The sequence below is a fragment of the Methanosarcina sp. UBA411 genome, assembly GCF_002495725.1.
Lineage (GTDB): Archaea > Halobacteriota > Methanosarcinia > Methanosarcinales > Methanosarcinaceae > Methanosarcina.
The window spans coordinates 1-57671 of the sequence record NZ_DAGK01000012.1 but is presented as its reverse complement, the minus strand read 5'-3'; the positions used below and the strand labels follow the sequence as shown (position 1 = coordinate 57671).

At 40.2% G+C, this 57671-nt stretch carries 46 protein-coding genes, 2 tRNA genes and 1 CRISPR repeat array (1 of these 49 running past the window's edge); of the genes, 26 read left to right on the top strand and 22 right to left on the bottom strand.

Translation table 11 applies throughout. The features are described 5' to 3' along the window. The 11 genes from BP861_RS03960 to BP861_RS03910 all read right to left on the bottom strand — a co-directional run. Positions 1-2296, bottom strand: the 5' portion of a protein-coding gene (locus BP861_RS03960; protein ID WP_292372805.1) for a PAS domain S-box protein. The gene continues 506 nt to the left of window position 1, outside the view; only the first 2296 of its 2802 coding nucleotides appear in the window; the start codon lies at positions 2294-2296; the stop codon falls past the left edge of the window. 2203 nt (positions 2297-4499) lie between these two features. After that, positions 4500-5225: an ABC transporter permease gene (locus BP861_RS03955; protein WP_292372803.1), complete on the bottom strand. Its 726-nt coding sequence runs from the start codon at positions 5223-5225 to the stop codon at positions 4500-4502. Beyond that, positions 5225-5992, bottom strand: coding sequence for an ABC transporter ATP-binding protein (locus tag BP861_RS03950; RefSeq protein ID WP_292372802.1), 768 nt, complete (start codon positions 5990-5992; stop codon positions 5225-5227). The genes BP861_RS03955 and BP861_RS03950 overlap by 1 nt, the downstream gene beginning before the upstream one ends. Further along, on the bottom strand, positions 5989-6882 hold the full coding sequence (locus BP861_RS03945; RefSeq protein ID WP_292372800.1) for an energy-coupling factor transporter transmembrane component T family protein: 894 nt from the start codon (positions 6880-6882) through the stop codon (positions 5989-5991). Before BP861_RS03945 ends, BP861_RS03950 begins: the two co-directional genes overlap by 4 nt. Before the next feature lie 61 nt (positions 6883-6943). Further along, on the bottom strand, positions 6944-8707 hold the full coding sequence (locus tag BP861_RS03940) for an ABC transporter ATP-binding protein (RefSeq protein WP_292372798.1): 1764 nt from the start codon (positions 8705-8707) through the stop codon (positions 6944-6946). Beyond that, entirely contained in the window at positions 8704-8880 is a 177-nt protein-coding gene (locus tag BP861_RS03935; RefSeq protein WP_292372796.1) for a hypothetical protein, read from the bottom strand. Before BP861_RS03935 ends, BP861_RS03940 begins: the two co-directional genes overlap by 4 nt. Further along, a complete protein-coding gene (locus BP861_RS03930) occupies positions 8877-10550 on the bottom strand; it encodes a hypothetical protein (protein ID WP_292372795.1) in 1674 nt (557 codons plus the stop codon). The genes BP861_RS03935 and BP861_RS03930 overlap by 4 nt, the downstream gene beginning before the upstream one ends. Beyond that, positions 10486-14373 carry a cobaltochelatase subunit CobN gene (gene cobN / locus BP861_RS03925; protein ID WP_292372793.1) on the bottom strand — a complete coding sequence of 1296 codons (3888 nt, stop codon included), beginning with the start codon at positions 14371-14373 and terminating at the stop codon, positions 10486-10488. The genes BP861_RS03930 and cobN overlap by 65 nt, the downstream gene beginning before the upstream one ends. Positions 14374-14385: 12 nt before the next feature. Further along, positions 14386-16101, bottom strand: a complete 1716-nt coding sequence (locus BP861_RS03920; RefSeq protein ID WP_292372791.1) for a WD40 repeat domain-containing protein — start codon at positions 16099-16101, stop codon at positions 14386-14388. 4 nt (positions 16102-16105) lie between these two features. Further along, entirely contained in the window at positions 16106-17683 is a 1578-nt protein-coding gene (locus tag BP861_RS03915) for a WD40 repeat domain-containing protein (protein WP_292372789.1), read from the bottom strand. Between the two features lie 38 nt (positions 17684-17721). After that, positions 17722-18306 (bottom strand): hypothetical protein, encoded by a 585-nt coding sequence (locus tag BP861_RS03910; RefSeq protein WP_292372787.1) that lies wholly within the window; start codon positions 18304-18306, stop codon positions 17722-17724. A gap of 416 nt (positions 18307-18722) precedes the next feature. Between BP861_RS03910 and BP861_RS03905 the strand changes: the two genes are divergently transcribed. The 7 genes from BP861_RS03905 (at position 18723) to BP861_RS03875 (ending at position 26626) form a co-directional block, all read left to right on the top strand. Beyond that, entirely contained in the window at positions 18723-20420 is a 1698-nt protein-coding gene (locus BP861_RS03905) for an S-layer protein domain-containing protein (protein ID WP_292372785.1), read from the top strand. A gap of 21 nt (positions 20421-20441) precedes the next feature. Continuing rightward, complete coding sequence (locus BP861_RS03900) at positions 20442-22481, top strand: putative cobaltochelatase (RefSeq protein ID WP_292372783.1); 2040 nt, start codon at positions 20442-20444, stop codon at positions 22479-22481. 311 nt (positions 22482-22792) lie between these two features. Further along, complete coding sequence (locus BP861_RS03895; protein WP_292372781.1) at positions 22793-23440, top strand: DedA family protein; 648 nt, start codon at positions 22793-22795, stop codon at positions 23438-23440. Between the two features lie 79 nt (positions 23441-23519). Continuing rightward, positions 23520-24464 (top strand): lysylphosphatidylglycerol synthase transmembrane domain-containing protein, encoded by a 945-nt coding sequence (locus tag BP861_RS03890; RefSeq protein WP_349680997.1) that lies wholly within the window; start codon positions 23520-23522, stop codon positions 24462-24464. Between the two features lie 249 nt (positions 24465-24713). After that, on the top strand, positions 24714-24866 hold the full coding sequence (locus BP861_RS03885; protein ID WP_292372780.1) for a hypothetical protein: 153 nt from the start codon (positions 24714-24716) through the stop codon (positions 24864-24866). 35 nt (positions 24867-24901) lie between these two features. Then, entirely contained in the window at positions 24902-25387 is a 486-nt protein-coding gene (locus BP861_RS03880) for a hypothetical protein (protein WP_292372778.1), read from the top strand. A gap of 768 nt (positions 25388-26155) precedes the next feature. Next, a complete protein-coding gene (locus tag BP861_RS03875) occupies positions 26156-26626 on the top strand; it encodes a universal stress protein (RefSeq protein ID WP_292372776.1) in 471 nt (156 codons plus the stop codon). Between the two features lie 102 nt (positions 26627-26728). Here the strand turns inward: BP861_RS03875 and BP861_RS03870 are convergent, their stop codons facing one another. Next, positions 26729-27028 carry an ATP-binding protein gene (locus tag BP861_RS03870; protein ID WP_292372774.1) on the bottom strand — a complete coding sequence of 100 codons (300 nt, stop codon included), beginning with the start codon at positions 27026-27028 and terminating at the stop codon, positions 26729-26731. Between the two features lie 283 nt (positions 27029-27311). Here BP861_RS03870 and cax point away from each other — a divergent pair, with 283 nt between their 5' ends. Both cax and BP861_RS03860 read left to right on the top strand, forming a co-directional pair. Next, entirely contained in the window at positions 27312-28376 is a 1065-nt protein-coding gene (gene cax / locus BP861_RS03865) for a calcium/proton exchanger (protein WP_292372772.1), read from the top strand. Positions 28377-28536: 160 nt separating this feature from the next. Continuing rightward, a complete protein-coding gene (locus BP861_RS03860) occupies positions 28537-28824 on the top strand; it encodes an acylphosphatase (RefSeq protein ID WP_292372770.1) in 288 nt (95 codons plus the stop codon). 84 nt (positions 28825-28908) lie between these two features. Here BP861_RS03860 and BP861_RS03855 read toward each other — a convergent pair whose 3' ends face one another. Beyond that, on the bottom strand, positions 28909-30345 hold the full coding sequence (locus BP861_RS03855) for a sulfatase-like hydrolase/transferase (protein WP_292372768.1): 1437 nt from the start codon (positions 30343-30345) through the stop codon (positions 28909-28911). A 437-nt stretch (positions 30346-30782) separates the two neighbouring features. Between BP861_RS03855 and BP861_RS03850 the strand changes: the two genes are divergently transcribed. From BP861_RS03850 to BP861_RS03815, 8 genes are all read left to right on the top strand, one after another. Next, positions 30783-31664, top strand: coding sequence for a damage-control phosphatase ARMT1 family protein (locus BP861_RS03850; RefSeq protein WP_292372767.1), 882 nt, complete (start codon positions 30783-30785; stop codon positions 31662-31664). A 231-nt stretch (positions 31665-31895) separates the two neighbouring features. Next, complete coding sequence (locus tag BP861_RS03845; RefSeq protein ID WP_292372765.1) at positions 31896-32084, top strand: CooT family nickel-binding protein; 189 nt, start codon at positions 31896-31898, stop codon at positions 32082-32084. Positions 32085-32551: 467 nt separating this feature from the next. Then, positions 32552-33568 (top strand): type II glyceraldehyde-3-phosphate dehydrogenase, encoded by a 1017-nt coding sequence (locus BP861_RS03840; RefSeq protein ID WP_292372763.1) that lies wholly within the window; start codon positions 32552-32554, stop codon positions 33566-33568. 265 nt (positions 33569-33833) lie between these two features. After that, a complete protein-coding gene (locus BP861_RS03835; RefSeq protein ID WP_292373269.1) occupies positions 33834-34640 on the top strand; it encodes a bifunctional fructose-bisphosphatase/inositol-phosphate phosphatase in 807 nt (268 codons plus the stop codon). 1 nt (position 34641) lies between these two features. Next, positions 34642-35469: an NAD(+)/NADH kinase gene (locus BP861_RS03830; protein ID WP_292372761.1), complete on the top strand. Its 828-nt coding sequence runs from the start codon at positions 34642-34644 to the stop codon at positions 35467-35469. Positions 35470-35892: 423 nt separating this feature from the next. Further along, positions 35893-37110: a homocitrate synthase family protein gene (locus BP861_RS03825; RefSeq protein ID WP_292372759.1), complete on the top strand. Its 1218-nt coding sequence runs from the start codon at positions 35893-35895 to the stop codon at positions 37108-37110. Between the two features lie 513 nt (positions 37111-37623). After that, a tRNA-Leu gene (locus BP861_RS03820) sits at positions 37624-37708 on the top strand. Between the two features lie 140 nt (positions 37709-37848). Then, positions 37849-37931: transfer RNA gene (locus BP861_RS03815), tRNA-Leu, on the top strand. Between the two features lie 248 nt (positions 37932-38179). Here the strand turns inward: BP861_RS03815 and BP861_RS03810 are convergent. After that, positions 38180-38317 carry a hypothetical protein gene (locus BP861_RS03810; RefSeq protein WP_292372757.1) on the bottom strand — a complete coding sequence of 46 codons (138 nt, stop codon included), beginning with the start codon at positions 38315-38317 and terminating at the stop codon, positions 38180-38182. 196 nt (positions 38318-38513) lie between these two features. Between BP861_RS03810 and cas3 the strand changes: the two genes are divergently transcribed. From cas3 to cas2e, 8 genes are read left to right on the top strand one after another with little or no spacing between them, the layout of a single operon-like run. Further along, complete coding sequence (gene cas3 / locus BP861_RS03805; protein WP_292372755.1) at positions 38514-41246, top strand: CRISPR-associated helicase Cas3'; 2733 nt, start codon at positions 38514-38516, stop codon at positions 41244-41246. A 16-nt stretch (positions 41247-41262) separates the two neighbouring features. Further along, positions 41263-42858 carry a type I-E CRISPR-associated protein Cse1/CasA gene (casA, locus tag BP861_RS03800; RefSeq protein WP_349680996.1) on the top strand — a complete coding sequence of 532 codons (1596 nt, stop codon included), beginning with the start codon at positions 41263-41265 and terminating at the stop codon, positions 42856-42858. 19 nt (positions 42859-42877) lie between these two features. Beyond that, positions 42878-43384 carry a type I-E CRISPR-associated protein Cse2/CasB gene (casB, locus tag BP861_RS03795; protein WP_292372753.1) on the top strand — a complete coding sequence of 169 codons (507 nt, stop codon included), beginning with the start codon at positions 42878-42880 and terminating at the stop codon, positions 43382-43384. A gap of 30 nt (positions 43385-43414) precedes the next feature. Further along, positions 43415-44503 carry a type I-E CRISPR-associated protein Cas7/Cse4/CasC gene (cas7e, locus tag BP861_RS03790; protein WP_292372751.1) on the top strand — a complete coding sequence of 363 codons (1089 nt, stop codon included), beginning with the start codon at positions 43415-43417 and terminating at the stop codon, positions 44501-44503. Between the two features lie 21 nt (positions 44504-44524). Next, complete coding sequence (gene cas5e / locus BP861_RS03785; protein ID WP_292372749.1) at positions 44525-45268, top strand: type I-E CRISPR-associated protein Cas5/CasD; 744 nt, start codon at positions 44525-44527, stop codon at positions 45266-45268. A 1-nt stretch (position 45269) separates the two neighbouring features. Further along, positions 45270-45995 carry a type I-E CRISPR-associated protein Cas6/Cse3/CasE gene (gene cas6e / locus BP861_RS03780; protein WP_292372747.1) on the top strand — a complete coding sequence of 242 codons (726 nt, stop codon included), beginning with the start codon at positions 45270-45272 and terminating at the stop codon, positions 45993-45995. A 27-nt stretch (positions 45996-46022) separates the two neighbouring features. Further along, positions 46023-46934, top strand: coding sequence for a type I-E CRISPR-associated endonuclease Cas1e (cas1e, locus tag BP861_RS03775; RefSeq protein WP_292372745.1), 912 nt, complete (start codon positions 46023-46025; stop codon positions 46932-46934). Further along, a complete protein-coding gene (gene cas2e / locus BP861_RS03770; RefSeq protein WP_292372743.1) occupies positions 46912-47220 on the top strand; it encodes a type I-E CRISPR-associated endoribonuclease Cas2e in 309 nt (102 codons plus the stop codon). Before cas1e ends, cas2e begins: the two co-directional genes overlap by 23 nt. Positions 47221-47337: 117 nt before the next feature. Continuing rightward, a CRISPR array of direct repeats spans positions 47338-48342; the repeat unit is 29 nt; unit sequence GAGTTCCCCACACGCGTGGGGATGAACCG. Between the two features lie 318 nt (positions 48343-48660). Here cas2e and BP861_RS03765 read toward each other — a convergent pair. The 6 genes from BP861_RS03765 to BP861_RS03740 form a co-directional block, all read right to left on the bottom strand. Beyond that, positions 48661-49020 (bottom strand): hypothetical protein, encoded by a 360-nt coding sequence (locus BP861_RS03765; protein ID WP_292372741.1) that lies wholly within the window; start codon positions 49018-49020, stop codon positions 48661-48663. A 416-nt stretch (positions 49021-49436) separates the two neighbouring features. Further along, the gene (locus BP861_RS03760; RefSeq protein ID WP_292372739.1) at positions 49437-49637 is read right to left on the bottom strand and encodes a hypothetical protein; all 201 of its coding nucleotides are present in this window, start codon (positions 49635-49637) and stop codon (positions 49437-49439) included. Positions 49638-49656: 19 nt separating this feature from the next. Further along, complete coding sequence (locus BP861_RS03755) at positions 49657-50013, bottom strand: hypothetical protein (RefSeq protein ID WP_292372737.1); 357 nt, start codon at positions 50011-50013, stop codon at positions 49657-49659. Positions 50014-50846: 833 nt separating this feature from the next. Next, positions 50847-53465: a phage/plasmid primase, P4 family gene (locus BP861_RS03750; protein WP_292372735.1), complete on the bottom strand. Its 2619-nt coding sequence runs from the start codon at positions 53463-53465 to the stop codon at positions 50847-50849. 166 nt (positions 53466-53631) lie between these two features. Beyond that, positions 53632-53910, bottom strand: coding sequence for a hypothetical protein (locus BP861_RS03745; RefSeq protein ID WP_292372733.1), 279 nt, complete (start codon positions 53908-53910; stop codon positions 53632-53634). Beyond that, the gene (locus tag BP861_RS03740) at positions 53907-54074 is read right to left on the bottom strand and encodes a hypothetical protein (RefSeq protein ID WP_292372731.1); all 168 of its coding nucleotides are present in this window, start codon (positions 54072-54074) and stop codon (positions 53907-53909) included. The genes BP861_RS03745 and BP861_RS03740 overlap by 4 nt, the downstream gene beginning before the upstream one ends. Positions 54075-54243: 169 nt before the next feature. On the opposite strand from BP861_RS03740, the gene BP861_RS03735 reads away from it, so the two are divergent. Beyond that, on the top strand, positions 54244-55353 hold the full coding sequence (locus tag BP861_RS03735) for a hypothetical protein (RefSeq protein WP_292372729.1): 1110 nt from the start codon (positions 54244-54246) through the stop codon (positions 55351-55353). Positions 55354-55497: 144 nt separating this feature from the next. On the opposite strand, the gene BP861_RS03730 is transcribed toward BP861_RS03735, so the two are convergent. After that, a complete protein-coding gene (locus tag BP861_RS03730; protein ID WP_292372727.1) occupies positions 55498-56691 on the bottom strand; it encodes a site-specific integrase in 1194 nt (397 codons plus the stop codon). 186 nt (positions 56692-56877) lie between these two features. After that, a partial coding sequence (locus tag BP861_RS03725; RefSeq protein WP_292372725.1) for a DUF3160 domain-containing protein occupies positions 56878-57671 on the bottom strand: 794 nt, incomplete at its 5' end.

Sequence of the window (57671 nt, the reverse complement as noted above, 5' to 3'; positions counted from 1 at the left end):
CCCTATTTTGGCTTTCTCTGAAAGCCTCAATAACTTCTGGGTCATCAAATTTATCTGCCTGAAGATCAAGAAGTGAAGAGATTACCTGCAGGTTATTCTTTATTCTGTGATGAATCTCCTTCTGGCGTGCAATTCCGATACTTGCAAGGGCATTTTCGGCTTTTTTTCTTTTGGTTATATCTCTATAGATTACCGAGATAGCAGTCAGCTTTCCAGCGACATTAAAAACCGGAGAAAGAGTTATGGAAACATTTATTATTGTACCATCCTTTTTTAATCGTAAAGTCTCATATTGCTGGATTTTTTCTCCCTGCTTAACCAGGTCAGCTAATCTTTTTGTCTCTTCGAATAATATCCCTGGTTCCAGTATGGATATCTGCTTTCCAAGGATTTCCTCTGCTGAATAGCCATAAACCTGCTCTGCTCCTTTATTCCAGCTTGTAATAATACCATCAAGAGACTCAGTTATAATAGCATCATTTGATGATTCCACGATATTTGCCAAGCTCTGAATCTTTTCTTCGGCTTCTTTACGCTCGGTAATATCTTGAACTATTCCCTTTACCCGAATAGGGATCTTATTCAAATTAAAAATGATCACGCTCTCTGCATGGACTGTGTGTTCTCCTCCACTGGCTGTAATTATACGGTAATCAACTCCACGGCGTCCTCCTTCCAGTCTTTTCTTAATAACATTATCTACATACTCCCGATCCTTGGGATGTATATAATTTAAAAGTTCATCGTAAGTTGCGCCTGATTCTTGAGGATTACGTCCAAAAATTCTATATAACTCCTCAGACCAATGTACCTCACCGGTTACAAGGTTCCAGTCCCAATTTCCTATATGTGCCATCCTTTGAGCTTCAGAAAGGCTTTCCTCGCTTTCCTTCAGTGAATTATAAGCCTCTTCAAGTTCGGCTGTACGCTCTTTAATCTTTTCTTCTAAACCCTGATACGCTTCTTTAAGAGCTTTTTCCACTTCTTTGCGCTCAGTGATGTCGAGAACAAAGGCTATACCTTTCTCTTCATCGATTGTAGCCGCTCCGATAATAATAGGTATGTGCGATCCGTCCTTGCGGATGTACTCTCTCTCACAGGGCTTCTTCATGCCAGTTGCTTTCAGTTCCTTTATGCCGCGCTTATCTTGAGCGTGGTATATCTGGGGAGTTATTCGACTCCAGTTAATTTCTCCAGCCTTCAAGTCTTCACGCGTGTAGCCGACCATTTCTAAAAATATGTCATTAGCGTCGGTGATCGAGCCGTCAAGGGCATAGTAAAACACTCCTATCATTCCCGATTCATACAACTTGTGCAGGCTCGTTTCACTTTCTCGCAGATTCTGTTCTGCCTGCTTATTCTCTGTAATATCCTTCAATAAAACTAGAATTCCTGCTGAAGACGGATAGACACCTATATCAAACCATTGATCCCGGATTAAGCTCTTTATCTCGATATGAGCTGGAAGGCGAGTTTCCATAACCTCTATGAACATTGTCTCTAATTTGCTCCCTACCCTGTAAGGAAATTTTTCCCACACGCATTCTCCTATCAGTTTTTCAGGTTCAAAACTAATATTATGTGCGGCATTTTCATTGATGTATGTAATGCGCCAGTTCTTATCCAGCTCAAGAATCCCATCAATGTTACTTAATATATCGTTAAGATGCTGCTCGTTTCTCTTTAGGGTAGTTTCCATCAGCTTGTGCTGTGAATTTTCAATTTGCTTCCATTTCCCTTCTTCTTTAATGAGAGTGAATTGATGATTTGCTGCGATATCTAAAATTTTGGTTGGATTGTTCTCGTTGAGGGAATAGGTGCAGAGGGCTATTATTTGATAGCTGCCCGTAACCTGAATCATTTCTTTTTCGTAATCAACAAAATCTTTCCAGATATTTTTTCTCAGCCAGAAAGTATCTTCAGATAATCTCAAACCTTCATACCCACTGGCAAGAGCTTGACTGAGTTTTCCAGTCCAGTAATCTAAGATTTTTTGTGAATTGAAAACCTCATTTTTTAAACCTAAGTCCGCGTATGAAATAATTTCAATTTGTGCTTTTCTCAGATAAGCATCAAAATCAAAAATAGCCATTCTCAGTGCTCTTTTTGCCTCTTCCACATTTAGAGATTCTGTAGTAATCCAGATACATAATTCATTATTTTCCAGACCGGATCTAAAATAAGGAATAAGTATCTCTATCAAATCTTCTTTTGTCTGGTAGAACTGGCAGAAATGTGTCCCCCAGGGCACATTTCCAATAACGTCAATGCCAGAATCTCTCAAGCTTTTTTCCATACCACACCTTCTACAACTATAACGAACTATTTTTAATTATTAAGCTATTTAATTATGTTTTCCATTAGAATAATTCTAGACTTCTCCTGCAGGCAATCTATCAAAGACTCACAAAATTGTAATTTGTCTTTGTATAAAGTATTCACTATTGAAAAAAGTATTAAGATTAATCATAACTTCAAAAAAGTATTGAAGGATTGCTAAACTTAGCATTTAAAGTGGTGTCAACAAAAATACCAAAAGGGATAACAGAAGAACATTTACAAGAATATAAATACGTTAAAACCGTAAAATATAGTATAATCAGGAACCCGAAGATGCTTGATCCATTCACTGTATCCCCCAATACAATCCTCTTCTAAGTTATGTTGCCCTAGGCATGCTTGCTTGAAGAGAGATCAGTTATCTCCAGGTGATTTTCTATGTGATAGATTTTTGTTTCCCTTCTCCTCTGAATTCTCAACTTTGTACTATACTAATATTTGTACTATATTATAGCCTAAATTATTTTAAATTAATTATACCAAAAATTGTATTTAAACAAAAAATTGTTTGATACATAAAATTTCAATCTAATTATGCAATTTTATAGTATTTTTGTTTTTTATAATTTTGTTATTTTCAATATAATTTAATTTTTCAACCTATTATAATTATATCATTATGTTTAAGTTTGAAATCAGAAGCAATCTTTCGCATCGGTTATGATATATATCTCCACGTCATTATAGGGGTACAGATTAAGAGTCATAGGGTTTCCTCTTAATCTTTGGGTTGGATCGCAGGTAGGGACTTGAGAATAGGGACTCAATACCCTACCATCTACTTCTTAACTGCTTTTTCATCTTGAATCTTGTTTTTAGCAGATAACTTTGAAACTTTAATACTTTTGAAATATTATTTCTGAACTACATTTACGGAACTAACTTTGAACGTTCACCTATCTTTATTGAGTAGTCCCTTTAATTCCACGATATTTTCCAGGATCTGCCCTTCAAACTTCTGTATCTTCTCAACTCTTATTTTGGGCAACCTTTTTAGAAAAGAGCTTGACTAAAAAATAGCTTCAATTTCGAGATTGTTAATGATTCCAATTGCTTCCTTCGCAAATGAAGATTTAGTAATAATAAACACGGCTTCCTTAATGTTCTGTGAGAAAAGCGTCTTCTCTCTATCGTGAATATTCTAAGTAATTAATTTTCAGTCAAGATTGTGTTGTTTGATTGTCTTATCAGAGTCTTTGCATGCTTGACATCATGATCTGTTTTTTGACTGATTCCCCATCCTAATATTACATTTTTATCTGTATCTATTGAATCTGTATCTATTGATATTGAAGTTTTCAGGAAGCTCCTTAGGAGTTTCCCTGTTCTTCTAGAATAATAATGACTTGCGTATGAACTCGTAAACCCGATTACATCGATTGCTATGATAGAAGCATCTTCTCCATGTGAATAAAACAACTTTAGGACTCTTGATAAATTAGGTTAAAAAATGAGGAGGAAATTTTGGATACAAACTTTTGAAGAGTAGTGTAATGAGAAATCTTATCAATGTCAAGTTTTTCCTTTATGTTGCTCATGAGACCAATAAGTTCTACAAATCATGATAGCCTGTACTTATATACTCCTTCAACAAAAAACAAGAGCAGGAAGCTGATGTTGAGTATAAACACGTTTAGAGTATTCGCAGGAGTAAAGGTTCAATCTTTCAGACTGGAACAGTTTTAAGACTAAGATCGATAAATCTAATAGACCTATTTGATGACAATAGTAATTGCTACTCGTTTTTTGTGGGGACAAAAAATAAGGAACAATTTTAAAAAGGTTATTTTTATATATTTTTGGATAAAAAAGAAATTTAAAGGATTTCTGGTGGTGCATTAGTAGCTGGTTGATATTTTGTCTTTGAGTGTTTTTTGCTTAGTTTCATCTGTTTTCTAAGCTTACCTGTGTACCGGAAATTGAGTGTGCATAAAGCAAAAAATGAGAGCGGGATGCTAATGTGTGAATACTATGGAAAATACCAACTGATTGTTGGTGGACCACCCAATCTTGATTAGGACAAGAAATATCAGTAAACTTTGGTTTTGCTCCTCGTTTCCCCATTAATATCTATTATGTAGATCTAATATAATAATAACTGAATATAATGAGCACCAGATTTTTTAAAGTTACTAATTCTATTGATAATCCTCTAAGTTTCAGACAAAGGCCTTCCTGAACTGATACGTCCCTAGAAGCACCATAATCCCGGCTCCTATAGCAAGACCTACGAGCCCCTGAACAGGTATCCCTCCTTCAAAAATAGTTCTTATGCTGTCTATTGCATAACTTACCGGATTGAGCTTTGCCAATATCCTTAACCAGGAGGGCATAACATCATAGGGCATAAGCGCACTGCTGGTGAAGAATAAAGGCATACTGATCATGCTGTTAACAGCCGAATAGCTGTCATGGTCACTTAAATACAACCCTATCATAGTAGAGAGAGCAGAGAAAAATACCGAAAACATGAACAGTGTAAGATATATCAGGAATATATGTACTGGGTTCAGGATTCTTACTCCGAAAACTGTAGCCATCAGGAAAATCACTGTTGCCTGCATCATGCCTCTGACACTGATAAAAAGAATTTTTCCGTACAGTATACTTTCTCTTGGAGAAGGCATGGCCAAGAACTTATTAAGAAATCCCAGTATTTTATCAAAAATCATAAGAGACCCACCCTGCAGGGAGGAAAAGAGCATGGTCATAACAAGGATGCCAGGCGTGATAAACTCAAGATAATTATCAGTAAACTTTGTGGGCAGGGCCAGCCCGACAAATACCAGCCAAGCTGCAGGCATTACTAGTGAGGAAATAACGGTTACCTTTCCTCTTAACCATTTTACAAGGTCCCTTTCAAAATAATAGAAGACTGCTCTCATTATCTTCGCCTCAGAAGGTTTCTAAACTGGGCTGAATTAAACCCTGCCTGTTCTTCAGGGGTTTTAACGTTCTCAAGAAAAACGTCATTAAGGGAGGCATCTTTCCCTATGGCGCTTACTAGGTTTTCAGGAGAGCCAACAACTGCAATTCTTCCTTTATCAATAATGGCAACCCTGTTACAGTATTTTTCAGCCTCTTCAAGGTAATGTGTTGTCATGAAGATGGTCATTCCTTCGGCCTTAAGCATTCTGATGTGCTCCCAGATCTTCTTTCTGCCACTCACATCCAGTCCAAGGGTGGGTTCGTCAAGAAACAGAACTTCAGGCTCATGCACAAGGGCCTGAGAAAGTTCAAGGCGCCGGCGCATTCCTCCAGAATAGGTTGCAACAAGATCATTTGCACGGTCTGAAAGTCCCATCATTTCAAGCACTTCTTCCACCTTTGAATCTCTGTCAGGGATACCATACAGTTTTGCATAAAGCTGTACATTTTCCCTGCCTGTGAGTTTTCGGTCAACTGCCATGTCCTGAGGAACATAGCTTATCCTTGACCTTACTTTTTTGGACTCTTTTACGATATCATACCCGCAGACTTTTGCAGTGCCACTGCTGGGTTTTAGTAGAGTTGTAAGCATCATAACGGTCGTACTTTTTCCTGCCCCATTGGGGCCAAGAAGGCCGAAAATCTCGTTTTCAACATCAAGATCCAGATTATCCACAGCAACTAGGTTTCCAAAGGATCGGGATAATTTTCGTATTTCTATCACAGGTATCCTCCTGCAATTGCATAAACAGGTCTTAAACCTGAAGTATAATAAACTCCGCTTGTATACATATTGTAAACAAGCTTTATGATCACAACACCTATGGCTGCAGAAACACAGACTGCAACCACTATCTTATCAAGGTTTGAAAACTCCAGCTTTTTGAGAGAGGTTCGGTCTATATTTGCCCGAAAAGCCCTACTCTGAACTGAAACTGCAAGGGTTCCGGTTCTCCTTACACAGTTTGCAAGAGTCGGAGTCAATATATTAAGTAATGTTTTTATGATTCCTGATCCGAACTTTTTCGGATTAAATCCCCTGAGCCGCTGGACTGTTATCACGGTAGTTACTTCGGTGATTATTATTGGTAAGAATCTAACTGCTGTGATCACCATAAACGCTACGCTGTAAGGAACCCTGAGCCCTACCAGACCGTTTAACATATCTCTTGAGTCCGTGGTCCAGCACATCAACAGTCCGAGAGAAAGGATTGAAGCCGATCTCAGACCCTGAATTGCGCCGTGATGGAGTCCCTCTTCGTATACGAACAGCCCGCCGCCTGTCAGCCAGCCCAGGATCGGGAAATCAGGATTTATTATGGTAAAAATTACAGTTCTCGGGAGTTGAGAATAAAAGAGAGCCTGTGAGTAAATAGTCCCCCATATCAAAAGTACGAGCAGTAGCACCAGGGTCTTAATTTTTATTGCCGGCATTCTTGCAAGTACGAATCCTGAGAGTACGATCAGAAAAAATAAAAACATCGTTTTCTGGTTATCCAGAGCCACAGTGACAAAAACTGCGGAAATAAGGATAAGGATCTTAGCCCTTGGATCCATCCTGTGAATAACCGTATCTTTAATTGTCGGTTCTGCAATTGATCTTGCACCTATCATCCGGCATATCCCCTTAACACTTTATTCTTTCAGCACTTTATTCCTTCAACAACTTATTCCTTCAGCACTTTATCCTTTCAACACTTCTGGAGGTCAGCGTTTTAACAAGTTCTTTAACTGAAAATGCGTTTACTCCAAGCCGATTGGCAATCTCAACAACCGGGGGCTGAGTAAGCGAGGCTTTCCTGAGGCTTTCAGTGTCTTTTATAACTTCTTTTCCTTTCCCGTCTGCTATTATCTGTCCCTCATTCATCACAAGGATTCTTGTAGCATAGGACATAGCTACCTCTATATCGTGTGTACAGAAAACCAGGGTCGAATTGTTATTTTTGAAAAAATCCATCATCTGTTCTATATTCACTCTATCCTGCCCTGTTGTGGGTTCATCGAGAAGAATGAGTTCGGGATTTATTGACAGCACGGAGGCAACGGCAGTTCTTAGTCTCTGCCCCCGGCTCAGGGCCTGAGGAAGATCCTGTTTTAGATGCAGAATTGACATGGCTTCAAGAGAGTTTCTTACCCTTTCCTCAATATTGCTGTATTTTAACTGAACAGGTCCAAACCTTGTTTCTTCCTCAGCTGAATCACAGAAGAGCATGAGGTCAGGGTTCTGGAATACAAATCCGACCTTACCTGCAAAGGAGTATGGGTTCTTGGACCTTGTATCCTCCCCAAAAACCTTCACACTTCCTTTGTCTGGTTTGAGAATGGCTGCAAAGTGTAAAAGCAGGGTTGATTTACCAGAGCCGTTCGTGCCCATAACCGCAACTCTCTCACCTTTATGGATTTCCAGATTTATCCCTTTCAGTACCATCAGTTTTTTCTCATAACCAGACCATAGATCCTGAATGGAAATAATAGAAGAATTGTTTTCAGAAGCATTATTTCCATAAGCATTATTTTCAATGGAATCATTTTCAATGGAATCTTTCCTTGAAATGTTTTTGGCATATGGATTTCCTTCTGGATTCAAAAGGAGTTGAGGGATTCCAGGCTTTTCTTTAAAATTTTCACTGTTCAGTACTGCAAGAGCTCCGCTGACACTCAATGGGCTGGCTTTGATCCCAAGGCTGTGGCAGAGTTCGACGGGTTCAGGAATTCGGAGCCCAAGTCTGTAAAAGACTTCAAGATGCTCAAAGGCTTTTGAGACAGGCTGATCAAAGACGATTTTTCCGTCGTCCATTATGACAATTCTGTCTACAAAGGGTGCAAGCTCGTGCAGTCTATGCTCAACCAGCAGGATAGTCGTTTTCAGTTTCCTGTTGAGTTCTCTTACCGTATTCAGGACATCATGCGTACCCATAGGATCCATCTGACTTACAGGCTCATCCATGGCAAGTACTTCAGGCGTCATTGCAAGCATACTTGCAATGCAGATTCTCTGTTTCTGTCCCCCGGAAAGTGAATTCGTGGAAGCCAGCCTGTGGCTGGACATCCCTACGATTTGCAGGGCTTCTTCTACCTTTTTATCGATTTCTTTTTGCTCAAAGCAGAGATTTTCAGGCCCAAAGGCTACTTCGTCTTCAACGGTTGTAGAAAAGATCTGGTCATCTGGGTTCTGAAACACAAGGCCTACTTCTTTCGAGATTTCCATCTGGTTTGAGTCGGTGGTTTCCAGCCCTCTGACTTTCACACTACCTGAAAATATCCCACCGGATTCATGAGGAATTATCCCGTTTAACGTTTTTAATAAAGTACTTTTTCCACACCCCGTAGGCCCTGTGAGGAGAACAAACTCTCCTTTTTCGACTCTAAGGTTGATTCCCTTTAAAGTCGGCTCCGATCTTCCTGGATAAGTGTACCAAAGATCTTTTATTTCTATCATTCTCCATCACAACCTTTTTGAAAAGACTGCTTGCCTGCAAGCCTTTTCAAAAAAGGCTTGAGCGAAAACGACGTGACGGCGTGATAAACCGGCGCAACGGTTGGGCTTGAACGAAAACCCCGAGTAACGGCGCAAGCCTTTCCAAAGGAAAAGCTGACCAAAGTTCGCGTCATTCTGCCACCTTTTTCAGTCTATTTCCAAGGCTTATTCCAAACCAGGTTCCTATGAAGGTGTAGAGGAATCCGTCGATCAAGATATTTGCGGCTATGTACCAGTCGCTGTAGAAAAGTCTGTAGAGGACCATCCAAACACTGAAGGACACATAGCCACCGACCATGTCAGCAAATCCGCAAAGAATCCCCATTCTGAACCTGTTATCTGGAGCTGGATTTTTACCGGTTATACCTCCAGCATACAACATAAGCTCCAGCATTATTGCGTTGACGGACAGCGTTATGAATGTTATAGGAGTGAAACTCCCTGTTATGAAACCCCCAAGTAAAAACCTGACCATCATAAAAAGGCTTATAACCCCGGGTTTTGGGATCAGAACCACAAGAGAGGCAATCAGCATGTAAAGGAGAATCTCATTGAAGAGTCCTGTGAACAAGAAACTGAATGGCCCGAAGATTGCATGGGATAATTCCCACAGAATGGTCATTGGCAGGTTTATCACTGTAAAGGAAACCGTGCCAAAAAGGGCAATCAGCACAAGGTTGCGGGTTTTAAACCTGTCCATTATTTTTCCGGGTCTTGAGAAAAAAAAGCCCAGAGCAGTAAGTCCGAGTAAAGAGGCAGTAAATGTAGTTACTATAGGTCCCCATCGCCTTGAGATTGCAGTAATTTTCTGATCTTTTGTTACTGCAATCCAGTCGCTGCCTGTGAGTTTTACTTTAACCCTGAGAAGGTAGTCTCCTCCCAACGCATCCTGAGATATATATAAAGGAAGGCTTATCAGCGAATTTGAGCCTGGAGAAAGGGTTACAGTGGCATAACACACTGTGTCTGCGTTCATTCCCATAATATCAGGTTTAAATGCTTTTACAGGCTCCCCGGTTTTTGTGTCAAGAATATCATATGTGACCATGACAGGAATTGTACTATTTCCGGTATTGGTAAGCTCTATCCCCATGAAGGTTGAAATGAGATCTTCTTTTTCTGTCTTGAGGTCTGTAACCTTCAGCAACTTTTTGAGTGCAGGGGAAGTTTCCTGGACAACCAGAGTGTTGGAGGGATGGCTTGGATCTCCATATCCGTCTTCATCTGACGGTATTATGATTTGGGATACTGAGACCTCATCTGCGACTTCTTCTTTTAAAGCAACTTTAAGCTGGGTTGTACGCACAATAGTATGTTTTGTGCCCTCTACCTCAATGACCGCTTTTGAAGTTATGGTGTAGGTTCCACAGGGCGTATCTGGAGGTATATAAAACTCAACAAGCCTGTACCAGTCATCATACTCGGTCTGAAGCGAAAATGTATGAACCGAAGGCTCATGAAGCACAAAACCCTCAGGTAAACCAAATTCCATTGTCACATTCATATTGCCGTCATAATAGCTTTCAAAAAAAAGGTATGCAGAGAGGGTACTTCCCCCGACTGCAATTCCATTCTCTTCTACACCATGCGGAACCTGAATTATAAACGTGGTCATATCTTCAGGTTTGAAGTCCTCCTGCTGAGGCTGTGCAGCTGCGGGCTGTACTATCAGCCCAAGTGCGAGGAAGAGAAGTGCAAAGGGGAGAAAAGCCAGGTTCTTCATTCCGCTACCTTTTTTCTTATTTGAGGATTTTTCGGATTTCCTGCATTTTCGCATTCCAGTCAGGGACATCTTCAAAACCAACTATGTCAACAGCCCCACCCTGAAATTCTCCTTCTCCGGCCAGTTCCTCCATCCAGCTCTCGATCTCGAGGTAGGATTTTTTCAGCTCTTCTAAGAGTTTGGGATCAGGGTTCCAGAGCCCTCTTGACTGTGCTTCAAGTAGCCGTCTGGACATTTCCTCCAGGGCATAGGGATTATTTTCCTCAAAGAAGCGGCGCATTTCTTCATCAAGCACGAAGGCCTTTGTGATATCATCAAAAATCCAGTCGTCCACTTCCTGGGTGGAGGCCTCCCAGCCATAGATCCTTCCGACTCTTTTTGAAATATCCTGTGCGCCTTTATATCCATGCTGTTTCATGCCTTCAATCCATTTCGGATTTAAGAGCCTAGCTCTTACCACCCTGCGCAATTCGTCAGCCATGTCCCGGACTTCAACGTGCTGAGGCTCTCTCGTGTCTCCAAAGTAAACCCTTACCTCTTTTCCAGAAGCCTGTTTGGCTGCGGCTGTAAGGCCCCCGTGCACCCCAAAGTAACAGCAGCATCCTAAAAGGTCGTATTCGTCACTTACCACTTTATTAAAGGTGGCATCAACAGTCTTAAGGCTTGAAGCAAGCTGTGTGTGGGCTTCCTTGCCTTTTACATCCTTTCCGTAGGCATACCCGTTCCAGTAAAGGAAGATATCTGCCAGGTCTTTTTCATCTTTCCAGGCACTTGCATAGACTGCAAGCTGAACCCCGGCCGAATAAGTCCCGGGCCTGCTTGAAAAGATCCTTAAAGTAGCATCCCTGGAATCCGCTCCTGCTTCAATCATCCGAAAGCTGTGTTTTCTTGGATAATTCATCTCCTCGGGTTCGTTAAGAGAAGCCACAGTCTGGATTGCTTCATCTATAACCTCAAGGCAGTTTGGAAAATTATCCCTCAGAATTCCGGAAATTCGGATCGTAACGTCTATTCTGGGCCTACCCAATTCTTCAAGGGGAATCACAGAAAACCCTTTCAGGTGTCCGTTACTGAGCCAGATCGGTTCAACCCCGAGCAGGCTCATAATCTGAGCCATGCCCTCTCCATCCGCCCACATTACATCGTTTGCCATCCAGTAAAATCCTACATTCTCAGGATACCTGCCTTCGTCTTTGATGTGCTTGTCAATCAGAACTCCTGAGAGCTGCTGTCCTACTCGCCAGGCAGCTTTTGTAGGAAGCTTTTTTGGGTCAAGGGAATAGAAATTCCTGCCTGTTGGCAATACATCATCTCTTCCGCGCATGATAAGACCTGAAGGGCCGGCAGGGATGTATCCTCCATCAAAGCCGTGAAGAAGAGCTTCAATTTCGAGGGAAGCGTCTATTCTGGATTCAAGGTCAAGAATTCTGTTGCAGATTGAAGCAGCATCCTGAAGAAATACTGAATTTATACTCAGATCTTTGATATTCTGCTCTTTGAAACTTTTTTCTTTGATATTCTGCTCTTCAAAACTTCCTTCTTTAAAAATTTCTTTAATTACCCAGGCTGGCTCTTTTTCAGGATTATTTATAAATGTCCTTATAAAATCTTTAGAAAAAGAATCAATTTCTTCAAGCCTCTGTCCATTTGATTCCCCGTTCTTGGAAATCCGGCTCTGGTCAGAGATCAGTTCATCAAGGTCAAGTTCCAGAAGTTCGGCAATCAATCTTCTAATCGAGATTTTGTTTCCCACACTTCCCTGGTCATCGTACCTTAAAATCGAGTTTATGAATTCAATTTTTTTCTCGCCTTCAGGAAGCTGTCCGAAGATATGCATCCCATTATGGATCTGGCTGTTCCTGATCTTTCCAAGAGCCTCATGTGCTCTTCTTATTATTTCTTCAAAAGGAGTCTGGTGATCGGCTTTTATCTCGGAATCAAAATTCGATTTTTTGATCTCGTCAAGGATCAGGTGCTTCAAGGCATGCTCCCGTCCCTTGTCGTGTTTCACCTGTTCGTATTCCCCAAGCAGCCTGTCAAGTTCGGCCAGGTTTTCATAAAGCCCTCCTGAGGTCATTACAGTCTGCATATGGTCTATCAGGCAAGCAAGGCTTCGGCGTTTGGCAATCGTGCCTTCAGGGGGATTGTCAGAATTATAAATATACAGATGAGGGATTGTCCCTATACTTATGTCAGGATAGCAGTCTCCTGAAAGCCCAACTCCTTTCCCGGGCAAGAACTCAAGATTCCCGTGGGTTCCCACATGTACGAGTACATCGGCTCTAAAAGTGTTTTCAAGATACCTGTAGGTCGCAAGGTACTGGTGGGTTGGCGGAACCTCAGGGTCGTGCAGGATCTTACAGACTTTTCCGTCACACTTTGCCCCTGCACATCCTCGCTTTGGCTGCACGCAGACCACAGTGTTTCCATACTGTACTCCTGTCACAACGATTTTTTTGTCATAAACCATTGCAGCAGGAATGCCGTTTACTTCTTCTCCGGGAGGGCTTCCCCAGCTTTCAATCACTCTTTGCCTTACCTTCGGGCTCAAGGTGTTGAAAAACTTCTCATATTCTTCTTTCTCTACAAAAGCTAGAACCCCGCCATTTTTCACTATCTCGTTAATGGGAGTCCATCTGAATTCGGAAATTGCTTTTCTCTTGAGGATGGTTTCAATAAGTTCTTTTCCGTCTTCAGGAGGATTGACGGCATAACCCGCTTCCTGCATCCTGTTCAGTATTCTTGCCACGCTTTCGAGAGAATCGAGATTTGCAGCATCCCCTACCGAACCTTCAACTCCTGTACAGGGCCTGTTGTGCAGAATAAAGGCAATTTTTCTCTGGTTGACCGGCTTTTTCCTGAGTTCAGTCCATTTCAAAATTCTGGACGCAAGTTTTGAGCAGCGATCTTCGATGGGAAAACGCCCCATATAATTTCCTTCTTTTTTGCCTGCTCCTATTATGATGGGCTCAATTCCGCCCTCAAACTCAGGGAGAGCCACACTCCATCCAATTTCCGTGTTTAGTCCCATTGATTCTTGCCATTGTTCAACAGTCATATAATGTGAAATTACAGGCTGGAAAACAGGGACGTCAAGCTTTTTCAGGACTTCTATGCCGTTTGCTGCGCAGGAGATATCTCTCTTTTCGGTTTTGTTGCTTGCAATAAAGAAAGGAGAGAGTTTTACAAGGCAATCTATAATGGACCTGCTGTTTTCTATGAAATAGTCCTCTATGACCTCATTCATGCCCCTACTGCCAAGTTCCTCGTCTTTTAAAGGATATGCAAAAACAGGGACAACTGATAGGTCGAGGTTTTCGAGCTTTTTTATCAAAGCCTTCTCTATCTCAAGTTCATTGTTTACCCAGGAAGTCCTGGAGATAAGCAGACCCACGGTTTTCTCTCTCAAAGGCCCGTACCAGTTGATATACTCTCTAAAGTTTGAGAAGGTCTCCTTTGCATCCGGGTGGTATATTCCATCCCATGGGATCTTTTCCGGAGGCTTTGCTTCAAGCTCAAATCCCAGAACTTCCTTTAAGAGGTAGCGCAGCATATTGGAAAAGTTTTCCTGCCCTCCATAAATTATGTAAGAAAAACAAGTAGCTGCAATCTCAAGTTTCACTGACGAGAGGGCAAATGCTGAGGGATCACTTCCTACACAGATTACAGGTATCCTCGCTTTTAATGGCTCAAGCTTTTCATAGAACTCTTCCCAGAAAGGATTTGAGATATAGTATATAAAGACGGCATCAGCATGTTCGCATGCAAGAAGCACTTTCTCTGCTTCTTCGGGATTTTCTTCCAGAAGCTTTGAGTAGTGGGCTTCAAGTTCTATGCCAAGATCATTGGCTGCTTTGAGGAGAATGGGAATGTAGGAGTTCCAGGTTATTGAAACAATTTTCATGTTTTTCCCCTCTCATGTAAGAATATGCACTTTATATTCTCCGAGTACAGTGCCGTCATCAAGCCTTGCAGGAACTTCCAAGGCTGCAATGTACCTGCCATCCGCGGAGATATCCGCAGATACCGTAAGCCCTTCGGTATTATAGCTCTGGACAAGTTTTGAGTTTGAGCCTCCGCTTTTTGATATGTCAAAAACATACACTCCGTGGACATTCCTGTCCTCGGTTACTAGGTTCTGGGCTATGGGAATAACGAGATACTTGTCATTCAGTGCACATTCCCCTGCATAGCCGTCAAGTCTCCATTTCCACAGCAGGTTTCCGTCAGTATCATAGGCAAAGAGACTGTTCCCATTGGGATGTTCTATAGGAGCCTCATTGTTCTTATCTTTGGAGAAGGTGCTGCCTATTGAGAAAATAAAGGTATTGTTGATAATATAGGCATAATTCGAACTGCCGTAAATGGGGACTCCGCTTACTAAAATCGGGGTTGAAATATTTGCCTGCCATTTTGCTTCCGGGACACCCGTTTCCATGATCTCGGAATTGTCAAATAAAAAGGCTCGTCCATCACTGGCCATTGTTATCAGTTTTTCCCCGTCAGGAGTAATCTGGGTACTGTACCAGATTGCAGAATAGTCGAAGAAGGGTTCAAGAGGTGGGATTGAGTAGTTCCAGTCCTCTTTTCCGGTATTTCCGTCCAGAACATGCACTGTCCCATCTTTCCATTTATTTCCTTCTGTGAAAGAGGTAGTGCCGAAGACAGCGTATTTTCCGTCAGGGGTAGTATCAATCCAGGTAACTCCAATGTCCATAAGTTCGGATTCAGGGAATTTCCAACGCATCTTGCCTTCGGGGTCAAAAGAGTAAATCCTGCCCAGGTACTTGTATTTCTCTCCTATGTAGCCGCAGGCTCGGCTGGCAGCAACATAGATATTCCCTTTTGAATCCAATTTCATTTTTTTCATGGCTGGCAAATGATCAAGGTCTGAGCCTAGGTCTTGCCCTGCTCCAAATTTCCAGATTTCCGCCCCATTTAAATCAAAACAATAGATAAAAGCATCAGGGCTCTCTTCTCCCACAATCAGGTTTTTACCGTCCTTTGAAAATTCTATATCGGCAATTCTTGCATCAGCTATGCCTTCAACAAGCTGTTTTTCCCAGACCTTTTCACCTGTTGTAAGTTCTATAAGTTTCAGGGAACCTCCATGAGTTCCAATGGCAAGGTATTTGCTGTCAGGAGAGAATTTTGTCACACCTTCGACATTTGCTGAGGTTTTATCGATAGGTCCGGGAGTTACATCCTCAAGTTCTATAGCGTACTCCTCTTTCAAAGCAGGTTTTTCAGGAGCATACACTTCCAGAGCGCTTTTTGCCCCGTTCCCTGTGGTTACTTCAAACTTATATTGAGTCTTAGGTTCCCAGTCAAAAGCTGCAAAGACCTGGCTCTCTTTTTTTTCAATATCTATCGATTCTGTCGAGCTATTGGCAGAAGAAATTTTTACTTGTGATATGTCTGCCTCTTCTTTTAAAGTAATCAGGGCTCCGGTCCTGGAAAATACTATGGAATCTATGGGTACTCCAGCCTTGGAATTACTACTTTCCTCTATGCCCTGGACACCTTCGGAAGCCTGAGCAACTGTACTGTTCTCGGACTCCTGGCTTTTTTCAGTGCACCCGGAAGTGATTAAAGTCAAAATAAGCAGGACTATCAAAATTTTCCATTTCATTTTCTCACCTGACAATTATTAACCTGTGTTTTCCAATTACATCCCCATTTTCAAGCTTAAGAGGGGCTTCAACTGCAGCAACTGTGCAGTAGGAAGAAATCGCAGCATCTACAATAACGCCCTCGGTATTATATCTCCAAATTAACCTTGAATTTCCGTTTCCGGATTTCTGGTTGTCAAAAACATGAATTCCATGAACCTGAGTATTACCTGAGGACGAATCTTTCCCGACTGGCAGGACAAAGAATCTCGTGTCTGGAGAAAAGAAAATCCCTGCACAGCGTCCTCCAAGGGAATAAGTCCAGGAAGTATCTCCTTTCTCAACATCACTTGATACAAGAGTATTCTCAAGGGGATGTACTATCGATATGTCGCCGGGATAATACGCAGGAAGTGTGGCTCCTGTAAGGTAAAGTGTTTCATTTTTACTGGAGACTTTTGCTTCTTCCCCATAGGTATAGATGTAACTTCCCTCTATCTCTTCTGGAACTGTCACATTGGATTGCCATTCCTCGGTTTCCCATGCTGTCCTCCAGTCGTCTCCTGGTTTTTTCATATCCCATGATGTTCTTCCGTCTCCGGGTTTTATCATCTCGGAATCATAAAATAGGTATTTTCTTCCATCCCCTGTATAGGCAGTTACCATGGACCCATCATCTGAGATATCAAGCCCGTGCCAAATGGCTGCAGAAACAAAGTAAGGCTTAAGAGGTGGAATTTCGTATTTCCAGCGGAGATTTCCGCTGTCATCCACGGAGTAGACGACGGCATCAAGTTCAAGGGAATTTGTCCAGTCCCCGGTTGAAAAAACCACATTTTTTCCGTCCTGGCTTGAATCAATCCAGTTTACACTCCGGGCATAATTTTCACTTGCCGGCAGTTTCCAGGAAAGAGTGCCATCCTGGTTGAACCTGTAAACCCTTGAAGCCAGCCCATATCCGGATTCTTTCCAGTATCTGCCTGCTGCAATGTACACAGCATTATCAGCAGCCGTTATTTTGTATGTGCAAGGTTGATATTTTGGGTTCTCACTGGTTCCCAGGTCATCGGCGCTTCTATAGCTGTGAATTTCAGTCCCTGTGCCAGCATCCAGGGAATAAATGTATCCATCGGCACTCCTTTCCCCTACAAGGATATACTTCCCATCTTTCGAGAACGAAATATCTGAAACATTTCCGCTTAAGGTCTTTTTCCATAGCGGATTTTTGCCTGACACATCAATAACTGCCAGGTTTTTTCCGGTCCCGACAGCTACATACTTTCCGTCATGTGAATACGCCACACAGTCCTGGATATTCGATCTTCCTTCACTGAGATTTTCCGGGCTTATATCTCCAAGTTCATACTCCCAGTAACGGTAAGGAGAAGCTTTCTCAGAGGAAGTTATATTCTCCTGGCTCAGGGAATTGCTTGCCTGATCACTCTCGCTATTGCCTGCCTGAACCTCTTCACTTTTTGAGATCTCACCACTACTGTTATCCTCCTTTTCATCGGAGGCTACGATATGTGAAGATGTACATCCCGAACAGACCAGAAAAATAAATGAAAATATAATTACCAGCACAAAACTACTCTTCTTCATTTTCATACTCCTTTTCAGGCTCCTTTGATTGCCTTTTATCATTGCCCGTATATCTTCAGGTCTGAGATCCTCAAAATATTCTGATGTTGCGTACTGTTGTCTCCAAAACCTGCACTCATTTTTTCAATCTTTATATTTTCAGCAGGCCCGCAGTATTTTTCATAATCTTCAACGAGATCTCTTTCAACTGTATTCATCGGAATTCCTGAGATTACAACAGATGGTGAAAAGCGCCGTCTGTTTTCCTGATCTCGATAATATTCGCCTTCAGATTGAGGATTCATGCTCCCTGCTGCAACATAATAAATGGATTTGTGATCACTGAAGGTCACTTTTAACCAGAGACTGAATTTATCCAGATCCTGTCCGTTCCAGTTCCAGGAAATTTTTCCTGGAGATACACTCACATTTTTACTCCAGATCCCTTCTCCTGTCTGTGCTGAATTTGTTGTATCAAGATACAGTGCCCCGTCTTTGCATTCAAGAAGCTCTCCTTCAAAATTACAATTTTCAAAGTCTTCCTGATACACAGTTTTTTTCTCTGGCACGGTTTGAGAATAAATTACCAAGCCTGTGAGGCTCAGGACTATAAATCCGAATAGTACAGTCTTTCTGGAAATCATAATTGACCCATATAAGAGGTGATTAATAAATATTTCGAAAATATTCTTTATTAATCACATATAGTAATAATAAAATAAAAATTATGGCTACTATATCTAAGCAAATTTCCTTTTGATAATAAGTTTATCTACTTTTATTTTCATTTCCAAAATTAGTTCGTTTTGAGGTATTTTTCCAAATTTCGTCATCAATAGTGCCAATTATTTACCTTATTTCGACCTCGTAATATAAAGAATCAACCTTATTTACTTTGTGTTCACTCCGATTTCAAGGCCTTTTTAAAAATATATTAATTGGATATATATTTCAAAAAACGAAATTAATATATATTGCTACAATATTTTTAACTTTTATGACTATTCGTGATAAAAAAATCAGAATTTCTATCAATTTTTATATTATTTTGCTTATTTCAATGCTTATAATTGCTATCACTCCTGTGGAATGTGCTATTGAACAGCGAGGGCCCTTAATAAATATTACAGCCGGAGAGCATACAATACTCAATGGGGAAAATTGTCCGGGATTTTACTATTCGACCTCTACTGGCACATACTATGAGTCGCTGGAACTTTATTTCTCTGAAGATGGGCTTATTGAGATCGGAGATGCAACGTATACCTCAAAAATCACCTCTGGTTCAACTGGCTTTTTCGGAAAGAAATACAGGGTTTTTGAAGATGGATTGATCAGTGAAAATCTGATAAGTTTCGGAAGTCGGGATCTTCAGCGGGGAAATGATTACGATCTCGGGAACGGTTACAAGCTGGTGCTGCAGGGAATAAACAATGATTCTGCTCTTCTTGAGCTTCAGAAAGATTCTCTTCCTGTTACCAGCAAATCCCTTAATGAAGGCTCAAAATTTAATTTCACAGATAAAATAAACGGCGCCGAGTATGTGATTCTAGAAGGAACTCTTAAACAGGTTCTTGACAGCAAGGATCCAATTGTGAGTCTTACAAGCGTAAATCAGTATTCGACTGCACCTATCAAAATCAACGTTGGGGACAAGTATGGAAATTTTGAGGTCACTGAGGTTACAGGTGAAAAGATCGAATTTAAAAATAGAGTGCCTATCCGAATGAGCCATGGAGATTATGTAACAATTCTTGAAAATTTGATTGATTTCAGAGTGGCTGATAATGTCTATAAGGTATGTTCTTACAATATGACTAAAGATGTTATCAAGTCATATCAAATAAAAGGCACATCTTTAACTGTAGATCGTTCGGACTCTTCTCCGGATTCCTGCGTCTGGACAGCTGATTCTTTTGGTATGCTATATTATGATCTTGAAAACGATTTCAGTACAGAAAGACTTGAACTTAACCTTGATGCCGAAAAGGACTGGATTCCGAAAGGCGGTCTGGTTTATGAATCTTCACCTGTCAGGATTCCATACCAAAACCCGGAGATGAAGGATTATGGAGAAAACGCTTTTGATGGCGGATATTCTGCGCTTGGGTGGGATGGAGAGAAGTATGCATGGCTTGGAAACGAGCAGGGAATTGTTAACATCCTCATGGATGATGACAATGACAGACGTCTCTACTCCGGTGAAGAATGGGATCTTGGAGAAGGGTACACCCTGAAAGTAGATGGTATAGAATCAGATAAAGTCTACCTGACGGTTTTGAGAAACAATGTTGCGGTTCACTCAAGCATAATCTCTCCAGGAAATTCGGCTGATCTTGGTACACATACTCTCCTGTATAAAAAAACCATTAATGGTATTGAAATTCCCCTCTTTTCCGTATATGTGGATAAGGTCCTAGAAGGAAAAGAAAACTCAGGTGTAGCTCTAAAATATCCTCTACACTTTTCTGAAAGCCCTCTTGAAATAAAGCTCGGAAAAATGTTCGGGGCACTTACGGTTGTTGAAACCTCCCCTAATATCCGGCTTGAAAATGAAAATGCTCTCAACTTTGGTTCTAATCTCGAGGTCACAGAAGAAATTCACCTTGGCTCTTTTGAAAAGAAGACAGGAGGGAATCTCAATGTTACTTTTTTCCCATTCATGAATAAGGTGGAAAAAGTGGATTCTGTTCTTCCTACAACCACTCAGTGGACTATTCCGGTTATGAGTGTTGAGGAATACCTTCTCGGAAACTGAAAGATATACTGAGGTTAAATTATGAAAAACCATAACATTACTATTTACCCTTTTACTGCAATAGTCGGGCAGGAGAAAATGAAGAAAGCCCTGATCTTGAATGCTATTAATCCGAAAGTAGGAGGGGTTCTGATCAGGGGTGAAAAAGGTACTGCTAAGTCAACTGCTGTCCGGGCACTCGCCAATCTTCTGCCTGAAATCGAGGTAGTTGAAGGCTGTAAATTCCGCTGTAATCCTCATGATACAAATACAATGTGTGAAGAATGCCTGGAAAGAGTGAAATTAGGAACTCTCAAAATCTCTTTTGAGAAAATGAGAGTTACGGATCTACCTGTAAGTGCTACCGAAGATCGGGTTGTAGGAACTCTTGATATCGAGCATGCAATCAAGAAGGGAGAAAAACGCTTTGAGCCTGGTGTACTTGCCCATGCGCACAGGGGTATTCTGTACGTGGATGAGATTAATCTTCTGGATGACCATCTTGTAGATGTGCTCCTCGACTCTGCAGCAATGGGAGTAAACACTGTTGAAAGAGAGGGAATTTCCTTTTCCCACCCTGCGAATTTTGTGCTTGTAGGCACCATGAACCCTGAAGAAGGGGAGCTTCGACCCCAGTTGCTTGATCGTTTCGGTTTATGCGTAGATATAAAGGGAATTATGGATGTAGCCAGACGAGTGGAACTTATTAAATACAGGCTCAGCTATGAGAATGATCCTGAAGCTTTTGCAGCAGACTGGCAGGCCACAGAGTCCGAACTGTGCGGACAGATTCTTCTGGCTCAGAAATTACTTTCTGAAGTGAGGATCTCAGATGACATGCTTGAATTAATCAGCCAAATCTGTGTTGATATGGGGGTCGATGGGCACAGAGCCGACATTACAATGATGAAAACCTCAATCACGCTTGCGGCTTTCAACGGGAGGACTGAGGTGCTTGAAGAGGATGTAAAAGAAGCTGCGGAATTAGTCCTCCCTCACCGTATGCGCAGAAAGCCTTTTGATAACCCTTCTGACAAGCAGGATAAACTGAATGAGAGCCTCGAAAAACAGAGAGAAAAGCAAAAGCAAAAAGAAAAAGAAAAGGAAAAAAACAAAAGCAAACCGCAAAAAAAAGAGCATAACGAGCATTCAGAGAAAGCACAGGCCCAGCCCGAAGATCAGAAGTCGGATTCCTCACAGGATAGCACCAGAGAACAGCCCGATGCTTCCTCAGAAACAATTTTTGCAACAGGGGAAAGTTATCAGATAAAGCAGTTGTCACCCGATTTTCGTAGAAATAAGCGAAAGGGATCAGGTCGGCGTAGCAAAACCCTGACAAAATCCAAACAGGGCAGGTATATAAAGAGCAAGATTCCCGAGGAAAAAACCACGGATCTTGCTTTTGATGCCACCCTGAGGGCAGCTGCGCCTTACCAGCTTATAAGGGAAAAAAACGGAAACTCCATAACAATTCACGACTCGGATTTTCGAAAAAAAATCCGAGAGAAAAAGATAGGCAACCTTGTACTCTTCATTGTGGATGCCAGTGGTTCTATGGGGGCTCAGCAGCGAATGGTAGCCTCTAAAGGTGCAGTACTTTCAATGCTGATGGACGCCTACCAGAAGCGTGACAAGGTCGGACTTATTGCTTTTAAGGGCGCAGGGGCAGAGCTAGTGCTTCCGCCAACCTCCAGTGTAGAAATGGCACAAAAGTATCTGGAGGAGCTGCCAACTGGAGGAAAGACTCCCCTTTCCCATGGGCTGATGAAAGGCTATGAAACCATACAGGCAGAACTCCGCCGCGATCCTGATACCTGTCCTTTTATGGTTTTGATCTCTGACGGAAGGGCAAATGTCAGTATGAATGGAGAATCTCCTATCCAGGAGACGAAAACAATAGCTTCTATGTTCCGAAAGGAATGCATACAATCGGCAGTTATTGATACGGAAAGCAGCATGATTAAGTTCGGGCTTGCTCAGGAAATTTCCAGTGCTCTTGGAGCCAGATATCTTGCACTTGAGAACCTAAAGGCAGATTCAATAATTGAAGCTGTTCGATCTTCAACTCCTTTCAATCTTTAATTATTTTAGAAAAGCAATTTTAATTTTTAGAATCAGCTCTTCAAGTATTTCGGTTCCTGATACTGTTTTGGTCGTGAATTCGTTACTAGTTGATATTTTGCCTTTGAGTATTTTTGCTTAATGGCTGTTTTCTAAGCTTACCTGTGTATTATGAAATGCATAGGTGAGAAGAGGAAGATTTACTTCCACCTCCATTTTTTTGATTCAGCAGTTAACAGGCATAAACAGTAGTTATGATAAGCAAGGAAAGATATAAAGCTGAAGAATTATTTTAGCCAATATATAAGAAACGTAAATTATAGAGCATCAACATGGTAGATCAAAGCTATCTCATCGATTTATTTTTGCATCTGGACGCTCATATAAGCGAAATAACAAACGAGTACGGTTTATTAACATATTTACTGTTATTCGCTATTATTTTTTGTGAAACAGGTCTGGTGATAACTCCTTTCTTACCGGGTGATTCTCTCATTTTTGCAACCGGAGCTCTGGCTGCCAGTGGCTCATTCAACTTATTTACTTTATTAGTTGTATTATGTCTTGCAGCCGTTGCAGGAGATACTGTCAATTATCATACAGGTCAATTCTTAGGAAATAGAGTAATAAGTAATGAAAATATACGGTTTATTAAAAAGGAACAACTTGACCGTACACATTTATTTTTTGAAAAGTATGGGGTGAAAGCAATAATTCTAGCTCGCTTTATCCCCGTTATCCGTACCTTTGCGCCGTTTGTAGCAGGAATTGGAACAATGCCCTATTCGACATTCATTGTCTACAATATCATTGGGGGAGTTTTATGGGTAATGTCGTTCCTTTTTGGAGGATACTTTTTTGGGAATTTGATAGTTGTAAAGAATAACTTCAGCTTTTTAACAGTTGGAGTAATTATTGCTTTATTAATTCCAGGCATTATTGCATATATTCAGAGTAAACGTGACCCAAAAGGCACATGATGGAGTGAAGACCTGCCAAAGTGGCTCTGAACCCTTGTGAGGTACACTCTTGAACATAAGAACTTTAATACAAATTATCGTGACCCTTTTATTGCTCTCAGCTAGTGTGTTTCTCGTCCGCAGTTACTGGATAGAAATCATACCTGTTCTGGAAGAAATATTGAGAACACTTAGGGAAACCCGGATACGGTATGTTGTTCTGGCAGTCTTAGTATATATGTTGAGCGTGTACTTATTTTCAGTACGCTGGCAGCAGGTCCTCTACTGTATTGGTTACAATCTAAAAGCAACAAGCCTTGTTCCTATTTATTTCGGAGCAGTATTCATAAATAATATCACCCCTGGAGGGAACATGGCAGGAGGAGAATCCTTCAGAATCCTCTGGGCCAACAAACTTTTCGGGATAAGCTATACCAACGCTTTTAAGACAATCTTCTTTGAAAGATTGGTTGAAGCAATTCCTGTTCTTTTTTTCTCGATTTATATTCTATATTCATTCCCTTCTTTAGATATAAGATTCCTGCCTGCAATAGATCGTTTAACGTTAAGATCTATCCATCTGTTCTTCATAGTCTTCCTGGTAGTAGGAATAGCAATATGGTTCAATCGAATGAAATTAAATTCCCTCTTTCAGAGTGTACAGAAAAACTGGAAACAATTTAAACAAGCCTTTATCCCTGTTCTTCTTCTATCTTGTGGCGTATGGGTTCTTGATATAATACGTCTTAAACTGGTTGCTTTAGCTCTGAATATTGACCTCTCTTTAAGTCTGATTGTAACAGTTTCAATTGTGTCCTTCCTGCTAGGGGCCCTACCATTAACTCCAGGGGGTCTTGGAATAATTGAAGGAGGCCTGATCTCTTTGCTTCTGTATTTTGGTTTGTCCCTTGCATCTGCAAGCAGTTTCGTTTTTTTAGAGCGTTTTATTTCTTATGGAATCAGCAGCATAATAGGATTTCTTTACCTATCTTATTACGGAGGATTTCAAATATGGCAAAAATCAAAAGAAGGAAAACTACATTGACCAGTTAATGACATTTCACAATATGTCAAAAACCATTCAGGATAATGTAAATTAGTTAGAAAGTAAAATGGATAACTGTTGAAGAGACTAGATGTTTTTGTGGAAATTATTGTCCTGATAAGATAACTGCGATCAGAAAGTGCCCAGAGAATAAATATGGAAAGGTATTAATTGGAGAAGTGTGAGTAATAATATGTGGGCAATATAATTATTAGTAAGCCACTTGATAGAACCAGGAGGTAAATAAGTATGTGTAGTGTTGGAGACTCATTTGACATCGATATGGAAGGAAAGCTGCCGGTTAAAGATTATGTATGCAAGAACTGCGGAAATAGGTTCAAAGGCATTGGAAAGAATGTAACATGTCCTTCGTGTCAGTCTAAAAATGTAGAAGAATCCTGATAACGAACTGAATTTTTTAGATACTTATTTTTAACATGAAAGAATCGACTTCTTCTAAAGACATTCCACTGAAACAAAGTGAAATGCTTCTTCTGCGCGGCACTGCAGGAACTGTGGCGATTGTGAAAGTAGGTCCGCGTGGACAGTTCTTTCTAGAGACTGAAAACGAAGAAATTGTGCTCGGACTGGAACCCCATGACCTGATTGTTGCTTCAGCGCTGTCTGTGAATGAGAATACTGAAAAAGGGCTTAAATGTGTTCTCTTCATGATTCGGGAAATCAGGTCTCCATTAATAGTTCTTCCAAAGAACCATCCTGCATCTCCAAGGCTTCCAATCGTAGTGTCGGTTGGGGAAAAAACTGTTCTAAGCTGCAATATCACACCTGGTACGCACCCGAATCAAGACGTACTATGCGGTTCAAATGAATTTAGTGGTCTTGAGGTAACGGGAACACTGGAAGGCGTACATATTGAAAATCTGCCGCAGTGTGAGGTAGTAAAGATTGATTTTAATATCTGACTCGCAGTTTTTCGTCAGTGTATTTCATTAGTTCTGCAGCATGATCACAGTATTTCCTATAGAGATTAAGCTCATCTTTCATCCCAGACAAGTCTAGATTTCCCAAATTCTAGACTTCTTTTAATGCATCTGCGAGGTTTTGAACAGATTCAAAAATTCGTTTTTTGTTCTCTGAGCCTTTAATTGCAGATTTAGCTTCTTCCAGATATTTGTTCACTTCTTCTCTAGCTTCCTGTTTTTTGAAAATTATTGTATGGAGTGAGTGATAAAAAGGAAGACAAAATTTAGCAGGATTATAGTAAGATGCTTCCTTTTCTGAAGTTTCGAAAAATTCTATTGCCTTTTCTAATTCTTTTTTGTAATCTTCATCTGTTTCTGCCTAGGAAGCCATGAATATTGAAACTATTCCAAGAGAATGATGTGAAGAGGATTTCACATAACTGTTTTCATCATCAGTCAGTCTATGTAAATCATTCAATGCCTGTTGCTTATCTGGTATGAATGAGAAGAAATTCTTTAATCTTTAACATATATATGATCTTTTGGATTATCGCTTAGACATCGATTGTGAATTTTCTCTTGGTCGACCAACTGCCAAACACCGTAAAATCATATCAAGTTGGTGTTTAAAAATATTCCTTTTTGGTTTTCGAGAATAGAGGACATAGACCGTTCTGCTTCAATCCAAGCTTCCGAAAACCTGTGCATTTTCATGTAGTATTCCAAAAATTTAATTTAGGAAACCCACGTATTTTAATGGGGTTCTATATGGAAACTGTTAATTTTAAGAAAATAATGATTGCAACTGACGGCTCGGCCTGCTCCAGGCTGGTTGCTGACAAAGGAATTGAACTTGCCCGGTTGAGTGGGGGGACGGTCTATGCAGTCTATGTGGTGTCAACGGACTACTTTGCTCCTATTAATGGGAATTCCTTTCCTATGAGTGTGGATCCTTACTGGAAGCCGATACGGGAGGCATGGGAAAAACAGGGACAGCAGGCTGTAAATACTATAAAAAGCCTGGGAGAGATGAAAGGAATCAATGTAGAGCCCGTCCTTCTTGAAGGCAATCCCTCAGAAGAGCTGATCCGGTATGCTGAGGAGGTAAAAATGGATATTGTTATTATGGGCACTCATGGAAAAACAGGACTGAACAAGCTGCTTCTTGGCAGCGTTGCAGAAAAACTGGTCCGCCACTTGAAGGTTCCGGTTATGGTTGTAAGGGAGAAGTGTGATTAATAAGGCTGAGTTCAGGAAACTATAACTTGCATCTGCATTTTGTCTTTTCTTTAGGTTTATACTGTATGAAGCCCGCTATCTGAACTCCACTACTCACGTGTGCTAATTTTCTGAAGACGCGTACCCTTCTGGCCTGTCTTTTTTGTTATTTCCTTTTTCTTCTGCACTAAGCCCTATGGCAAATCCGGTTCCTTTATCTCTCTTTAGCTTGATCTCACCATTCAACTGATCTACCAGAATATTTACAAGCTGCAAACCAAGTGTTTCTGGATTTTCAAAATCGATATTCTCTGGCATGCCAATTCCATCATCCGAGACTATAAGGGTATGTCTGGTATCTTTTCGATCAGGTACCTCTTTATTATTCGCTTCATCTCGCGAATGAGAAGGAACATTAAACACTATTCGTTAACGTGTATGGCGAACCATCAAGATTTACTGATTAGGTAAGAGACTCTCAGATAAACTTATGAGATTATTAGAAAAGAATAGAAGCAGCATACGTGAAAAATAATATATAATCCTATAACTTTATAGGAAGCTCCTTCGGTTCCCGCTCCTCTCTATTTGGCTTGAGGGATAAAAATATCTCCCAACCTTGCTTTGACAAATACGATGAAAATGGCCGGTATTCGAAGTTGCCTTATGGTAACACTTTGCCAAGTGGCAGAGAAGGTTCGTTAAAATGGAAAAAACAAAAATACTGGGAAAGGCTTTCAAAGTCTTTCTTATCTTTGTACCGTTAAGTTTGTTTGCAGAGTACATACATGCTCCTCCCATAGCAATTTTTATCTTAGCTTCACTTGCAATCATTCCACTTGCGAAATATATAGGAGAATCAACAGAGGAGATTTCGGCACGTACCGGTCCAGCTCTGGGTGGGTTATTAAACGCCACCTTCGGTAACGCAACCGAATTAATCATAAGCATTTTTGCCCTGCAAGCAGGACTTACTGAAATGGTAAAGGCATCCATTACGGGCTCCATAATTGGAAACCTGCTTTTGATTTTGGGAATGGCGTTTTTCTTTGGAGGCCTCGGAAAAGATCAACAGGAATTCAATTCCACAGCAGCAAAGACAAATGCCTCCACTCTGTTTCTTGCCACTGCCGCTATAGTCATGCCTGCGGTTTTCGTTCTGACTTCTGAAAATCCTTCAGCCGCGACAATAGAAACTTTGAGTATTGCAGTTTCGGTCATCATGGCAGTGTCATATCTTGCAAGCCTACTTTTTTCGCTTCATACTCACAAGTACTTATACACCGCTGACACAACAGAGTGCAATCCCAAGTGGAGCGTTAAAAAATCGGTTGCGGTGCTTCTGGCTTCAACCGTTACAGTTGCTGTTATGAGTGAAATTCTAGTCGGCTCCATAGAACCTCTGGCTGAAAGCCTTGGCTGGACAGAAATGTTCATAGGTATGATTTTCGTAGCAATTATTGGAAACGCCGCGGAACATGTCTCAGCCATCACAATCGCCATTAAGAACCGGATGGATCTGGCACTCCAGATCGCAATTGGCTCGACAACTCAAATCGCTATGTTTGTCGTACCGGTTCTGGTGTTTATGAGTTACTTCTTCGAGACCCCTATGAACCTGATTTTCACCACCTTCGAACTTGCCGCCATAGTCTCCGCTGTCTTAATGGTCAAATCCATAATTGAAGACGGCAAAAGCAACTGGTTTGAAGGATTACAACTTCTGGGGACATACGGAATAATGGCCGTGGTCTCTTTCCTCCATCCATAAGTAACAAAAGGGAGCGGAAGAGTCAAAGACTAGGAGCTTGCAGGATATTGGTATTTCTATTATCTTGCAAGCGACCTGTATTTGTTTCGGTGACAAAAGCCCTATATTCACACTCAGAGTAACCATAAATATATATCAGGGTTCTCCAAAATAGCCATTTGTGACCTCTGGAGAAATTGTGCGGGTGGAAATCCTTGTATCTGGAAGGGTACAGGGCGTGGGCTTTAGAAGATTTGCAAGAAACGCTGCCGAGCGTCTGGGTATAGAATCTAACCCCATAAATTTAAGGGATGGTAGAGTTTTTGTCATTGCAGAAGGCAGACGTGAAGCTGTGGAGCTTTATATAAATGAACTCAGGAAAGGGCCAATGTTTGCCCATGTGGAAGATGTTGATGTCACTTTAAGAGAAGCCCTTGGAAATGTATACGACTCTTATTCTTATAAATGATCAGATCCGTTAGATTCATTATATCCTTGTTTTTCCTATTCTTATTTTTCAGCTTTCGGAATCACTTCAGCTTTTTGAACTTCTTTAGCCTTTTTTCAAGATCTTCGCAATAATTACAATCCCCACAAGATTAACCAATCCAATTACAAAATATCCTATCAAATTCTTTAAGCTCAAATCAGAGGCTTTTGAGTCCTTTTTCAAGAAACCAGCCACAGAAGTTGAATTTTTTCCTGAGTTTTGGTCAGATTCCGGATTATTATCTCGGTTTTCTCCGATTTTCTGCCCTTTTTCAGTAAATTTCACTACAGAGTCAGTTTCAAGAGTGAGCTTTTTTTCCTGCTCTTCAAGGTGTTTTCCGGATTCAAGCGACGCCCTAATCATGTAGGTACTTTCCGGCTCAAGCCCAAGGAAGAGAAACTGGTCATCGTTTTTCAGGGAGGCTATAACATTTCCATCTTTCCGGAGTTCTGCGGAGCCCCTTTCAGGGAGTTCCACTTTCAGGTTTGCATGGCCTGTTAGTAGGATCTGTTTTCCTTCTGCAAACCTAGGTCTATCGGGAATATCAAGAATTCCAAGCAGTGTCGGAGCAAAATCTTCCTGGTTGTATTCTCCCCTGAGAATTCCTCTCTCAATATCCTCGGCATTTACTATCAGTGGAACGAGTTGTGCTTCATCAGTGTCTGTGAATTTTTCGGATTGATGCCCACCTTTGGAATTGTCTTTGGAAAAACCCATTCCGTGGTCTGCTGTAAATACAAAAGCAAGGTCATTTTCCTTGCAAAGCTTATAGAGCGGAAGAATTTCCGAATCAAGACATTCGATGCAGTCCACATACCCATAATTATCCCTGTGGTGCCCGCTTGAATCTACAGCTCCTACATTGACAGTGAGCAGGTATTTTTGTTCCGGCCTGTTTCTAGCCATATATTTTACAATATCGCAAGCAGTCTCGACTCCCCATCTGTTATATCCATTATATTTTCCGCGAGTCTCTTTTGATGAGACATATCCGGGCGCTTTATCAGCTGCTTTTTCCATAACCTGTAAAAGCCCTTCAGGTACATCCGGACTGTCAGAAGAAGGCTCTGCTTGCTCAAGGATGATTTTCATATTTTTTATCGAATTATTTTCATCCCTGAGAATGACATCCTGCTTGGCGCGGATTGACCAAGAATCCCCTTTTTCCATAACCGCAATACAAAGATAGCCTTCTCTGTGAAGAACATCGAAAATAGTGGCGTCTTTGAAACTTACAAGCTCACTGTCTGCACCTGGATTTCCTGTGACGAGGACTGAATGCCCTCCTTCGGTAAAGGTCTGAGGAGCGCGGAATTTCAGAATTCTAACACTTTCTTTACTTATTTTCGGTAAATTTTCAAGTTTGGATTTTTCAAGGGGCGTCCCATCCAATGCATGTGGTGTAAGTTCAGGATAAATAAAAGGAGCACTCAAACCGTCTACGATCAGCACGACTGCTCCGTGGGGCGTGTTAACGGGATTTACCTCCGCTTCGGTCAATCCTGAGACAGGGGCTGGAAAAATGAGAAAGACAAAAAATACTAATAGAAAAAATAGAACTGAAAAAGATCTGAATTCTCGGACTGCCGGGATCATTATAAATTATTTTTACTTCAAGCTATAAAGAATTTGCCTTCCATAGATGTATTCTGCAGGATATCCTTGCATTACTTCTCTCTTGTTCAAGTATCCGATATTACTTTCATATTTCCCTCTATCCTGTATTACTTTCCAGTTTCATATTTTTGATTTGATTTCTTTAATGGTTGTAGAGTCCAAATAGCCCATCTGTTCTAAACTTTTCGATATTTCCAGTTTCAGTTAGCTTTTTAAACATCCATTCTATCAGGAAGAGTAAACTCTTATCATATTTGCCGCAAATATCTATAGCAATCTGGCAAAAGTTATTTTCTGATCAAAAAACAGGAAATGTTCCTATGAAAATGAACCCACGCTGTACCTATTGTCTCCTTTCAAGAGTACACTTTCAGTCTAAGCTTTCTACTGATGATGAAGACCTTATAAGCAAGACCATCAAGGAATGCCTTGAGGTTGTGACAAAGTATTATAACCCTGAAGCAGTATCTGCTTCCGTAGCCACTAAAGTTCACAGAAAATGCTATGAAGTTCTGAAAGACAATGACCCTTATGACGTAACAAAGAAACTTATCAACCAGGCCGCACTGAAAGTACTGCCTGTAGCAAAAGAGAAAATATATGAGAATTCTCCAGATAACGGGGAGCTTTTCAGGCGGGCAGTACTGGCATCCGTGGTCGCTAATTATTTTGATTTCGGAATTATGGGCTTTGAGGCCAGTGAAGATAAATTTGAGGCTGCTTTTAGGAAATATTTCGAACACGGGCTTGATGTAGATGACACGCCTAAAATGCTTGGACTCCTGCAGGATACTGTTTACATTGCCGACAATTGCGGAGAAATTCTCTTTGATACACTCGTTTTTGATATTATCAAAAAACTCGGTGGAAAGATCACACTCGTAGTCCGGGGCGGACCAATTCTGACAGACGTGACTTTAGAAGAAATAAAAGAATTTGAAATTGATAAAAAAGTCGACAGAATCCTAACTACCGGCTCAAATGCCGTAGGTGTCCTAGTTGAGGAAGCTCCGGCCGAACTGCTCAAAGCCATGAAGGATTCAACCCTTATAATCAGCAAAGGTATGGCTAATTACGAAACTCTCTCCGAGCATAATTTCGGGCCTATTGCGTATATGCTTCTTACAAAATGTGAGTGTGTTGCTGAAGATCTTGGGCTTGAGCAGGGGTTATCTGTTGCAAAACTGATGAACTATCCCTGAGTTTTTCCTCAAAGGGATTTTTCGGAAGCTTCTTATCTATCAGGCTCACTAATGGGTATTAGCATAAAACAACTTATGCATGTGGTAAAACGTTATACAGTGCATAAAATACACATTAAAAACGTTATACATTGAATAAAATATACTTTAGCTGAGCATGATAAGTATTCTGCTGAATAAGATCAACAAAATTGAATAAATCGGAATGAATCAAAAGGAGAAATAAAAAAGATGTGTGAAATCAATGTTTTCTTACTCCGTGGAGACAAGCGTGAGAGAATTATGGATTCTGTCGCTAGGATCCTGGTTGAAGGCCATTCAATCCAGCTTACCGGAATTCTCGGAGACAAAATAACTATAGAAGGTTCAATCAAGGAAGTTAACTTCTCACGGGGAGAAGCTCTTATCCTTGCAAATTAAAATTTTTTATTTTTCATTAATCTCTTTGAATTTTATATTCTTCCCGCTTTTTCTGTCATTTCTCAGTTTTCGGGCATAACTCATAGAAAAAGGATCTGTAAGCTCCCGAATATCTGAATCTCTCTTCTAGATTCCTTAATTAATAAGAACTCTCGGGAAAAGCATTTATCTGACTTTATCTATAACTCCATATGTTCCAAGATACAGATTCAGATTTAAGTCAAGACATTCGAAGAAGGTCTGCTAAAGCAGGATATCTTGGATTACGTGTCGGGCAGTTTGCAACAAACCGGCAAAAATTATAAGAAAAGTTATAACCTGTGGATACATCTTAAATTTATGCCTACATTCTGAACTTATATGATCCACTGTCCGGAATTATGATCTCCGGCAAAATTTTTAAATTTTCAGTGATTTAGGCTATATCTCGAGTTGGGTAGAAGAGGATTAAACAGGATAGGATATAAATGGTTAAAGCAAAAATCGCAATAAATGGTTACGGAACTATAGGAAAAAGAGTTGCAGATGCCGTACGGGCTCAGGATGATATGGAAATTATCGGAGTTTCCAAAACAAAGCCAAACTACGAAGCTGCAGTGGCTCACCAGCTGGGATATAACATATACGCTCCAGCTGCAAATCTCGAGGCTTTTGAAAAAGCCGGAATACCTGCAGCTGGAACGATTGAAGAAATGGTCGAAAAGGCTGATCTTGTTGTGGACTGTACGCCCGGGGGAGTCGGGGAAGGAAATAAGCCTATATATGAAAAGGCCGGAGTAAAAGCAATCTGGCAGGGCGGCGAAGATCATTCACTTACAGGTTTCTCCTTTAATGCTGTTTGCAATTACGATCAGGCTGTGGGTCGTGACCTAGTAAGGGTTGTTTCATGCAATACTACAGCACTTTGTAGGGCTATTTACCCAATAGATAAGGAACTGGGAGTGAAAAAAGTCAGAGTAGTGCTTGCAAGAAGGGCAGCCGATCCTAACGATGTAAAGAAAGGGCCAATTAATGCAATCGTACCTGATCCGATCAAGCTTCCTTCCCACCATGGACCTGATGTAAAAAGCGTACTTCCGCAGATCAATATTACAAGTGCAGCCCTGAAGATCCCAACAACACTAATGCACGTACATACTGTAAATATGGAAGTTAATAAGGATTGCACTGCAGAAGACGTTAAGAATATCTTTGGTTCCCAGCCAAGAATCCGTCTTGTAGGACAGGGCATATCGTCGACAGCCGAAATTATGGAATTTTCACGGGATATGGGCCGCCCCAGAAATGATATGTGGGAGAACTGCATCTGGCCAGATTCCATTACTGTAAATGAAAAGGAATTATACTTCTTCCAGGCCGTCCATCAGGAGTCAATTGTAGTTCCAGAAAACGTGGACGCTATAAGAGCCATGATGGAACTTGAGAGCGACGGTTCAAAGTCAATTGAAAAGACAAATAAAGCTATTGGCCTGTATAATAAATAAATAAATAAATAAATAAATAAATAAATAAATAAATAAAAAATAGAGTACCGGAATCTAAGTGTCAATAGACTCCGGCTTTTAAGTTGTTCCTGATATTTAATCTGAATATCTGGAACAATATTTTTTAAACTCAAGTGTTCTATATTCATATTATATATTTCACATTGGATTTCTTACAAAAATCAATAATCGAAACTCTAAATCCTTATGTTTTGCGTAAGGAGAATATAACTTGAAACTTTCAACTGGAAAAAATGGCTCAGATATGGACTCAACAGATTCAAGCTTTTTGAAATTATCTCGGGAGGCTTTCAAAGCCGCATCGGACTCTATCTATGATCTTGTAAGTACTGATGCAGCGTATAGCTTTGTTTGTATGGGAGCTGACGGAACTCCGACTACTAGAATAGATCGTGCAGCAGAGGACGCTATCTTAGAGGTTCTTAAAGACGATGGCAGGCCCATGCGAATTATAAGCGAGGAAATAGGAGAGCTTATTTTGGGAGATTCTCCCGAGTTCTCTATTGTTCTTGATCCTCTTGATGGAACCTATAATTCCTCTGTGGGGATTCCTTTCTACAGCATTTCACTTGCTGTGACCTCCTTTGACCTTTCAGACCTGAGGTTTGGGTATGTAAGTAACCTTGCGCTGTGCGAGGAATATTATGCCGAAGCCGGAAAAGGAGCTTACCTAAATGGAAAAAGCATCAAACCCTCCCTTAACACAGATCTGAGGGAATTGTGTGTAAGTGTGTACGGTTACCGGCAAAATATAGAGAGAACCCGAAAGATATACAAAAACATCAGAAGGGTAAGATTGTTTGGGAGTGTAGCTCTCGAGCTGTGCTATGTAGCCTCAGGAAGACTTGATGCTCTTGTAGATGTTCGAAATGCTCTGCGTGTTACGGATGTTGCAGCAGGCCAACTGATTCTGGAAGAAGCAGGAGGACTTGTCACGGATGGGTATGGTAACTCTCTGAGACTTCCGGACAATGTTACAGCCAGAGTGGAAATGGTCGCATCCAATGGACTTGTGCACGAAAAGCTTTTAGAATTACTTTCGGGAGGATAAGTTGGCAATTAAAAAAATAGGAATCTCTTCACGTTGTGATAGGCCTGAAGTTCTTGAAATAGTGCGGGAAATTCTGGCCCGTTTCAGCTCGAAAGTCAAAATTTATGTTTCCACTCCCACGGCTGAGGTGCTCGGGATCGAAGGGATTCCGGTTGAGAAAATGAGGGAAGAAGGAGTGGAACTCATTATCAGTGTAGGAGGCGACGGTACAGTCCTCCGTAATATCGCCAAAATGAGAGATCCTCTTCCTATACTTGGAATTAATATGGGTACGCTCGGCTTTCTTGTAGATGTCGAACCCAACGACGCCCTTGAAACCATAGAAGAAGTTCTTTACGGCTTTTCGTACAGCGAAAGAATGAGAGTCGATGTTTTCCTTAACGGAGAGATGGTTGAGACCGCAACGAATGAGATTGCGATAATGTCTGCAAAGCCCGCGAAGATCATTCAGTTTGAGGTTTATGTCGGAGATTGCCTTCTTGACTCGATGCGTGCGGATGGTGTTGTTTTTGCAACTCCTACAGGCTCTACTGCCTATGCGATGAGTGCAGGTGGCCCTATTATACATCCCAGGGTAAATGCTATCGTGGTTGTCCCTATAGCTCCATTCAAACTCTCCTCAAGGCCTTGGGTCATCCCGTCTGATAACGAGATTACAATAAAGCTGGCGGCTCCAAAAAAAGAAGCCGTAATTGCAATTGACGGACAGAAATCTTACAGAATCAAGCCTGATGATATCGTCAAACTTAAGAAATCCAAATATCCTGCACGTTTTGTAAAGATTTCGGATAGCTGTTTTTATGAACGGGTTCAGAGGAAACTTGCCTGAGAAAAAAACTTTGCCTAATTTTTGATTTTCTCATAACCCCGATTATCCCTGAAGTTTGAATCCGTTAGAATCTATTTTTTGAATCTCTGGAGTCCTTTATCTTATCAATATTTTAGCTATCCTAAATAAGGTCAAATATTCTCAAAATAAATTACCCTTCGTGAAATTGTGAAAGCCTTGCTACCGGCAACAATTTTCCTTCAAGGAAAACATTTATACATGTGAAGGTTAAGCTATGCTTAATTTTGACGAGATACAAGATTTTCTGACTTTTATGGGCGTTTGAACCCTGATACCTCCTTATTAAAGCCTTTGAGTTATTTTTCAAGCAGATGGCCTATATATCATTAAAAATTATCCAAATATCATTAACAATAATTGAAAATTCCTCACAATAATTGAAAATCACAGGAAGTAGTAATAATGTCAGAGAACGAGCAGTACTCTAGAAATAAACTTATGGATTTTATCAAACATCGCCCCCTAGATATAGAAATCTGTGACGTGACACTCCGCGATGGCGAACAGACCCCAGGTGTCGTATTCACGAAAGAACAGAAGCTGGCAATGGCCAGTGAGCTTGATTCGATGGGCGTTGAGGTTATAGAAGCCGGATTTCCGGTGGTTTCCGCAAATGAGAAAGAGACCGTGAAGGAAATTGCAAATCAGGGCTTTAATTCAAGAATCTGCTGCCTCTCAAGAGCAGTAAAAGGTGATGTGGACGCTGCCCTTGAATGTGATGTTGATATTGTAAGTATTTTCATCGCAATGTCAGACATGCACCTCAAATACAAGTATCACCGAAGTTTTGAAGAGATGCTTGGCTGCGCCAAGGAAACCATTGAATATGCAACCGACCATGGATTAAAAATACGTTTTGCAGCCGAGGACGCAAGTCGAACCCCGATAGATCGCCTGAAGCAAGCTTTTAAGGAAGTTGAAAAAGAATATAAGGTGCAGTACGTAAGCATTGCAGACACTGTAGGTATCCTGAACCCAACTACAACCCATTATCTTGTTAGCGAAATTTTCAAAGAAGTCAATACCTCTATATGTATTCACTGCCACGATGACCTTGGAATGGCCACTGCAAATACCCTTGCAGCCGCCGAAGCCGGAGCAAAACAACTCCATACTACAGTTAACGCAATCGGAGAAAGGGCAGGAAACGCTTCCCTTGAAGAAGTAATGGTAGCCCTCAGGATACAGTATGGCATAGATCGCTATGATACGACAAAGCTGACTACTCTTTCCAGAATGGTCTCGGAATATTCAGGTATTGTGCCTTCGGTAAACAAAGCCGTTGTCGGGCAAAATGCCTTTACCCACGAATCCGGAATTCACGTTGCTGCAATCCTCGAAGAGCCGCGTACATATGAACTCTTCCTCCCTGAAATGGTAGGCGGGAAGCGCAACCTTGTTGTCGGAAAGCACACAGGCACAAAAGCCCTCCAAGGCATTATTAATAGCATAGGTTTCTGTCTTGAGCGGGAGGAACTCTGCGCCCTGATCGAGAAAGTCAAGGTCTGCACTGAAGAAAAACACAAAAGCATCTCACGGGACCAGCTTGAAAGGCTAATTACTCAGGTAAGACAGGAAAGTAAAACAACTGAAAAGAGAGAGGAGAAGTTTTCTATTTGAAACCAGTCAGAGATGAGAAGGTTTTATGCATTAATTTTTTGTCATAGAGCCTATCCCAAAACTCATAAAACTCATACTTATGTCACAAAAGCTGGAATTTGAATAATCAATCGATCTGAAGAGGTGGGAAATGGTTTTCAAACTCTATTGATGTCGAATAAAAACTAGTTTTGGGATGAGCTCATATATACAAATTTCTCATTCTCAATATAAAGACTTTTTACAGTGACTTGTTTTTAGCTCCTTCAGCCATTTTTTCCAACATACCTAGAATTGTACTCGATGTATAAAATATAGAATTTAGGACTTCCGAAAGCCTGAATGTTATAAATAAGGTTATCCCTATTTCTCAGTTTGCTAAATTGTGATGATTGTAGGTCAAAAGCGCTGGATTCAGAGTCTAACATACAGGACTAAATGTTTTAAGAAGACTCGAGAAAAAGGAAAGAAATTAGCAGTAAAATAATATTTAAGTAAAGAATAGACGAATACAAAAAAACTATCTTTCAACATGAGAGAGTTGCCCAGCCAGGTCAAAGGCGATAGGTTCAGAGCCTATTCTCGTAGGAGTTCGTGCGTTCGAATCGCACCTCTCGCATCAAACTTTTTTCTTTTTTATTAAATTATCTGGTTCTTATTACATCTTTTTTGAGTGCGGTAAGATGGATACTAAGGGGTCAAACTCAAGAGATAATCAGGAAGACTATATAATATTTAGACAAACATATAAGACAACAAGCGGGAGTAACCAAGTGGTCAACGGTGAACGACTCAAGATCGTTTCGCGAAGGCGTTCAGGGGTTCGAATCCCTTCTCCTGCACTAAAATTATTATGGTTTTTCTATTCTTGCTTAAGATCTTTTTCTCTTTATTTATCTAATCCGGTTTTAATTTCGCTGAGTTACGGCAAGGAGCCAAGTCAAGAGCAACGGATTTAAGATCTGATATCAAAGGATTTCGTGGGTTCGAATTCCATCCCCTAGCACTAATTTATATATTAGGAACGGTGGCAAATAAACAACTGTATACCTTTTCTCAATCTCACGCGCGTTTTTATAGATTTTTTCAATCATTTCCTCAGACCGCAACTTCTTGCCATCCGCCCCTCCTCTGACAGCAGTATAATTTTCGAAGGGGAAAGCCTAGTCACGCAGATAATAACAGGTTCAAGGGAATAGATTGTGGAGATGAGTGTAAGCTTTGACATTAGATGTTTATTATTGTATATTAGGTTAAACGCTTTACTACGTGATTATTGTCCTATTTTTCAGTTTAATTCATTTATTATTATAATTAATTTTAGAAATACATATATAAGATATTGATAATGAGCATGTAAGGTTCACTAGTTTTATTTAATTTGAAAAATACGTGATAATATGGACAACTCATTTAATAATTTAATGTTTAACAATTGGGGAAAATCCGGTCCTATTAAAGAAGATAAGAATAGTTATCACTTACTTGTATATCATTGCTTGGATGTTGCAGCTGTTGGAACTCTATTATTGGAAAAAGACAAGCTTTTGGCAAAAAGAATTACAAAATTAACAGGTCTTAATAAGGAAGAAACTCAATCTCTGATTCCCCTTCTTCTAACTCTTCATGATTTAGGAAAATTTTCAGAAAGGTTTCAGAACCTTAAGCCAGATCTGTTAAAAGAACTTCGCCATCATGAAAGTAACAGGGCCTATATACTGCGGCATGATAGTATGGGATTTTTTATATGGAGTTCTATATGGAAGAGATTGTGGGATGAAAATTGTCTTAATTTAAATAATCTGGATTATGATATCTATGACTGGGACCTAGCGATTGAACCATTGATAAAAGCAGTTGCTGGTCATCATGGAAAACCTCCGGAGTATGAAATTCACGGCGTTCCTGTAAACTGCAAAGAACTTTTCACAGAAGAAGATACTGAGATTGCCTATATTTTCGTAAAGAGTGTACTCCAGTTGTTTTCAGGCATAGACTTCAATGCTGCAATAAGAGATGATGACAGTGGAGACCCTTTTGAGAACCTTATATTAAAATTTAAAAAATCTTCCTGGTTACTTGCAGGTCTTACTGTATTGTGTGACTGGATAGGATCCAATAACAATTATTTCAAATATGTTTCTGAGCCGATGTCACTTGAGGAATACTGGAACAAACATGCGCTTAAAAGCGCTAAGGAAGCCCTATATGACTCTGGGGTTTTGCCTTCTACAGTTTCTTTAAATACAGGAATGGAAGTTCTGTTCCCTAATATTAAACCTCCAAGTCCACTGCAGTTACATGTATCTTCATGTCCTATAGAAAAGATTCCTCAACTTTTCATAATCGAAGAAGCAACAGGAAATGGAAAAACTGAAGCTTCATTAACTCTTGCACACAGACTGATGTCAGTGGGGCTTGCCAATGGTATATTTATTGCACTACCAACTATGGCAACATCCAATGCGATGTATGAAAGGCTAGTAAGGACCTACAGAAAGTTTTTCCAGGACAATTCAGACCCTTCGTTAATGTTAGCTCACAGCAGTAACTATCTTTCTGATGAATTTCGAACTTCCATAGGTTTTCGCGAAGTAGAGGAGATTAAACAATACAGCAGGATTGGAACAACAGAAGATGAAACGATCTCTGCCCAGTGCAGCAAATGGATTGCAGACAGCCGAAAAAAGGCTCTGTTAGCTGACGTAGGAGTCGGAACTATAGACCAGGCTATAATGGCAGTTCTTCCTACATACCACCAGTCCCTTCGAATACTTGGTTTGACTCGCAGTGTGCTGATAGTTGATGAAGTTCATGCCTATGATTCATACATGAACACTTTATTATGTAAATTATTGGAACTTCATGCCTCTCTAGGGGGCAGCGCAATTTTGCTCTCTGCAACTATTCCTGCAAAACTCAGACAGAGATTGGCAGATAGCTTTTGCAAAGGATTAGGAGTAGCCTGCGGAAGTCTGAAGGAAACAGCTTATCCGCTCCTGACTCATGTAAGTGAGATGGACGCAAAAGAAATTCAAATTGACACTCGCGAAGGAACTGGAAGAACAATCTACGTAGAATTTTTTAATGAGCAGGCTTCAGTCGAAGAAAAGATTGTTAATACCTCAAAAGAAGGAAAGTGTGTTTGCTGGATAAGGAATACTGTCGACGATGCAGTTGATGCTTATGAAAAACTAGTAAATATACTGGGAGAAGAAAAAGTCGATCTTTTCCATGCTCGTTTTGTCATGGGCGAGCGTTTAGAAATCGAGAATAGAGTTTTGAAGATTTTTGGAAAAGAATCCAATGAATCTACACGCAAAGGAAAAATCCTGATTTCAACTCAGGTAATAGAACAATCATTGGATCTTGATTTTGATTATATGATAAGTGACCTTGCACCTATCGATCTGCTAATCCAAAGAGTAGGGAGACTCCAAAGGCACTCGAAACATGGTAGCCAGAGAGTGCCCATATTTGGTATTTTTGCTCCAGAGCTTACAGAAAGTCCACAGGAAAACTGGTATGCTGACTTTTTCCCTAAAGCTGCTTTTGTATACCCCAACCATGGAAAACTCTGGCTTACAGCTCGTCTGCTAGCGGAAAAAGGACAATTTACTGTCCCTGAAGATTTGCGTTTTCTAATTGAGGATGTTTTTGGAGAACATTCAATAGAAAAAGTTGCTCCAAATTTAAGAATATGGGAAAACAAAGCAGAAGGAGAATCGAGGGCAAAAATTGATGCAGCTAATCTGAATTCATTGAATTTTCAAGAAGAATACAAAAGGACGCCTGCTCAGTGGGTTGACGATCTTATAACGCCAACCCGGCTTGGTGAAGAAACAGTATTATTTAGACTTGCAAAATGGGATGGAAAACATCTTACTCCTTTCTTTAAAGATGAGCGTTATTCCTGGGAACTAAGCCAGGTAAGCGTAAGAAAAAGCGAGATTAAAAAAGCTAGAAACTATGAAAAAACACTGGAAGTTGAAGTTAAAAAAGCATTGGATTCAATGCCGGACAAAGGAAAGTGGTCTATACTTGTCCCAATGCTCCCAGCAGGTAACAATGAATGGGCAGGTGTTGCTGTAAATGAATACAATCACGAAGTACAGGTATGCTATAAACAGAAAATGGGCTTAAGTATAGAAAAGTAAGAAGGAGGGAAAACACATCGCATTCAATCTGATTCATGAAAGGTGGATACCAGTCCAAAAAAAGGACGGGACAAAAGAAACTATTGCACCTTGGCAGCTTACTGAAGGCCTCGAATTAGAAAACCCAATTGTGGAATTGGCGTTCTCTCGTCCCGATTTTAATGGAGCACTTATACAGTTTCTTATAGGCCTTGTGCAGACAACAATGCCTCCAAAGAATGAAAGAGCCTGGAAAAATGTGTTAATGAATCCACCATCTCCAAAGATCTTGAAAACTGCCTTTGAAAAAGTAGCTCATGTTTTTGATCTTGATGGAAAAGGATCACGTTTTATGCAGGATTATGAGCTTAAGGTTGAAGATTTTAAGAAAAAAGATGAAATTCCTATTGAAATGCTCTTACTTGAGAGCCAGGGAAGAGACCTATTTATTAAAAGTGGGACTGTAAAACAGATTTGCAGGTCCTGCCTTGCCACGGCTCTATTCACATTACAGACAAATGCACCTCAAGGAGGGCGTGGGCACCGTACATCATTAAGAGGAGGTGGACCACTAACAACAATAGTTGGAGGAAAATATCTCTGGCAAACTATCTGGTTAAATATTATTGAAAGTGAAGAATTTGATAATGAAAAACATGGAAACGCCATGAAAATTAATGATGCCGATATTTTTCCCTGGATGGCACCAACATGTACAAGTGAAAATGGCAGAGAGGTTTCTCTTTCCAATGTAAATCCTGCCCGGATTTTCTGGGCTATGCCTCGAAGAATAGTAGTCAACTATCCCCCAGATGAAAAAGACTGCGTATGTGATGTTTGTGGGTCTAAAATAAAAAACCCGATAAGCAGTTATTTTACCAAATCCTATGGAGAGGCATATGGAGAATTGTGGAGGCACCCGCTTACTCCTTATTATAACAATAAAGATAGAAAATTTCCCTATCATGTGAATGAAGGAGGAATAACCTACAAATACTGGCCTGGATTTGTTTTTAACAGTAGTGAAATAGGGGAAAATGCCTTAACAATTCACAAATTCCATGAAAGAAGATTAAAACTTTCATATGTAGACTCCTTTTTTAAACATGAACCTCGAATTTGGTTTTTCGGGTATGATATTCACAATAACATTCTTACAAGATGCTGGTATGAAGGGCAAATGCCCTTAATTACAGTGGAAGAAAATCTCAAAATCGATTACGAGCAAACGACAATACAATTAGTTAAAATTTCTGAATACATTGTAAATAACATAAAAAGTTGCATAAAACTTGCAATTTTTGACTCAAATCATAATGTAAATGGAAGTTTTTCTTTTGTAGAAAGTCGATTCTGGAAAGATACAGAACCCGAATTTTATAACATTCTCTATGAACTGCATAAAATAATACTTAATGGAGAAAATAAAGCTGAAACAAAGCTGAAATGGTTGAATTATCTGTCAAGGAAGGCTGTGGATTTGTTTGATGAATATTCCCAGTCAGATTTCATAGGAATTGCAAACCCTAAGCGCATAGCAGATGCCCGCAGAGACCTTCTCAAATACAATTCTAAGAACGGAAAAAAAGTAAAGGAGATATTAGATTTGCCTCTTAAGAATCCAACAAAATGATAAATGCAGGTGATCCAGATTGGAAAATAAGAACACGATATCCTTTTCCGACCCAGAAACCCGCCAGATATTTCTTGAGTGGTGGGAAAATCTTGATGAAAGTCGGGGTAAGAGAGCAGAGTTGAGACACTGTCACAATATTGTGGAAGTTGTGTTTACCCCTTCTTTTCATAGTCTGAGAAAAGAACTGAAAGAATTCAGAATAAACCAGGAAGCGCTAGCTGCAATAGCTGGTGTGCTCTCTCATGTTAAAAGCAGTGACACGAACTCAAGTCTTTCAGCCCAAATGTCTACACCTAAACAGGGGAGCCAGAAAGCTGTTGTAAGCGACCTGCGATTTAGAAGATTGCTCACGATACAAGACCGAAATGACCTGTTTACAACAATGATACGCATAGTCCGGCTCTTAGATGGACGTGTGAATATTTTCGACCTTGCAAAAAGCATTTACTTCTGGAATGAGCGCACAAAGAAGCGATTGGCTTACGAATATTATGAAAATATACCTGTTGAAAAGAAAAAGTAAATTATTCAAAAATATAAGGAGGAAAATTAATTGACAGACTTTATACAGTTGCATGTGCTTACGTCGTACCCACCATCAAACCTTAACAGGGACGACCTCGGAAGGCCAAAAACTGCAGTCATGGGCGGGACCCAGCGTCTGAGAATCTCTTCGCAAAGCTTGAAGAGAGCCTGGAGGGCTTCGGATATTTTTAAAGAAGCACTTTCAGGTCATGTAGGCATCAGAACAAAAGAAATGGGAAATTTTGTGTACAAGTCCCTAACAACTGGTGTAAAATTAACTGATATTCTTGAAGGAAAATCTGAGTTTTCAACTACATATCCAAAAATGGAGGAAAAGAAAGCTGGAGAAATTTCAAAACAAATTGCATCAGCTTTTGGAAAATTAAAAAAAGAAGGATTTGAAATAGAACAGCTTGCTCACTTCAGTCCTGAAGAAATAGGGACTATTGAGAAGTTAATTATAGACCTTGCAAAAAGCGGCAGGGAATTAACTGAAGAAGATCACAATATATTGAGGAAGAATAATACTGCCGTTGATATTGCAATGTTTGGAAGGATGCTTGCAGCTAATACTCAGTATAACGTGGAAGCTGCAGTACAGGTTTCTCATGCAGTAACAGTCCATAAAGTTGCGGTCGAAGATGATTTCTTTACTGCAGTAGACGATCTCAATAATGGAGAAGAAGATATGGGTTCTGGACACCTCGGAGAAACCGAGTTCGCAGCAGGTCTGTTTTATATTTATATATGCATAAACCGTGATTTACTCAAAGAGAATCTGGAAGAAGATGAGGAACTCACTAAAAAAGCGCTTCAAGCTCTTACAGAATCAGCTTTAACAGTCTCACCTACTGGAAAACAAAATAGCTTTGCTTCAAGAGCTTATGCCTCGTACGTATTGGCAGAAAAAGGAAAACAGCAACCGCGTTCACTTTCGGTTGCATTCCTGAAAGCCCTAGAAGAAAAAGATCTCCTTGCTAGTGCCATAAAAGAACTCAATAGTACTCATGAGAAAATTGAGAGTGTTTACGGAAAATGCTGTGAAGACAAAACTGAAATGAACGCTTACACAGGGGAAGGATCACTCCAAGGGATTTTGAAGTTCGTAGTAGAGTAAAGCCAGCTGAAAGGTGAAATTATGAAAAAATATCTTCTCTTTCGGCTTTACGGACCACTTGCTTCCTGGGGAGACATAGCTGTAGGGACACATAGACCTTCATATGACCATCCTTCAAAATCGTCAGTGATGGGACTTCTTGCAGCGGCAATTGGTATCAGAAGGAGTGAAGACGATAAACACAGGAAACTTGCAGAAGCCTATAATTTTGCCGTGCTTGTGAATTATCCGGGAACTTTTTTGAGGGATTATCACACAGCACAGATCCCCTCGACAAGTTCGATAAAAAAGCAGCAACATATCCTTTCCCGAAAAGATGAGCTTTCAGTTGAGAAAGTGGAATTAACAGCAGTCCTTTCTACAAGAGACTATTATAGTGACTCTTTATACACAATTGTTATCTGGGCAAAAGAAAAATGCCCTGAAGCTTGTCCCTATTCTTTGGAACTGATTGAAAACAAATTGACTGAACCTGAGTTTGTCTTATATCTGGGAAGAAAGTCCTGTCCTCCAGCTCTGCCTGTAGAAGCTCAAATAGTTAGTGGAGAAAGTCTAAAAGAAGCTCTCGGAAAAGCTGAGTTTAAGTGTGAAGAATTTCTCAAATTACTGAAAAAATCAGAACAAGTAAGGCTTTACTGGGAAGGCGAAGAGGACGGACTTATGCCAGTTCATACGGTTACGCGCAGAGATCTTACTCTGAGCCGAAAAAGGTGGCAGTTTGCTGATAGAAAAGAGCACTATACGATGCTGGAATTGGGGGAATAAGATGTATCTAAGTAAAGCAAACTTAAAACCTGATGTTGTGACAAATAAAGAGTTCTGGAAGCTCTCTAGGGATTTTGGAGATAGTTACCGGGTTCATCGTGTCATATGGTCACTATTTGCAAGTAATCCTGATAAACAAAGGGATTTTTTGTATAGGCAGGACGAAAAAAATGGTTTTCCTTTATTTTATATTGTGTCGGAGCAGGAGCCTGAAGCAAATGCAGATCTATGGCATATAGAATCAAAGGAATACAGACCTCTGCTTTCCACAGGTCAGAGACTCGTTTTTTCATTGCGAGCTAATCCTATTGTAACAAGATGGGATGAGGATAAAAATGGGAAACCTCATCAGCATCGGCATGATGTCGTGATGGATGCAAAGACCAGAATGGAAAAAGAAATTATTCCAAAAAACAAGAAACCTCAAGTTCCAGAAATAGTCCAGAAAGAGGGATTTGAATGGCTCAGAAAAAAAGGAGACAACAATGGTTTTGAAGTAGAGGAAGGGCAGGTAATAGCTACAGGATATAGATGTAGTAGGTTCTTTAAGCCTAAAGAGAAAAATAGTAAGGCAAAAGGGAAACACAGTGTAAATATAAGTACCATTGATTTTTCTGGGATATTAACTGTAACAGATCCTGAATCTCTAACAAATGCACTGTATAAAGGGATTGGACCAGCAAAAAGTTTTGGATGCGGATTAATGCTTATCCGCCCTGCAAGATGAGAATTAACTGTGATGAGGACTACCAGCATGCTACCAAAATTGAAACCTATTACAATAAAAGAGAGATTTTCTCTTTTGTTTCTTGAGAAGGGAGAACTCGATGTTATAGATGGAGCCTTTGTCCTTGTGGATAAAAATGGAGTCCGAACTCAGATTCCTGTTGGGGGGATCGCATGCCTGATGCTTGAGCCAGGAAGTAGAGTTTCACATGCAGCAGCAGTCCTTGCAGCTCAGGTAGGTTGCCTTCTTATCTGGGTTGGGGAAGCTGGAGTAAGGCTTTATTCTGCCGGTCAACCGGGAGGAGCGAGAGCAGACCGTCTGCTTTACCAGGCACAACTTGCCTTGAACGATGAAGCACGAAGGAAAGTTGTTCGAAAAATGTATGAGATGCGTTTTAATGAAAAACTCTCGGAGAGCTACAGCGTAGAACAAATGAGGGGGATAGAGGGATCAAGGGTAAGAAAACTTTATGAAATTTTGGCGGGGAGAGCCGGAATAAAGTGGAACGGACGCTACTATGACTATACAGATTGGGATACTGGAGATCTGCAAAACAAATGTTTGAGCTCTGCCACTTCCTGCCTTTACGGAGTTACTGAAGCGGCAGTTCTTGCAGCCGGTTATTCGCCTGCAATCGGATTCATTCATACTGGGAAACCCAGGTCTTTTATTTATGATATTGCTGATCTTTTTAAATTTGAAACTGTTGTGCCTGTGGCTTTTCAGGTAGCATCCAAGAACCCCCCAAATCCTGAAAGAGCGGTAAGGATTGCTTGCAGGGATTCCTTCAGGGAAACAAGGCTGCTGAAAAAAATAATCCCTGCCATAGAAGAAGTTTTAGCTGCCGGAGATCTTCCTATTCCTGAAGAGCCTCCTGAATCCCTTCCTCCTGCAATTCCAAATGAAAGGGGACTTAATGATGTTGGTCATCGTCCTTGAAAACACAACACCCCGGTTAAGAGGAAGATTGACTCTCTGGCTTCTGGAAATCAGAGCTGGAGTATATGTAGGAGAATATTCGGTCAAAGTAAGAGACATGATATGGGAGAATGTAGAAGCCGAATTCAATGATGGGAACATTGAAGGAAGCGCAATTATGATCTGGTCCGCAAGAAATGAAATTGGATTTGATTTCAAAGTCCTCGGAGAAAACCGCAGAATTCCAAGAGAAATGGATGGAATAAAGTTAATATCCTTCATGCCCGAAACTAAAGTAGAAGAGTAAATTAACCGGAGATGTTATGTTTTTTAAATACTTCGTTTTTTATGTTAACTATATCATAAAGGATATTTTATATGTTGACGGAAAATTTACTCCGATTCATAGTATAAAAGACAAACAGAGTTCCCCACACGCGTGGGGATGAACCGACACCGTAGATGAATGGGCACAAGATACAATGGAGTTCCCCACACGCGTGGGGATGAACCGTGAAAGATACACTTGAAAAAGAGTTCTATACTGAGTTCCCCACACGCGTGGGGATGAACCGCATGACTCTTGAACTTACCCCCGCCGAATATAGAGTTCCCCACACGCGTGGGGATGAACCGACGGAACCCAGCAGATTATGACAAGTCCGACAGAGTTCCCCACACGCGTGGGGATGAACCGATGCCGGTGGAGCACTGTACATAGTCGGGGGAGAGTTCCCCACACGCGTGGGGATGAACCGATACGAGTTACTCTCCTGGATCATGGCATGAGGAGTTCCCCACACGCGTGGGGATGAACCGAATCCGGGGAGTTATTTATAAATTAAAAAGTAGAGTTCCCCACACGCGTGGGGATGAACCGAAACTGGACAAACGTATGCTTCGATGATAGAAGAGTTCCCCACACGCGTGGGGATGAACCGTATCTCAATTTCAGAAAACGATCCAAAAGGCAGAGTTCCCCACACGCGTGGGGATGAACCGTTACGGTGGATCGACCAACAAGCGGGTAATGTGAGTTCCCCACACGCGTGGGGATGAACCGCTGTTAAGATATTCTTGTCACATCTATGGGAAGAGTTCCCCACACGCGTGGGGATGAACCGATTCTTATGTAAAATTGAGATTTAATTCTTCTGAGTTCCCCACACGCGTGGGGATGAACCGTCGAAACACTGAACTGATCGGGTCCGAGCTCAGAGTTCCCCACACGCGTGGGGATGAACCGGCAGAATGCCCGTTACTTTAGTGACGGGATGAGAGTTCCCCACACGCGTGGGGATGAACCGCTTTTTCTATGTCTTCTGCTTGGTGATCGAACGAGTTCCCCACACGCGTGGGGATGAACCGACCTATGTGATGGGCAGGGGAGTTTCAGAAGAGAGTTCCCCACACGCGTGTGGATGAACCGTAAGGAAGTAATTCAGTAGAAATTCAAATTTTGCGTTCTCTACACGTGTGGGAATGAACCAGCAGCTACCCAATATGGGAAAGGATATTGCTTCGGAGTGTTCCCTAGGCTTTTGAAACGAGTTACAGTTTTATATACTAGGCATATTACTTTTAATAACCATATTAATACGCTATATAATCTAAATCGATTTGGAACATTTATCTATATATTATTTATTCCTGACTAAATCACCACTACATCTTTTTCTTACTGCGTTCCCCACAAGCATGGAGATGATGTAGTTTTTTGATATCTCTTTTAAAATATATATGGCCTTCAGACTTCAGTTAAGGACTTAAGTTCTTCTGTTAGCCTATTTAGTTCAGCCTGTACTTTATTAATCTTAGCTTTCAGTTTCGTTATCTTCTCTTCTTGGTCCAGGCCTTTCTTAACCTCTTCAGGCTCCTGCAAATGCAGGATAATAGTAATATCATTTCCAGCCAAGGGAAGTCCTACAGAGGACAGGAGGGCCCTTGAATCTGCAATACAGGAAAATATCTGGTCTTGGTCTGAGACTTCAAGGCTATTCCCTGTGAACATCTCAATAGGTCCTGATCTCTCAGCTTCCTGCAGACCTTCAACCTCCTTATGTCCAGTAATTACAGTGCACTTCTTCCTCTTGTGAGCACTTCCCACAGATTCAGGAAGGCCTCTATCTGTTACCTTCCGGAAGAGGAGGAGGAAAAAGATGTTAAATATCGAAGATGATTATTAAACAATATATTTTTTTGGCAACTGAGCTCGAATGCTTTACTCAAATATTTATACTCTTTGATTTCTTGAATGTTTGTAGTCTAGTTTGTTTATATTTTTGTGGCTTTGGACCTTAAGAGCATCCACAATAATTACATGTTACAGGTTCAGCGCTTGATTAATCAGAAGACCATTGAAGAGCAAGGAAATAAAAATAGATGGTGGAAATTTTGACAATGTCTTATTTTCAGGGAAAATATAGCAACAGATACTGTTTTTAATGTTCATACCCTACACTAGCAGGTTAAAAATAACTATTATTCACATATCCAAATATTAAGAAAATTGGATTAATCATCCTATGGTCCTACTTCCTCAAAGACTATTACATGAGCATGTCCCCAGGGGTGAGCCTGCTCCCAGGCATTAACAGCCTCCCATTGAGCCTTTGTTAACGCCTGATCTTCGCCTTCCTCTATAAAGAAAATCTTTGTTTCTTGAAATCCAGGGCCGCGTTCAAGAGCTTCTATTTTACTTCGAATGTATGCAGCTGTTACCATATTCTAGGCCTCATAAATCTTATGTGAGCTCGGTTTGTTCTTCAACATTAGAGATACTTCCAGGCTCAAGCCTTCCAAGATCCGAATTATAACCTTGATCTTCTTCCAGGCTTCCAGCCTGCATAGCCTCTAGGACTTCCAGCCTTTGCTTCAAGTCCTCAAGCTCCTGATCACGCAATAGGCTGTTTTGAACTTGAAGCGCCTGAAGGAAAACACGCATGTAACTGAGCTTTATAGGATCTGCAGGATTTGCTCGGAACCTTTTTGCTGCCAATCTTTCTTGTAGCTGTGAAAGTAATTTTGAATTCGCAATTAAGAGCGATTCACGCGAGGAATAATTTAAAGGGGTTTTAGGGGTTCCAGTTGTGATTTTCATAATATCGCTTTATAAAGTTACGTCTCTTATCTGACAGTTAATACTATATTTTATTTGTTATAAGGTTATAAAAGCTTTGGAGAATAGTTAACTGGAAGAAACATCAGTTTTTGATATAAGAAAAGCGAGTAAGTACAAAAATCTATAAAACCCAAAACATAACCCCCAAAACCCAATCTCAACCTAAAATAGTAAGCACCAAAAACGACAACAATACCCAAAAAACCCAAGGAACCCAAAAATTTATTTCATTCGAATACCCCGCTAGCTTGCTGCGGGGGATGGAAACTTCCCTAGTAACCGTTGATGATATAATTTATCAATTCCATTTTTCGGTTGTTAACTTCTTCTCAAACTAAACAGTTTAGGGTTATTATTTCCTTTAACGGAATTTCGAGCGGTGGCGCGAATATACCCCGTTGCTTGCAGCGGGGTGCGCCAGCGCAACTTTGGTTATTTGTTTGTACAATTGGGAAAAACATAAAATTGTAAAGTTAACTTAAAGATTATTTAAAGTCTAACTTGATTATGCTGAGTGTAAAAATAATGACACAAAAATTCACTAATTTAGTTAAAGTAACTTTGTAATTTTTGAGAATTGACGTGAAAAATAAATTAAGTGAAAAAACTTTGGGTTTTAGGTTTTCAGGCCTCTTCATCCTCTTTCCACTTATTTAATTTTTGGGTTTTTTGGGTTATTATTGTTTTTTCTTTAAAAGATACCTGAAAACTGAAATAAATAAGTTTTATTGCATAAAATTGTCTCTGTAAACAGGATGGTTGTAACATGAAAAAATAAAAATGAGAAATTATTTTTCTCTATGCAGAGAAGTTCAGTTACTAAAACCATTATATTTTAAGATGCTCCGAATTTCTTCGGTTATTGTTTCAATTCCGTAAGTCTTTTTATATCCGTAGTTTTCCTCACAGAATTTTCTAGCTAGTTCCGAGGCTTCTCCAGGGGCTATTCCGGTATGGTTTGCTACGAAACGTGAGACATCTTCTATAAAAACCTTATCAAGATTATCGCCTACTATCTTAGGTTTAAAGATGGCCTGTTCTCCGGATTTCATTTTATCAAGTATATAAGGCTCTGCTTTCTGTCCCGTCCTCTCTGCTAATGCCTTTTTATCAATCTTCAGATTCACAAAACCATAAGGCCTATCTGAAAGTTTCTGATTTCTCCATTCTCTTGTATCGATTCCTATTTCCTGGCACTCCTTTATAAGTCCCGCTTTAAATTCTTGTGGTGTTAGCTGAGGGAGTTTGTTATATTTTGCATACTGTGTATAAGCTTCGTAGAGCCTCTCCTTCCTGATAAATCCTCCCTCATCCTCTTCTAAACAATCTCTCACAAAAAAGTACATAGGATTGCTTTTCCTGTTATATTCTAACCCGCTTTCAGCGAACGTATTTTCGTTGGAAAGATGTCCTGATTTTAATAATCTATCAAGCCCCTCGAGCGCCCACTGAAGGATTCCAGGCAGCTCGCCACCCTTTATTATTTCATCCACGAGGTTCTTGTTAGCTCTCGCCCCTTCAAACTTGTTAGGGAAATCTATAATTTTCAGTCTTCTTTTGAAACCGTCTGAAAAGTCATCGACTTCCGGAAGTTTATTAAAAGACATTATAATTTTTGCATGATTACAAAAACTGAAACTCCCTTTATAGAGTTGTCTGGCTCTTATCCGATCATTCCCAGTTACTTTCTTAAAGTTCTCAGTTTCTTTTATTTTCTGCTTTCCTGTATCCCCGCAAATGTTTGCAAGCTTCCCAAATAAATCAAAAAGCATGTATTCATTTTTTGGCTCAGAGATCTCTTTAAAGGACAGGTATGAAACGTTCTCGCTATCTCCTAGCATGGCCGCTAGTATTTTTAATAGTAAGGTTTTTCCGTTGCTTCCGGAACCTACTAAAAAGAATGCTGATTCGATAAAGTAAGACCTAAAAAGACAGTATCCAAACATTTCTTGAACCGTGGGTATCTGTTCTTCCACGCCTTCAAAGGTTGTTTCCAGCATCCTGAAAAACTTCACAGGGGGCTTTGCGTCCGGGTCGAAATCTACTGGTAATTTACATAGAAATATTTTATCTGGGGTGAATGGAGTTAATTCCCGCGTCCTAAGATTCAATATTCCATTATTGACCGGTATGAGATCAATATCATCATCTTCCAGAATTATCGGGGTTTTGCTTTTAACTAGCTCGATAACTTCGGATATCTGCCTGGGCGTTAACACATAATGTATTTTTTCACACAGACTCAAAACCAAATTATTGATTTGATAGTTATTTTTTGGAAGTGAATATATCCCCTCCTGATATATTCGCATATCTCCTCCGGGTAGCGTTTTTGTGGGATACTCCATAATAAAGGCATCAGAGATATAATCATAAATTAAAGCTGCTTCCGTGCCTTTCTTTTGCATAAATCCTTTAGTTTCTTTTGGCCTGCTCTTACAGCCATCACATAAGCTTTTTTCTGGATTTTCCGGATCAATAGTTATACATCCGCATTTATTCCGTATGCTCTCGCAAGTCCATGGTTTTCCTCCGGATTCCTTAAAATATTTTATAACTGAATCGATCTGCTCGGAGGTTAATTCGGGGTCATAATCTCCCCTGAAAATAATTTTGCAAGCAAGCTTTAACTCTTCTTCTCCTGCTCCGTTTGCATAAAGATCCGCCATTAATGCAAGTGTAATATCTCTTCCATCCGAACCGTGCCAATCATCCACACATTTATTTTTAATGTGATTGTTGAAACGTGCCTTTAAACACTGCCTAATTTTATCAACAGCTGATTTTAGTTTATCGTATACTGAAAATAAGTTAATTAGTCTGCTTATAAACAGTTCCGGTATTTCTGGAATATCTTTGAGACTGTTTATTGGCGCGCTCACTATCTGGTACACTTCCCCGGAAACGTGGTTACTAGGTGGTAAAACTGCATTGTTGCCATCACTTAAAACTTCAATTCCTATAATGTGCTTTTTAACGCCTTTCAATTTGTCCGTGTATCTAAACCATATATGGCAACGATCTTTAGTCCTTTTTATAACCGCCCAGTCTTTAACATTTAATCCGGCTGTGAGCTCGTGAATAATAGCTGGGTTCATGTCATCGATATCAATAACTGTAATTCCGGACCTTTTTCCACATTGAAGTCCAATGTTGAAGGGTGGACTCTGTTCTTTTGCATTTTCGCCCCAGTATTGATCTAAATCGCGCTGTAACCGGGGAGATTCTCGTTTTTGCCATCCTTTCTCAAGGGGTGTTTTTCCGGGCTTGTTACCTTCTGATGTGGGTGCTGTTAATGGGTGGACTATAAAACCCATTTCAGTATATTTCTCTGCAGCTTTCAGCATTTCTTCTCGGGATGTTGGATACTTTACGTTTTGAGGGCTTGGATCCGCATCAGTAAACTGCGTTTTACTGTTATTGTAAAACATGTTTCCTCGCAATTTATTGTCATAAAACGAGAATGTAAAGCCCCATCCGAAAAACACAATTAATAACTATCAAAAGTATAATATACGAAAAATGCATATATCTTGTTGATATCTTGTGCTTTTGGCTTTGGAGTTTTTGTATAACTCCTGGGCTACCGTCTAGTTTTTAAAGGGTGACCACTCCTGCAATCTGCATGATTCGCTTTGCGATAACCCGATCCAATACATCCGAACTTTTCAGCATATGTTTTAGAGTTTCAGGGTGGTTAGCACATGTATGCTGAGCCCATTCAGTAAATGTGGAAAGTGATTTATCTTTTGAATTCATAGAATTCATTACCTGCACCTTTCCTTCAGTTGGGTGTAGCACTCCTGGCTCCATCAGTACTTGGCGGTCTTGTGGAGCTGGGTGTATTCTTAAAGAATTATCATTTAATTGTTTCATGATATCCTCTTTTCATTGCTCAATGTTTTTTTGAGAATTTTTCTTACAAATCTACTCCTGGATACATCTCCACGCAATGTTTCGATTTTTGAAAACGTTGCATGATCAACATATATGATAACTGAAAATTTTTCTCCGATTGGATTCTGACTACTATTTACCATATTTCAACCTCCTTTGATTCAGTTAAGGTTCTTACATTATTATGAATGTTCCACTATATAAAGATATCAATTATAGCATAAGTTTACAAAATTTAACTTCTTTTCGACCTTATTTTAGTTAAACATATTAAAGCATATGTTTAAATACTTACCAGCTATTGTATAATATATGCCAAAGAAACAAGGGGACCGATTGAACGCTGGCGAAATAAAATCCAGCATCTTAAAGTTCACTCTGGAAAATGAGGGACCTGTTGGAGAACCAGCTATTCGGGATTTTTTACTGAAACGATATGACATCATGGATCAGGGAAACATCAATAGGCATCTACACGATTTGCAAAAACTGGATTGTATAGAACTAATTCCACCTGAAAAAAAAGGTCTGCGAAATTATTGGGAGATCAAAAAACTAAAAAATCTGAGAAATATAAAATATCAGTTCCCTGAAGTTCGATTAAATGACTATGAAAAATCTATAAATGTCGTTCTGAGGGACCTTGAATATTATCACAACAGCCCAGATTGGTTAAATTATTACCTAAAATTGCTTCTGTCAACTTCTTTTTTCAATGCTTGTATTGAAACTGGAGGTAGGGAACTTAACAATGGAAATTGGAAAGTTTATATTACTAGTGTTGGATCTCAAAGACATCAGCGAATTGATAAACTTTTAAAATTGTGTTACTCTACGTGCATTAAACATTACTCTGAATTTAAAATGTCAGAAAACGAATTTATGAACATTGTTAAGGCACACCCATGGGAAATCTACAGATTTTTCGCTGAAGACGTGCTCTTAAAATGGTTTGAAAAAGAGTTTGCTGGATTACCAAAAGAGATACCGTTGAAAATTTTTGAAACAAAATTGTCTGAAACAGGAGAAGTTCCTGAAATAATTCCAGAGGAAATTACTAAAGAAGATCTCGTGAGATACATTTTAGATGCAATGCGCTTGAGAATGGAAGAAAAATTGGAGTTTAAATTCTTAAGTGACAATTTGCTTTTAGAGCACTTTCTCCATCACGACATGCTACTAGGTGTAGATTCTCCAGAAGAACTCTACTTTGTGAACAAAACTAAAGAAAATCATACTTTACCCAGAGGATCAACGATATCAGGGAGAGTAATTCTGCGAGAAGCAGAGTTAGCTGACTTAAGACTAGCTAGTGAAATGATATTAAAATATAAACAGCCATCAATATTTAGCTTTGACACTGCAGACGAGATATATAAAGCAGTATTAGATCATTATAGCCTCTGGCAAATACGACTATAATCTTAATAACCCCTAAATTCTGTTAGAATTTAACAGACGACAGAAAGAATATGCTCAAAATTTTGGAATTACATCAGAGATAAGCAAAGTTAGCATGTTCTGTATATTGTTACTAAAAGATAAGTGGAAATTTGATTGAGAAAGTTATTTCCCATTTTTAAGAATCATCTCTTTAAGCTTGGAGATTTCTTCAAGCTCTTGTTTTAATGCATTTTTCATTTCCCGGATTTCTTCTAGGTCTGAAAGTTGCATGTAGTCAGTTTTTATAGATTCCACAGTTGTTACAGCTTCTTGAGTAAGTGGTAACCCGCATTTATAACAGAATTTTGCATTTTCAGGATTGATTTCATGACAGCGTGGGCATCTGCCAACTTTCAAGCCGTCTGTGTGGGTATCATCGATCTGGATACCATTTAATTTTAATATTGCATCATCCAAATCCTTTCCGGATAAATGAACGTATACGGCAGCCATTCTTGACCCTTCAGTCCATCCCAAGTACTTTTTAAGTTGTTGCTCTGTAAGATGTTCTGCTAAGTGCGTAGCCCTAGCATGGCGGAAGGCATGAGGATGAATTTTTTTTGTAATTCCTGCTTTATGTGCTATTCGATCCAATTGTTCTGTAAGACCTGTGGTCGAAATTACATTAAATGGAGTCCTGAAAGAGCAAAAAACGGGGGATTCTCTATCATGTTTATTTGGATGAACCTCTAACCATTCACGTAGATAAGAAGATGAGAAGACAAGTCTTACGCGCCTAGCCCCAGTTTTGCCATCTGGGAAAGTGACTACTGAACCGTTATCATCAAACTGAATATGTTTAATAAGAGTCCCCAGGAGTTCTCCCTTACGAGCTCCAGACTCATAGAAGCATGAAATCATAGCTCTATCTCTTGCATTCTGACAGGCATTTATAAGTGCTTCGACCTCCTCCCGAGTAAGTAAATCTTCAGGAAGTTTACGGTTATGTGCTGGTTTCATCGTCAAAGCATTAGCGGCGGATTTATTGATTTTTTGAAGAAATGCTTTTACAGTAGCGAGTTTCATATATTTTGAGGACTCTTTATATTTTTTTTGCTCCCCCTTAGATTCAAATGTCACTCTATCAATAAAATCTCGGTAATCGAGCATTGCTTCTTCATCCAGAGAAGAAAACAAAACAGGGCACCAAGTTCCAAACTGTATTAAAGATTTAATATGATTTACGACAGTAGTTTCGCGCATATTAGCTGCATTCATTTTTCTAATATGCCCTTTTATAGCTTTAAAATTCTCCGGCAACATTAAGATTTCTGATTCTTCAAACCTTTTCAACCAATATTCCAGTGAATTTGTCATAAAATGTAAATGGTTTTGTTGTATAAAAACTTCTCTTCTTTGATAAGTTTCTATTTGAAAACTCCTTACCTATTCCCATTACGCTTTTTATTTACTTTTTGATTAAGTTTCCTATTATTTTTATTTCCTTCTTATTTCCCGTTGTTTTCTAATTCTTTTTTACGATCTGATCTTATTCAGCAGAAACTAAGCCCTGTAAGTTGAAACCCACTCATTCCTTTCCGGCGGGTTTGCTTCAAGCATTTCTCTCCATTTTTCATCGGTCAGGCGAGCTTCCATTGGCTGTTTGAACTCGTAATGGCTCATAACAGGCCCGGCTCCCACAAGGATTCTACCGTCCGGAAGTTTATATGCAACCACCAGCATGTCAACATACCCGACTCCTTCCTCAAGCACGGCTCCAGTGTTTCCGTCGGTATGGACATCAGCCACAACTGTGGTTTTCCTGGCTTTCTCGTCAACGTCCTCTATGGTGCCCTCAAGCTGATCTCCGAAATTTTTGATGAATTCGTAGTCTTCGTCGGTCAGTTTTTTGTTTTCGAGTTCCTTCTCCGAGATCTCCTTAAGTCTGGAAAGAACCTCTTCAAGGTTTGTGAGCCTTGATTTCGAAATTGGGTCAAGCACGCTCATCTCATCCAGGCCCTGATTTGTCATTTTAGTTAAGGCAAGCAAGCGGGCATAAAAGTCAGGAACAGGCTCTACGTAGCCAACGACCGATTTTTCTTCCGGAGGTGCCAAAGCGGTTACATTCATTGTGTAGCTCTGTTTGGCGTAAAGAATAGTATCGTGTCTTAGTTCAGTCCAAGAAGCCAGCGACGTGCTCAGTTCCTTGTCCTGCCAGGCATCAGTCTGCATAAAGGTCGGATAGCCTGAGCCGTAGTCTTTTAAGAGAGGTTGAAGGGAATAAAGCCATGACCAGTAGAGGTTTCTGTTCCAGTCAGCCGCGCTAAAGTTCGAGAACTCTGAATCCATCTTTCCAT

Bases quoted from the DNA above. Each gene is read 5' to 3' on its own strand.
- BP861_RS03955 (WP_292372803.1), bottom strand. From the start codon at position 5,225: ATGAGAGCAGTCTTCTATTATTTTGAAAGGGACCTTGTAAAATGGTTA.
- BP861_RS03945 (WP_292372800.1), bottom strand. From the start codon at position 6,882: ATGATAGGTGCAAGATCAATTGCAGAACCGACAATTAAAGATACGGTT.
- BP861_RS03940 (WP_292372798.1), bottom strand. From the start codon at position 8,707: ATGATAGAAATAAAAGATCTTTGGTACACTTATCCAGGAAGATCGGAG.
- BP861_RS03935 (WP_292372796.1), bottom strand. From the start codon at position 8,880: ATGACGCGAACTTTGGTCAGCTTTTCCTTTGGAAAGGCTTGCGCCGTT.
- cobN (WP_292372793.1), bottom strand. From the start codon at position 14,373: ATGAAAATTGTTTCAATAACCTGGAACTCCTACATTCCCATTCTCCTC.
- BP861_RS03920 (WP_292372791.1), bottom strand. From the start codon at position 16,101: ATGAAATGGAAAATTTTGATAGTCCTGCTTATTTTGACTTTAATCACT.
- BP861_RS03915 (WP_292372789.1), bottom strand. From the start codon at position 17,683: ATGAAGAAGAGTAGTTTTGTGCTGGTAATTATATTTTCATTTATTTTT.
- BP861_RS03910 (WP_292372787.1), bottom strand. From the start codon at position 18,306: ATGATTTCCAGAAAGACTGTACTATTCGGATTTATAGTCCTGAGCCTC.
- BP861_RS03905 (WP_292372785.1), top strand. From the start codon at position 18,723: ATGCTTATAATTGCTATCACTCCTGTGGAATGTGCTATTGAACAGCGA.
- BP861_RS03900 (WP_292372783.1), top strand. From the start codon at position 20,442: ATGAAAAACCATAACATTACTATTTACCCTTTTACTGCAATAGTCGGG.
- BP861_RS03895 (WP_292372781.1), top strand. From the start codon at position 22,793: ATGGTAGATCAAAGCTATCTCATCGATTTATTTTTGCATCTGGACGCT.
- BP861_RS03885 (WP_292372780.1), top strand. From the start codon at position 24,714: ATGTGTAGTGTTGGAGACTCATTTGACATCGATATGGAAGGAAAGCTG.
- BP861_RS03880 (WP_292372778.1), top strand. From the start codon at position 24,902: ATGAAAGAATCGACTTCTTCTAAAGACATTCCACTGAAACAAAGTGAA.
- BP861_RS03875 (WP_292372776.1), top strand. From the start codon at position 26,156: ATGGAAACTGTTAATTTTAAGAAAATAATGATTGCAACTGACGGCTCG.
- cax (WP_292372772.1), top strand. From the start codon at position 27,312: ATGGAAAAAACAAAAATACTGGGAAAGGCTTTCAAAGTCTTTCTTATC.
- BP861_RS03850 (WP_292372767.1), top strand. From the start codon at position 30,783: ATGAAAATGAACCCACGCTGTACCTATTGTCTCCTTTCAAGAGTACAC.
- BP861_RS03845 (WP_292372765.1), top strand. From the start codon at position 31,896: ATGTGTGAAATCAATGTTTTCTTACTCCGTGGAGACAAGCGTGAGAGA.
- BP861_RS03840 (WP_292372763.1), top strand. From the start codon at position 32,552: ATGGTTAAAGCAAAAATCGCAATAAATGGTTACGGAACTATAGGAAAA.
- BP861_RS03835 (WP_292373269.1), top strand. From the start codon at position 33,834: ATGGACTCAACAGATTCAAGCTTTTTGAAATTATCTCGGGAGGCTTTC.
- BP861_RS03825 (WP_292372759.1), top strand. From the start codon at position 35,893: ATGTCAGAGAACGAGCAGTACTCTAGAAATAAACTTATGGATTTTATC.
- BP861_RS03810 (WP_292372757.1), bottom strand. From the start codon at position 38,317: ATGTCAAAGCTTACACTCATCTCCACAATCTATTCCCTTGAACCTGTT.
- cas3 (WP_292372755.1), top strand. From the start codon at position 38,514: ATGTTTAACAATTGGGGAAAATCCGGTCCTATTAAAGAAGATAAGAAT.
- cas5e (WP_292372749.1), top strand. From the start codon at position 44,525: ATGAAAAAATATCTTCTCTTTCGGCTTTACGGACCACTTGCTTCCTGG.
- cas6e (WP_292372747.1), top strand. From the start codon at position 45,270: ATGTATCTAAGTAAAGCAAACTTAAAACCTGATGTTGTGACAAATAAA.
- cas1e (WP_292372745.1), top strand. From the start codon at position 46,023: ATGCTACCAAAATTGAAACCTATTACAATAAAAGAGAGATTTTCTCTT.
- cas2e (WP_292372743.1), top strand. From the start codon at position 46,912: ATGATGTTGGTCATCGTCCTTGAAAACACAACACCCCGGTTAAGAGGA.
- BP861_RS03760 (WP_292372739.1), bottom strand. From the start codon at position 49,637: ATGGTAACAGCTGCATACATTCGAAGTAAAATAGAAGCTCTTGAACGC.
- BP861_RS03755 (WP_292372737.1), bottom strand. From the start codon at position 50,013: ATGAAAATCACAACTGGAACCCCTAAAACCCCTTTAAATTATTCCTCG.
- BP861_RS03750 (WP_292372735.1), bottom strand. From the start codon at position 53,465: ATGTTTTACAATAACAGTAAAACGCAGTTTACTGATGCGGATCCAAGC.
- BP861_RS03745 (WP_292372733.1), bottom strand. From the start codon at position 53,910: ATGAAACAATTAAATGATAATTCTTTAAGAATACACCCAGCTCCACAA.
- BP861_RS03740 (WP_292372731.1), bottom strand. From the start codon at position 54,074: ATGGTAAATAGTAGTCAGAATCCAATCGGAGAAAAATTTTCAGTTATC.
- BP861_RS03735 (WP_292372729.1), top strand. From the start codon at position 54,244: ATGCCAAAGAAACAAGGGGACCGATTGAACGCTGGCGAAATAAAATCC.
- BP861_RS03730 (WP_292372727.1), bottom strand. From the start codon at position 56,691: ATGACAAATTCACTGGAATATTGGTTGAAAAGGTTTGAAGAATCAGAA.